Annotated in this window: 49 protein-coding genes and 1 pseudogene; 15 read left to right on the top strand and 35 right to left on the bottom strand. The window is 59.9% G+C overall.

The features are described 5' to 3' along the window. The first annotated feature begins 26 nt into the window (after nucleotides 1-26). On the top strand, nucleotides 27-254 hold the full coding sequence (locus NJC38_RS15420) for a YheU family protein (RefSeq protein ID WP_045481224.1): 228 nt from the start codon (nucleotides 27-29) through the stop codon (nucleotides 252-254). A 25-nt stretch (nucleotides 255-279) separates the two neighbouring features. Here NJC38_RS15420 and csrA read toward each other — a convergent pair whose 3' ends face one another. Continuing rightward, a complete protein-coding gene (csrA, locus tag NJC38_RS15415; protein ID WP_253115538.1) occupies nucleotides 280-495 on the bottom strand; it encodes a carbon storage regulator CsrA in 216 nt (71 codons plus the stop codon). Nucleotides 496-655: 160 nt separating this feature from the next. Next, nucleotides 656-1,021, bottom strand: coding sequence for a DUF2784 domain-containing protein (locus tag NJC38_RS15410; protein ID WP_045481230.1), 366 nt, complete (start codon nucleotides 1,019-1,021; stop codon nucleotides 656-658). 285 nt (nucleotides 1,022-1,306) lie between these two features. On the opposite strand from NJC38_RS15410, the gene NJC38_RS15405 reads away from it, so the two are divergent. Further along, on the top strand, nucleotides 1,307-1,465 hold the full coding sequence (locus NJC38_RS15405; protein ID WP_084709796.1) for a DUF3309 family protein: 159 nt from the start codon (nucleotides 1,307-1,309) through the stop codon (nucleotides 1,463-1,465). Between the two features lie 106 nt (nucleotides 1,466-1,571). Here the strand turns inward: NJC38_RS15405 and NJC38_RS15400 are convergent, their stop codons facing one another. The 3 genes from NJC38_RS15400 to NJC38_RS15390 form a co-directional block, all read right to left on the bottom strand. Continuing rightward, on the bottom strand, nucleotides 1,572-3,230 hold the full coding sequence (locus NJC38_RS15400) for a cation acetate symporter (protein WP_253115536.1): 1,659 nt from the start codon (nucleotides 3,228-3,230) through the stop codon (nucleotides 1,572-1,574). After that, nucleotides 3,227-3,538 carry a DUF485 domain-containing protein gene (locus tag NJC38_RS15395; RefSeq protein ID WP_045481235.1) on the bottom strand — a complete coding sequence of 104 codons (312 nt, stop codon included), beginning with the start codon at nucleotides 3,536-3,538 and terminating at the stop codon, nucleotides 3,227-3,229. The genes NJC38_RS15400 and NJC38_RS15395 overlap by 4 nt, the downstream gene beginning before the upstream one ends. Nucleotides 3,539-3,826: 288 nt before the next feature. Next, nucleotides 3,827-4,681: a glycine betaine ABC transporter substrate-binding protein gene (locus NJC38_RS15390; RefSeq protein WP_045481237.1), complete on the bottom strand. Its 855-nt coding sequence runs from the start codon at nucleotides 4,679-4,681 to the stop codon at nucleotides 3,827-3,829. A gap of 1,185 nt (nucleotides 4,682-5,866) precedes the next feature. Between NJC38_RS15390 and NJC38_RS15385 the strand changes: the two genes are divergently transcribed. Beyond that, nucleotides 5,867-7,165, top strand: coding sequence for a serine/threonine protein kinase (locus NJC38_RS15385; RefSeq protein ID WP_045481239.1), 1,299 nt, complete (start codon nucleotides 5,867-5,869; stop codon nucleotides 7,163-7,165). After that, complete coding sequence (locus tag NJC38_RS15380) at nucleotides 7,158-7,973, top strand: VacJ family lipoprotein (protein ID WP_253115534.1); 816 nt, start codon at nucleotides 7,158-7,160, stop codon at nucleotides 7,971-7,973. Before NJC38_RS15385 ends, NJC38_RS15380 begins: the two co-directional genes overlap by 8 nt. A gap of 79 nt (nucleotides 7,974-8,052) precedes the next feature. Here the strand turns inward: NJC38_RS15380 and NJC38_RS15375 are convergent, their stop codons facing one another. From NJC38_RS15375 to NJC38_RS15365, 3 genes are all read right to left on the bottom strand, one after another. After that, entirely contained in the window at nucleotides 8,053-8,424 is a 372-nt protein-coding gene (locus NJC38_RS15375; RefSeq protein ID WP_253115532.1) for a DUF805 domain-containing protein, read from the bottom strand. A gap of 119 nt (nucleotides 8,425-8,543) precedes the next feature. Next, entirely contained in the window at nucleotides 8,544-8,969 is a 426-nt protein-coding gene (locus NJC38_RS15370; protein WP_253115646.1) for a DUF805 domain-containing protein, read from the bottom strand. Between the two features lie 88 nt (nucleotides 8,970-9,057). Further along, nucleotides 9,058-9,402 carry a DUF805 domain-containing protein gene (locus NJC38_RS15365; protein WP_253115644.1) on the bottom strand — a complete coding sequence of 115 codons (345 nt, stop codon included), beginning with the start codon at nucleotides 9,400-9,402 and terminating at the stop codon, nucleotides 9,058-9,060. Between the two features lie 249 nt (nucleotides 9,403-9,651). On the opposite strand from NJC38_RS15365, the gene NJC38_RS15360 reads away from it, so the two are divergent. Further along, nucleotides 9,652-10,506, top strand: a complete 855-nt coding sequence (locus NJC38_RS15360) for a pirin family protein (protein ID WP_253115530.1) — start codon at nucleotides 9,652-9,654, stop codon at nucleotides 10,504-10,506. A gap of 91 nt (nucleotides 10,507-10,597) precedes the next feature. Here the strand turns inward: NJC38_RS15360 and NJC38_RS15355 are convergent, their stop codons facing one another. Next, nucleotides 10,598-11,089, bottom strand: coding sequence for a GNAT family N-acetyltransferase (locus NJC38_RS15355; RefSeq protein ID WP_253115528.1), 492 nt, complete (start codon nucleotides 11,087-11,089; stop codon nucleotides 10,598-10,600). 432 nt (nucleotides 11,090-11,521) lie between these two features. On the opposite strand from NJC38_RS15355, the gene NJC38_RS15350 reads away from it, so the two are divergent. The 6 genes from NJC38_RS15350 to NJC38_RS15325 all read left to right on the top strand — a co-directional run bounded on the left by NJC38_RS15350 (nucleotide 11,522) and on the right by NJC38_RS15325 (nucleotide 17,567). Beyond that, a complete protein-coding gene (locus NJC38_RS15350; protein ID WP_253115526.1) occupies nucleotides 11,522-12,067 on the top strand; it encodes a Bro-N domain-containing protein in 546 nt (181 codons plus the stop codon). Nucleotides 12,068-12,433: 366 nt separating this feature from the next. Further along, nucleotides 12,434-12,820, top strand: a complete 387-nt coding sequence (locus NJC38_RS15345; protein ID WP_253115524.1) for a hypothetical protein — start codon at nucleotides 12,434-12,436, stop codon at nucleotides 12,818-12,820. A 141-nt stretch (nucleotides 12,821-12,961) separates the two neighbouring features. Further along, nucleotides 12,962-13,495, top strand: a complete 534-nt coding sequence (locus NJC38_RS15340; protein ID WP_253115642.1) for a transposase — start codon at nucleotides 12,962-12,964, stop codon at nucleotides 13,493-13,495. Between the two features lie 140 nt (nucleotides 13,496-13,635). Then, on the top strand, nucleotides 13,636-14,166 hold the full coding sequence (locus tag NJC38_RS15335; RefSeq protein WP_045481261.1) for a sigma-70 family RNA polymerase sigma factor: 531 nt from the start codon (nucleotides 13,636-13,638) through the stop codon (nucleotides 14,164-14,166). After that, on the top strand, nucleotides 14,150-15,121 hold the full coding sequence (locus NJC38_RS15330; protein WP_253115522.1) for a FecR domain-containing protein: 972 nt from the start codon (nucleotides 14,150-14,152) through the stop codon (nucleotides 15,119-15,121). The genes NJC38_RS15335 and NJC38_RS15330 overlap by 17 nt, the downstream gene beginning before the upstream one ends. A gap of 100 nt (nucleotides 15,122-15,221) precedes the next feature. Beyond that, nucleotides 15,222-17,567, top strand: a complete 2,346-nt coding sequence (locus NJC38_RS15325; RefSeq protein WP_253115520.1) for a TonB-dependent receptor — start codon at nucleotides 15,222-15,224, stop codon at nucleotides 17,565-17,567. 549 nt (nucleotides 17,568-18,116) lie between these two features. On the opposite strand, the gene NJC38_RS15320 is transcribed toward NJC38_RS15325, so the two are convergent. The 14 genes from NJC38_RS15320 to NJC38_RS15255 form a co-directional block, all read right to left on the bottom strand. Further along, on the bottom strand, nucleotides 18,117-20,636 hold the full coding sequence (locus NJC38_RS15320) for an excinuclease ABC subunit UvrA (protein WP_253115518.1): 2,520 nt from the start codon (nucleotides 20,634-20,636) through the stop codon (nucleotides 18,117-18,119). Nucleotides 20,637-20,796: 160 nt separating this feature from the next. Beyond that, the gene (locus tag NJC38_RS15315) at nucleotides 20,797-21,105 is read right to left on the bottom strand and encodes a hypothetical protein (protein ID WP_045481275.1); all 309 of its coding nucleotides are present in this window, start codon (nucleotides 21,103-21,105) and stop codon (nucleotides 20,797-20,799) included. A 208-nt stretch (nucleotides 21,106-21,313) separates the two neighbouring features. Next, complete coding sequence (locus NJC38_RS15310) at nucleotides 21,314-22,204, bottom strand: alpha/beta hydrolase (protein ID WP_253115516.1); 891 nt, start codon at nucleotides 22,202-22,204, stop codon at nucleotides 21,314-21,316. A gap of 62 nt (nucleotides 22,205-22,266) precedes the next feature. Further along, a complete protein-coding gene (locus NJC38_RS15305) occupies nucleotides 22,267-23,544 on the bottom strand; it encodes a flavohemoglobin expression-modulating QEGLA motif protein (protein WP_253115514.1) in 1,278 nt (425 codons plus the stop codon). Nucleotides 23,545-23,646: 102 nt separating this feature from the next. Further along, entirely contained in the window at nucleotides 23,647-24,357 is a 711-nt protein-coding gene (locus NJC38_RS15300; RefSeq protein ID WP_253115512.1) for a TetR family transcriptional regulator, read from the bottom strand. A gap of 103 nt (nucleotides 24,358-24,460) precedes the next feature. Further along, a complete protein-coding gene (lysS, locus tag NJC38_RS15295; protein ID WP_253115510.1) occupies nucleotides 24,461-25,963 on the bottom strand; it encodes a lysine--tRNA ligase in 1,503 nt (500 codons plus the stop codon). A gap of 90 nt (nucleotides 25,964-26,053) precedes the next feature. Continuing rightward, nucleotides 26,054-27,149, bottom strand: a protein-coding gene (prfB, locus tag NJC38_RS15290) for a peptide chain release factor 2 (RefSeq protein ID WP_144403170.1) whose coding sequence is annotated in 2 segments (ribosomal slippage) — nucleotides 26,054-27,076 and nucleotides 27,078-27,149 — 1,095 coding nt in all. Because the reading frame shifts where the segments join, the coding sequence is not laid out codon by codon here. Nucleotides 27,150-27,364: 215 nt separating this feature from the next. Further along, nucleotides 27,365-28,375: a PleD family two-component system response regulator gene (locus NJC38_RS15285; protein WP_045481288.1), complete on the bottom strand. Its 1,011-nt coding sequence runs from the start codon at nucleotides 28,373-28,375 to the stop codon at nucleotides 27,365-27,367. Between the two features lie 48 nt (nucleotides 28,376-28,423). Further along, entirely contained in the window at nucleotides 28,424-29,431 is a 1,008-nt protein-coding gene (locus NJC38_RS15280) for a chemotaxis response regulator protein-glutamate methylesterase (protein ID WP_253115508.1), read from the bottom strand. Beyond that, complete coding sequence (locus NJC38_RS15275; RefSeq protein ID WP_253115506.1) at nucleotides 29,428-31,848, bottom strand: hybrid sensor histidine kinase/response regulator; 2,421 nt, start codon at nucleotides 31,846-31,848, stop codon at nucleotides 29,428-29,430. Before NJC38_RS15275 ends, NJC38_RS15280 begins: the two co-directional genes overlap by 4 nt. After that, nucleotides 31,845-32,531: a chemotaxis protein CheW gene (locus NJC38_RS15270; RefSeq protein WP_253115503.1), complete on the bottom strand. Its 687-nt coding sequence runs from the start codon at nucleotides 32,529-32,531 to the stop codon at nucleotides 31,845-31,847. Before NJC38_RS15270 ends, NJC38_RS15275 begins: the two co-directional genes overlap by 4 nt. Further along, nucleotides 32,531-33,841 (bottom strand): CheR family methyltransferase, encoded by a 1,311-nt coding sequence (locus NJC38_RS15265; protein ID WP_253115502.1) that lies wholly within the window; start codon nucleotides 33,839-33,841, stop codon nucleotides 32,531-32,533. The genes NJC38_RS15270 and NJC38_RS15265 overlap by 1 nt, the downstream gene beginning before the upstream one ends. Beyond that, a complete protein-coding gene (locus tag NJC38_RS15260; protein ID WP_253115500.1) occupies nucleotides 33,838-34,362 on the bottom strand; it encodes a chemotaxis protein CheW in 525 nt (174 codons plus the stop codon). Before NJC38_RS15260 ends, NJC38_RS15265 begins: the two co-directional genes overlap by 4 nt. Before the next feature lie 9 nt (nucleotides 34,363-34,371). Then, nucleotides 34,372-35,994: a methyl-accepting chemotaxis protein gene (locus NJC38_RS15255; RefSeq protein WP_045493638.1), complete on the bottom strand. Its 1,623-nt coding sequence runs from the start codon at nucleotides 35,992-35,994 to the stop codon at nucleotides 34,372-34,374. Between the two features lie 330 nt (nucleotides 35,995-36,324). On the opposite strand from NJC38_RS15255, the gene NJC38_RS15250 reads away from it, so the two are divergent. After that, entirely contained in the window at nucleotides 36,325-41,967 is a 5,643-nt protein-coding gene (locus NJC38_RS15250) for an NEL domain-containing protein (RefSeq protein WP_253115498.1), read from the top strand. On the opposite strand, the gene NJC38_RS15245 is transcribed toward NJC38_RS15250, so the two are convergent. After that, nucleotides 41,930-42,634 (bottom strand): tellurite resistance TerB family protein, encoded by a 705-nt coding sequence (locus NJC38_RS15245; RefSeq protein ID WP_253115496.1) that lies wholly within the window; start codon nucleotides 42,632-42,634, stop codon nucleotides 41,930-41,932. The two genes, NJC38_RS15250 and NJC38_RS15245, sit on opposite strands and share 38 nt — an antisense overlap. A 483-nt stretch (nucleotides 42,635-43,117) precedes the next feature. Here NJC38_RS15245 and NJC38_RS15240 point away from each other — a divergent pair, with 483 nt between their 5' ends. Beyond that, nucleotides 43,118-44,182: a beta-ketoacyl-[acyl-carrier-protein] synthase family protein gene (locus tag NJC38_RS15240; RefSeq protein ID WP_253115494.1), complete on the top strand. Its 1,065-nt coding sequence runs from the start codon at nucleotides 43,118-43,120 to the stop codon at nucleotides 44,180-44,182. A 32-nt stretch (nucleotides 44,183-44,214) separates the two neighbouring features. Here NJC38_RS15240 and NJC38_RS15235 read toward each other — a convergent pair whose 3' ends face one another. The 4 genes from NJC38_RS15235 to NJC38_RS15220 form a co-directional block, all read right to left on the bottom strand. Beyond that, nucleotides 44,215-44,559: a MerR family transcriptional regulator gene (locus NJC38_RS15235; protein ID WP_045481314.1), complete on the bottom strand. Its 345-nt coding sequence runs from the start codon at nucleotides 44,557-44,559 to the stop codon at nucleotides 44,215-44,217. Between the two features lie 142 nt (nucleotides 44,560-44,701). Beyond that, nucleotides 44,702-45,808: an NADH:flavin oxidoreductase/NADH oxidase gene (locus NJC38_RS15230; RefSeq protein WP_253115492.1), complete on the bottom strand. Its 1,107-nt coding sequence runs from the start codon at nucleotides 45,806-45,808 to the stop codon at nucleotides 44,702-44,704. A 289-nt stretch (nucleotides 45,809-46,097) separates the two neighbouring features. Continuing rightward, nucleotides 46,098-47,807, bottom strand: coding sequence for a single-stranded-DNA-specific exonuclease RecJ (recJ, locus tag NJC38_RS15225; protein WP_045481321.1), 1,710 nt, complete (start codon nucleotides 47,805-47,807; stop codon nucleotides 46,098-46,100). Between the two features lie 37 nt (nucleotides 47,808-47,844). Further along, the gene (locus tag NJC38_RS15220) at nucleotides 47,845-48,387 is read right to left on the bottom strand and encodes a YaeQ family protein (RefSeq protein ID WP_045481325.1); all 543 of its coding nucleotides are present in this window, start codon (nucleotides 48,385-48,387) and stop codon (nucleotides 47,845-47,847) included. Between the two features lie 170 nt (nucleotides 48,388-48,557). Here NJC38_RS15220 and NJC38_RS15215 point away from each other — a divergent pair, with 170 nt between their 5' ends. Next, nucleotides 48,558-49,442 (top strand): TIGR02285 family protein, encoded by an 885-nt coding sequence (locus tag NJC38_RS15215; protein WP_253115491.1) that lies wholly within the window; start codon nucleotides 48,558-48,560, stop codon nucleotides 49,440-49,442. A 154-nt stretch (nucleotides 49,443-49,596) separates the two neighbouring features. Here the strand turns inward: NJC38_RS15215 and NJC38_RS15210 are convergent, their stop codons facing one another. The 7 genes and pseudogenes from NJC38_RS15210 to NJC38_RS15180 form a co-directional block, all read right to left on the bottom strand. Beyond that, the gene (locus NJC38_RS15210; protein ID WP_253115489.1) at nucleotides 49,597-49,893 is read right to left on the bottom strand and encodes a DUF3509 domain-containing protein; all 297 of its coding nucleotides are present in this window, start codon (nucleotides 49,891-49,893) and stop codon (nucleotides 49,597-49,599) included. Between the two features lie 251 nt (nucleotides 49,894-50,144). After that, nucleotides 50,145-52,202, bottom strand: a pseudogene (locus tag NJC38_RS15205) (transporter substrate-binding domain-containing protein); the annotation flags it as partial. Between the two features lie 176 nt (nucleotides 52,203-52,378). Beyond that, the gene (gene thrC / locus NJC38_RS15200; protein ID WP_045481328.1) at nucleotides 52,379-53,788 is read right to left on the bottom strand and encodes a threonine synthase; all 1,410 of its coding nucleotides are present in this window, start codon (nucleotides 53,786-53,788) and stop codon (nucleotides 52,379-52,381) included. Nucleotides 53,789-53,893: 105 nt separating this feature from the next. Next, complete coding sequence (locus tag NJC38_RS15195) at nucleotides 53,894-55,198, bottom strand: homoserine dehydrogenase (protein ID WP_253115487.1); 1,305 nt, start codon at nucleotides 55,196-55,198, stop codon at nucleotides 53,894-53,896. An 81-nt stretch (nucleotides 55,199-55,279) separates the two neighbouring features. Further along, nucleotides 55,280-56,020, bottom strand: a complete 741-nt coding sequence (gene dsbC / locus NJC38_RS15190) for a bifunctional protein-disulfide isomerase/oxidoreductase DsbC (RefSeq protein ID WP_045481334.1) — start codon at nucleotides 56,018-56,020, stop codon at nucleotides 55,280-55,282. A 123-nt stretch (nucleotides 56,021-56,143) separates the two neighbouring features. Continuing rightward, on the bottom strand, nucleotides 56,144-57,040 hold the full coding sequence (xerD, locus tag NJC38_RS15185; protein WP_253115485.1) for a site-specific tyrosine recombinase XerD: 897 nt from the start codon (nucleotides 57,038-57,040) through the stop codon (nucleotides 56,144-56,146). Nucleotides 57,041-57,170: 130 nt separating this feature from the next. Beyond that, nucleotides 57,171-57,383: a hypothetical protein gene (locus NJC38_RS15180; RefSeq protein WP_253115483.1), complete on the bottom strand. Its 213-nt coding sequence runs from the start codon at nucleotides 57,381-57,383 to the stop codon at nucleotides 57,171-57,173. A gap of 14 nt (nucleotides 57,384-57,397) precedes the next feature. Here NJC38_RS15180 and NJC38_RS15175 point away from each other — a divergent pair. Then, a partial coding sequence (locus tag NJC38_RS15175) for a helix-turn-helix domain-containing protein (RefSeq protein WP_253115482.1) occupies nucleotides 57,398-57,671 on the top strand: 274 nt, incomplete at its 3' end.

The following is a 57,671-nucleotide window of genomic DNA, read 5'->3' as shown; positions in this document are numbered from 1 at the left end:
CCCCGGCCCTGCCGCGAGAGCCATCCATGCTGATTCCCTTTGAGCAACTCGAACCCGACACCCTGACCCGCCTGATCGAAGACTTCGTGACCCGCGACGGCACCGATAACGGCGACGACACGCCGCTGCAGACCCGGGTATTGCGGGTGCGTCACGCCCTCAGCAAAGGCCAGGCCGTGATTTTCTTCGACATCGAGAGCCAGCAGTGCCAGTTGATGGCTCGCCATGAAGTGCCCAAAGAGTTGTTCGACTGAGCAATCCGGATAATCCCTGAGCCGCTCAGGCTGCCGGCGACTGTTGCTGCGGCTGCGGCTGCTCATCAGGTTCGGACAAGGTCTTGATAATGCGCCGGAACACTTCGGCGCGATGGATCTTGACGTGTTTGGGGGCGTCAAAACCGAAGCGCACCTGATTACCACTGACGCCCAGCACTTGCACGGTGATTTCGTCACCGATGGAAAAGGTTTCGCCTACTTCGCGTGTTAATACCAACATGTTTGTGCACTCTTGCAATCCCGTGAATGGGCAGAGTGCCGCGCGCGGCAGAGTGCTTCAATGTGGCGAAGTAAAATCAGCCATGTCCTGCACACTCGCCGGAATTAGCTGAAGGAAATAACCTACATTGCAGACGCAAACGTCGTAATTACTGCATCGCTCAGCGTCTACGCCAACGTCGCCACACCAGGCTATAAGCCAGGGCATTGATAACCAGCACCACGCTGCCAAGCCATAACTGGTGCTGCATCGTCAAACCCGCCGGATAGATCAGCGCGATCAAGTAATGCTCGACGAAACCGCCGTCATAACCCTGCTGGCCGGCCAAGCTGCGCAGGTGGTTTTCCAGTGGCGTGAGCGGGCAGTACAGGTGCAGAAACTCCACCGCCGCCCCCCAGGCCACCGCAGGCAGGTGGAGCACCGCCAGCCAGGGCTTGCGCAGCACCAGCAAACCGCCAAACAGCACAAACACGATGAACAGCAGGTGCACGACCAATACCGCATCGGCCGCCAGACGCATCAACATAACCCCTCCTTTTAATCGGCGGCGAATACGTCACCGGCCGCTGTAAGTTCAATCTTTCACTGCCGCGCGCTCGCAGACTTTATACCGCCAGGAAAGTTGCAACTTTCAGACTGGGCTACCCGGTATTTTAACGAAGCTAATTTGTAAAAATATATTCAAAGCGCTTAGAACCTTTATTCAACGCCCAGAGTCGGATTATTCAAGAGGCCACGAGACATGACATCAAGGGTGTCATGAATTCCTCCGGCAATCTTGGCTCCCTTATATTGAAAGAAGGAACTCATCATGGGCATCAGTACAATTCTCATCATCATCCTGATCCTGCTACTGATCGGCGGCCTGCCAGTGTTCCCCCACTCGCGTAGCTGGGGTTACGGACCGTCGGGCGTGGTCGGGACCATTCTGGTCATTCTGCTGGTACTGGTGTTACTGGGCAGGATATGAATGCGCGGCTGGACATCGCGCCGACGGATGTTCAGCCACGCTAAAACCGGCCCCACAAAAAAGCAGCCTGACGGCTGCTTTTTTGTTGTCGCGGTTTAGCTGTCAATCAGTGCGATACCGCACCGCTGGCACCCAGACCGGTTTGCGAACGGACAAACTGTGGCACGAACAGCGCACGCTCATCCTCACCTGCCTTGGACTTGTCGGTGATCGAGAAGAACCAGATGCCCACGAATGCAATGGCAATCGAGAACAGCGCCGGGTACTCGTACGGGAAGATTGCTTTAGGGTTATGCAGAATCTGCACCCAGATGGTCGGGCCGAGAATCATCAGCACCACGGCGCTGATCAAGCCCATCCAGCCGCCAATCATGGCGCCACGGGTGGTCAGGTTCTTCCAGTACATCGAGAGCAGCAGCACCGGGAAGTTGCAGCTTGCAGCGATGGAGAATGCCAGGCCGACCATGAACGCGATGTTCTGGCTCTCGAAGGCAATACCCAGGATGATCGCAACCACAGCCAGCGCGATGGTGGTCATCTTCGACACGCGGATCTCGTCTTTCTCGTTGGCCTTGCCTTTCTTGATCACGCTGGCATACAGGTCATGGGAGACCGCCGACGCGCCTGCCAGGGTCAGACCGGCTACTACAGCCAGAATGGTGGCGAAGGCTACCGCAGAGATAAAGCCCAGGAACAGGCTGCCGCCCACGGCGTTGGACAAATGCACCGCCGCCATGTTGTTACCGCCGATCAACGCGCCAGCCGCGTCCTTGAACACCGGGTTGGTGCTGACCAACAGGATCGCGCCGAAACCGATGATGAAGGTCAGGATGTAGAAGTAGCCAATGAAACCGGTGGCATAGAACACCGACTTGCGGGCTTCCTTGGCGTCGCTGACGGTAAAGAAGCGCATCAGGATGTGTGGCAGGCCAGCCGTACCGAACATCAGCGCCAGGCCCAGCGAGAACGCCGAGATCGGGTCTTTAACCAGGCCGCCCGGGCTCATGATCGCCTCACCTTTAGGGTGCACGGCAACCGCCTGGGAGAACAGTTGGTTGAAGTCGAAGTTGACGTGTTTCATGACCATCAGCGCCATGAACGAAGCACCGGAGAGCAGCATCACCGCTTTGATGATCTGTACCCAAGTGGTCGCCAGCATGCCGCCGAACAGCACGTACAGGCACATCAGGATACCCACCAGGATCACCGCAACGGTGTAGTCCAGCCCAAACAGCAACTGGATCAGCTTGCCGGCACCGACCATCTGCGCGATCAGGTAGAACGCCACCACCACCAGCGAGCCACACGCCGACAGGGTACGGATTTCCATCTGCTTGAGGCGGTAGGAAGCCACGTCGGCAAAGGTGTACTTGCCCAGGTTACGCAAGCGCTCGGCAATCAAAAACAGAATGATCGGCCAGCCCACCAAAAAGCCGATCGAGTAGATCAGGCCATCGTAGCCAGAGGTGTAAACCAGCGCGGAAATCCCCAGGAATGACGCCGCCGACATGTAGTCACCGGCAATCGCCAGGCCGTTCTGGAAACCGGTGATCTTGCCGCCGGCGGCGTAGTAGTCCGACGCCGAGTTGTTTTTCTTGGAGGCCCAGTAAGTGATGTACAGGGTGAACACCACGAACGCGACGAACATGACGATCGCCGGGACGTTGAGAGCTTGCTTTTGCACTGCGCCGGTGAGGGCATCAGCCGCCATCAGTGCGGGTGCGAAAGCGGTCAGCGCAAGTGCCGCAGAGAGACGACGGATCATTGCTGAATCTCCTTGAGTACGGCGTTGTTCAGCTCGTCGAATTCACCGTTGGCACGACGTACGTAGACGCCGGTCAGGATAAACGCGGTGACGATCAGGCCGACCCCGATCGGCATGCCCCAGGTCACCGTGGACGTTGCGCTCAGCTTGGCGCCCAGAATGTGGGGGCCATAAGCGATCAACAGGATAAAGGCGGCGTAGAGGCTGAGCATGATCGCTGAAAGAATCCAGGCGAAACGCTCCCTCTTGGCCACCAGCTCCTTGAACCTGGGGTTGTCTTGTATCTTTTGGTAGATGCTGTCGTTCATTGTTTTTGTCCTCGCAGCATAGGATGAGATGACACTGCTTCACTTTAGTCAGCTCTTGGAACGACTCCAGACGACCTTAGTATTAGAACGATATTAATTTGTGAGTCTGGAGCCAGGCGAGCTGCACCGGCCGCTGCGAAGCGGCGTCGGCAAATGTCAGGAAAGAGAGATTAGACAGATACCGGTTGCGCTGAGTACCGGCCGTATAAAACGCAAAACCACCCGACGAAGCGCGCCGGGTGGTTTTCGAAAAGGCGGCCCGCAGGCCGCAAAAGGGGGAAGTAGCAGTTACTTGCCGGTCCAGGCCGCGACGCGGGCCGGGTTTTTCTCTACCCATTCCTTGGCAGCGACTTCAGGCTTGGCGCCTTCCTGGATGGCCAGCATCACCTGACCGATTTCGTCCTTGGACTCCCACTGGAAGTTTTTCAGGAACGCGACCACGTCCGGGGCTTTCTTTTCCAGGCTCAGGCTGCCGACGCTGTTGACCGTTTCAGCAGCGCCGTAGACGCCTTTAGGGTCTTCCAGGAAGCGCAGTTTCCACTTGGCGAACATCCAGTGCGGCACCCAGCCGGTAACGGCAATGGATTCATTGCGTTTTACCGCACGGGTCAGCTCGGCGATCATCCCGGCACCGGAACTGGCCTGCAGTTTATAGCCGTCCAGAGCGTAGTCCTTGATGGCCTGGTCGGTCTTGAGCATGACCCCGGCACCGGCATCGATACCGGTAATCTTGTTCTTGAAGGAGTCGTCAGTCTTGAGGTCTGCGATGCTCTGGGCTTTCACGTACTCAGGAACAATCAGACCGATGCGGGCATCCTTGAAGTTCGGACCGTAATCCACCACCTGCCCTTTGTACTTGGCGATGTACTCGCCATGGGTGCCTGGCAACCACGCCGAGAGCATCAGGTCGAGTTTGTCAGTGGCCACCGCCTGCCACATGATCCCGGCCGCGACCGACTGCAGTTTGACGTCATAACCGAGCTTCTGCTTGAGCACCTCGGCGGCCACGAAGGTGGTGGCGACACTGTCAGACCAGCCTTCAACGTAGCCAATACTCACTGTCTTGGTTTCAGCAATGGCCAGCGTGGAGCTGGCGGCCAGTACCAGAGCGGCACCCGCCCCCAGAATTTTGCGCATATTCATCATTACTTCCCCGGTAGAGTCCTTGCACCGACCAGCGTCGGGCATTTTTGACGTTGTTTTTCTCAGGACTGCCCACCACGCCCGAATATGGGGCGATGCGCACCCTCCACGTTTCAATAACTCTTGCCGGCAACGGCGCTCACCGCTGCGGCCCATTGATAATCTGCCCCCCCTGCAAAGCGACATGATCTGCCAGCGACCCCTGGCAAGCGGTAAACGACATCACACCGCCATCAACGACATGCACACCAAAATCACGACACATCGATTGGTTGGCAGCTGAAAACCATCCTTAGTGATGCCCCTGCATGACAGTAGCCGCGAGATTGGCCACTCACCTGAAAAAAACGCCAGCGCACCCATTCAGGGCGTCGGTGGAGGGAACACAATGTGTTACCGATACGGGGTCCATGCTGACCCGCAGCGGGTAACACGGGAACACATCGACGCGATGCCGATGCGCAGACGTTCCTGAAAAATCGCAAACCATTGATTTATAAGGATATTAAAAAGTTGGCATGGGTAGTGCTTTATCTCCTGTACAACAAGAACAAGAAAAACGGCAGCAACCCAATAAAAACAAAACGTACGGATCTGACATAACAAGAACAACACGGGCAGAGACGAAGCCAACAGATTTTTTTGAAGTAGATTCAGCTCCACCGGGTCTTTTGCAAAAGACCACGCAACCAGGCACAGAACAATAAAACTACCTTGAGGTAGCACAGAACTGGTTGGATCGCACTGCTGTGCAGGCAGTCGATTGAAGCGAGTCAGCGCTCAAAAAAATACGTTTGCTCTTGACCTCCATTGAGGTCGCATGAAATGCAGTGAAGGGTGGCCCAACAAAAACAACAACACACCACCCTATAAAAATAAAAAGAGCACGCGACACGACTCAAAAGGGAGCCCATGGCTCCCTTTGTGCTATCTGGCCTTTCACACCTCCCCAACGCGGCAAAGCCGACTTGCATCGCAATTACTACGCTAAAAAGCGCACATTCCTACATGCCTGACTTGACGAAAGGTGTATCGTTTCACCGCCGTTACATGGGCGTTTCAAAAAACGCAGTCAGTTTTCAGAGATGCCCAGAAAGGATCGCGCGCAGGTACGGCACTTTGGCACTATGTCGACGGTCATAGCCTGCGTACCTTTTCTGTACCTCATTCCCAAGGGATTTAGTCATGCTCCGTCTCCTGCGCTTAGCTGCAGTCCTGGGTGGTCTCTGCCTGAGTGCAGCCGCCCTGGCTAAAAACGTCGACCCGGCCACTTATGGCTATCCGCTGACTAACCCATTCGAAGCGACCATCGCCACCACCCCGCCTGATCTGCGTCCGGATCTGCCGTCCGACGACGACATCGATCAGGACGATTTCTATCTCAACCTGCATCCAGAGCGCGAGTTCACCCTGCCCGACAACTTCTGGGCGGTGAAAAAACTGCGTTATCGTCTGGCCCGCCAGGATCATGCGGCGCCGCTGATTTTCCTGATTGCCGGCACGGGCGCGGCGTATAACAGCACCCTCAACGAATACCTCAAGAAGCTGTATTACGGGGCGGGCTACCACGTTGTGCAATTGTCGTCGCCGACCAGCTACGACTTCATGAGCTCGGCTTCGCGTTATGCAACGCCAGGGCTCTCCAAAGAAGACGCTGAAGACCTGTATCGGGTGATGCAAGGCGTTCGTGCCCAGCACGCTGACTTGCCGATTACCGACTTCTACCTGACCGGTTACAGCCTGGGCGCGCTGAATGCTGCGTTCGTCAGCCACCTGGACGAAACCCGCCGCAGCTTCAACTTCAAGAAGGTGCTGCTGCTCAACCCGCCGGTCAACCTCTACACCTCGGTGAGCAACCTCGACAAGCTGGTGCAGACCCAGGTCAAGGGCATCAACAACACCACCACCTTCTATGAGCTGGTGCTGGCCAAACTGACCCGCTACTTCCAGCAAAAAGGCTACATCGACCTCAACGATGCACTGCTCTATGACTTCCAGATGTCCAAGGAACACTTGAGCAACGAACAGATGGCCATGCTGATCGGCACCTCGTTCCGCTTCTCTTCCGCCGACATCGCCTTTACCTCGGACCTGATCAACCGCCGCGGCCTGATCACCCCGCCGAAGTTCCCGATCAGCGAAGGCACCAGCCTGACCCCGTTCCTCAAACGCGCCATGCAGTGCGACTTCGACTGCTACATGACCGAGCAGTTGATTCCCATGTGGCGTGCCCGCACCGATGGCGGCAGCCTGCTGCAACTGGTCGACCAGGTCAGCCTCTATTCGCTCAAGGACTACCTGCACAACAACAGCAAGATCGCCGTCATGCACAACGCTGACGACGTGATTCTGGGCCCTGGCGACCTGGGCTTCCTGCGCCAGACTTTCGGCGATCGCCTGACCGTTTATCCTTACGGCGGTCATTGCGGCAACCTCAACTACCGCGTCAACAGCGACGCCATGCTGGAGTTCTTCCGTGGCTAAACGTCATTTACTGCTTGCCGCCCTGCTGGCTGCCGGTATGGCCCAGGCGGCCGACCAGACTGAAATTTCCCACGCCACCAAAGACCAGGCCACGGTAGTGCGCAACTACGACGAAGACGGCTTTACCCAGCCGCTCAAGTCGCTGAAGTTCAACCCCGGCCTGGACCAGCGAGAGTTCGAGCGTGCCTCGACCAACGCCCTGGAAGTCTTTGACCCGCTGGAGTCGTGGAACCGCCGGGTCTGGCATTTCAACTACCGCTTCGACGAGTGGGTATTCCTGCCGGTGGTCGACGGTTACCGCTACATCACGCCGGGTTTTGTGCGCAGTGGCGTAAGCAACTTCTTCAGCAACCTGGGCGACGTGCCCAACCTGCTCAACAGCATGCTGCAGTTCAAGGGCCAGCGCTCACTGCAGACCACCGGGCGCCTGCTGCTCAACACCACCATCGGTGTGGCCGGCCTGTGGGACCCGGCGACCATGATGGGCCTGCCCAAACAGAGCGAAGACTTCGGTCAGACCCTGGGCTTCTATGGCGTGCCGGCCGGCCCGTACATCGTCCTGCCGCTGTTTGGCCCATCCAACCTGCGTGACACCGGCGGCCTGATCTTCGACGTGGCGGCTGAGTCGCAGATCAACTTCCTCAACGTCGCCCAGGTCAGCAGCGACCACCCGGAAATTTTGATTCTGCGCGGCATCGACAAACGCTACGTAACCAGCTTCCGCTACGGCCAGATGAACTCGCCGTTCGAGTACGAGAAAGTGCGTTATGTGTACAGCGAATCACGCAAGTTGATGATTGCCGAGTAAGGCGCGCAGTAACGACAAAGGCCAATCCGGGTGACCGGGTTGGCCTTTTTACTGCGTCGTTCATCCGTGTCGACTGCCTTCAGGAGTCATTGGCTTTGTGCAACCTCGAAGGGGCAGCACCATGGCGATTATCGCCTTGCGTACCTGGAAAAAACATCATAAGCCAAAGAGTCAATGGCCCAGCCACAGGAACCAGACTGATCAATATCCACCACCCGCTTTTATCCAGGTCATGTAAACGCCGTACAGTCAAAGCAAGATTGGGCAAAACGTTGAGTAGAATGAAAAGTTCTACCACCTGCTCAGGGAGCTGAGTGGCGCTGTCAAACACCAGATAAACCAGCACCCCCAGAATCGTCAACAGGAAAACCGAGTAATAAATAAATTCTCTGACACTCGAACGCCCATCAAAGTCAAAGGCCTTTGTATAGACCTGAATAACTTCTTTCATCGTGCACCTTTACTATCTGGACAGATTAATCAACTGGAGAGCTGCCAGACTCAGCGGCGCAGTCTGTACAGAAGCTTGCAACTCAACTTTCACGGACAAATACATGACATCCCACAACGTCATGCCGATACGTCAAGGCGAGTTACGCACGTTTCCTGACCGCTCTGCACTTTGCTCTCGGCAGCCTTAGACCTGCGTGGGCAAGGCCCATAGCTGTTCACGCCTACCGACCCGGATGACAGACATAGCATCAACAGAAACAAAGGCCCATAAAGCGGAATGAAGGTGACCAAAAACCACAGCCCGTTGAAATCGGCATCGTGAAGTCGCCGATACGTGATGGCCAGACCGGGTACTAAATTGAGGGCGATGAATCCAGCCGTCACTACTCCCAGTTGAACACCGCCCCTCACGATCCTCGAATCACTCTCAAACATAAAAAGAGCGATCACCCCTGCCGTATAAAAGAGCTGGTAATACAAAAAATTCCGTCGCTGGGTACGCCCTCTGAACTGCAACATATCGCGACAGGCGATGAGCATCATTTTCACGGATTGAGTTCCCTACCGGGCTAAATTCTGCCGACGCACTCATCACAAATGAAAGTCAGGCGCCCCTGACACGCCAGATATTTCAAGCGGGTGGCAATCCGTAATAGTTCTCCCCCGGTTCTCCTTTTTCGAGAAGCATCCATGCACAGAGAACAAGACCTGCGAACGGCAGCAACCAAGCCAGGCTGACCCAGGCACTACAGCCAATGTCATGAATACGACGTGCAAGCAAGGCGGGTAAAGGCGCCAGGATATAGATCATCAGCAACTCGACCTGCCATACCAGGTCAGACCCTGGCGCCAACAATCTGATCTGCAGATACAGGTAGAAAATAACGCTAAACGATATCAAGAAAGAGAAAAGCTCTTTGCGATTCGAACGCCCCTTAAAATCCGGCCGTCTAAAAAAATAAGATACGTGCCCCATTAACATTGCATTGCCCCTAAGCAGTCTTCGACGCAAATTTATCGTCAAGCCCAAGCCACGGATGCAAGACAGTACTTCCTATAACGTAGGAAACGTCTGAGCTGATGCCCGCTGAAAAACGTAGCGTAGAGCTATGCCAGCAGACTCATCAAACATACTGATAATTTATAAAGAAATTTTGAGCCTTTCAATCGATCAATGCGATATACAATTTAGCCAAGTTCATTTGCACCACACGGAGCGCCACTCATGACCACATTTCGCAAAGTCCTGTCGATCCACACTGGCCAGCCCGCTTCCGACGGTGCCGGGGTCAAGCTGACTCGCGTGTTTGGCGGCCCTGGGGTGGAGCAGTTCGACCCGTTCCTGATGCTCGACGAGTTCGGCTCTGACCAGCCCGACGACTATATCGCCGGCTTTCCGCCGCACCCGCACCGTGGCTTCGAGACCGTTACCTACATGCTTGAAGGGCGGATGCGCCACGAAGACCACATGGGCAACGTCGGCCTGTTGCAAGGCGGCGGCGTGCAGTGGATGACCGCAGCCCGCGGCATCATCCACAGCGAGATGCCGGAGCAGGAGCAAGGCGTGATGCGCGGCTTCCAGTTGTGGCTGAACCTGCCGGGCAAAAACAAGTTGATGGATGCCAGTTATCAGGACATCCAGCCAGAACATATTCCACGCCTGACCACCGCCAATGGCATTGAGGTGGTGGTGATCGCCGGCCAGTTTGACGACGGTCAGATGCAACAGGCCGGCGCCGTACAGCGCCCGGACACCGAGCCGCAGTATTTCGACCTGCACCTGCCAGCGGGCGCCAGCATCAGCCCCCGGCTGCCGGACGGGCATCGGGCGTTGCTCTACGTGTATGAAGGTGAGGTCGCGATCGGCGGTTGCCCGCAAACGGTGGCAGCCAGCCGCCTGGTGCGTTTGGGAGAAGACGGCGAACTGCGTATCGAAAGCGCTGCCGGAGCCAGGGTATTGCTGATTGCCGGTAAGCCTTTGCATGAGCCAATCGTGCAGTACGGGCCGTTCGTGATGAACAGCCGCGAAGAGATCGAACAGGCCCTGCGCGATTTCAGGGATGACCGGCTGACGGCTTGAACAAGACGGGTGAGCAGTGCACCGCCACGCACAATTTCACTGGAATCGGGCTGTTCAGCAAATGCTGAAACAGCTCACTCCAGTGAAAATCTCACATGGCCCGCTCGAACAGGTTAGCCCCCGGTGTCGCCTCACGCGGGCCAATATCACGCCAGCCATTGCGCTGGTAAAAGCGCAGCGCCGGAAGGTTATCCGGGCTCGCCGACAACTGCAGGGTCGTGCACTGCCGCTGGCGAAAGAACGCGATCGCCCGATCATGCAACTGCTGGCCCAGGCCCAGATGACGGTGAGGCTCAGTGAGATAGAACAGATGCACATAGCCCAGCGCCGGCTGCGGCTGGCTCAACTCCAGTTGCCCGACGATCTCGTCGCCCTGCCAGACATGCATCATGCTGCCCGGCAGCGCCTGCGAGCGCTGCGCCAGCCAGTCCAGATAACGCCCCGCCCCCTGCCCGTCTTCGCCATGCAGCGGCAGCGTCGTGCCTAGCGCCAACTGGAACACATCCTCACGAAAGCGCACGCACAGGTCGGCGTGACGGTCGAGGTCGATGGGGTTGAATTGGAGGGGTATGGGAGCATCCATGGCAGTTCCTTGTATTCAACTCCGGGTCAGTTCAGTGTAAGGGCTTGCAGGCGAACAAGCCTGTCATGACGGTACAGGCATTTGAAGAACGCCTGATCTATAAAGTGCCAAACAGTCTGTAGTCCATTTCTGAATTTTTCCGGATCACCGGACACCCTCTATTCACACGCTGGACGTCTGACTACCCTGCCCGACACTCGCTGCAAATTCAGCGAGCCGGGTTTGGCGACCCGGTCTTCAGATGGTGCAACAGCTCCAGACAAGTTGCGGGTATAGTCACGCCCGCAGCCAAGTGTCATGGCGGCTGTGCGTCGGAGACCTTAAGGTCTGCTGGGTTTTGCCTTCTGTCCCGGTTCGCCAGCCCTCGCACAGCTGCCACCATTATCGTCTGGCGACGATTTTGGGCAGTTCCACCACAGTTGGAGATCGCCCATGCACTTACTCAATACCTGTCCACCCTGCCCCGAACACTTCGACGCAGAGCCCTTTTTCCGCCATCACCGCCGTCTGCGCACCATCCGCCATGACAGCCAGGCCTGGTTCTGCCTGGCAGATCTGGCCCGCCTGATGGGCAAGCGGCTCGACGAACGCAATACTCTCAAACTCGACCACGACCAGCGCCGCATGGTCTGGCTCAACTCCCACGGACTTTACGAACGCTGCCTGATGATCAGCGAGTCCGGCGTCTTCGCCCTGTTGATCCACCACTACGTCCCGGAGAACCGCAGCCTGCGTCAGTGGTTGACCCACGAAGTCCTGCCCGAACTGCACCGGCGTGCCGAACGCATGCTTGAAGAACCGAGCATCAATCGCCTGGAATGGCTGGGCCATACCTTGCAGTTGCTGCAATGGCGCAACGATTCATGGGTGCGCTGGCAGGACATGCCGCACTTGCTGGCCGAGGTGCCGAAGCCGATGGGGTTGTGGCAGAGGTTGATGGTGAAGTTTGGTTTCAAAGACGAATCCATGAAGTTCTGAGGGCTTGACCGACCCTGATCCCGGCGTTGTTCTGTAGGCCGATTCTGATTTTCTGGAATCGGCCTGTGTCGGCCTGTGTGGCAGGTTTCAGTGAGGTTAAAACGATGACTACTATTTTCCGGCGACCTCCATAACAGCGGGCTTAGCATGGACTCGTTTCAGAAAGACTCATCCTATCTGTCCAACAAAGGAAGTCAGGCAGAGCAGCGCGCATGACCATAATCCATTCATCGGACACGAACAAAGACATTACCAAGCTGGCGCGAAAAGCCCCTTCCTTCAGGTGGGGGATGAAAGCGCCACCGCGAAGCGGTCATAGGGGTTAAAACCCCAAAAACCGCCCCTATTCTGTGTTTCATGACTGAAATGAAAGCGACCAAAACCCTCAAGATTCGAGTGCGAGACAAGCACGCAGCGCAGCTGCGTGAAGCGTCTCGCGCTGTGAATTTTGTGTGGAACTACGTAAACGAGTTGAGCAGTCGCACGATTCGTGAGCGCGGTCGTTTTCTGTCAGCGTTCGACATTCACAAGTACACCAACGGGGCCGGCAAGGACCTGGGACTGCACAGCCAATCGGTGCAGGCTGTTGCCGACGAATATGTCAGACGGCGCAAGCAGTTCAAAAAGCGCCAGCTACGCTGGCGCTGCTCGGGCGGCGCTCGGCGCAGCCTGGGCTGGGTGCCCCTCAAGGCCGGCGCTGCTGTCTGGAAAAACGGCCAGGTCGTCTTCAACAGACAGCACTTCAAGGTCTAGGGCAGCTACGGCCTGGCGGGCTTTAAATTCAGATCCGGTAGCTTCAACGAGGACAGCCGTGGACGCTGGTATTTCAACGTCGTGGTCGAGGTCGACCGCCAGTTATCGCCAGGCCAGGACGCGGTGAGTATCGACCTCTGACTGAAAACCACGGCCACCTGCAGCGACGGTGATCGCCTTGAAAGCGGCAGGTTCTACCGGGATCTGGAGAGCGCCCTGGGCACGGCCCAGCGCGCCGGCAAGAAGGCCCGTGTGCGGGCGATTCACGCCAAAATTGCGAACCGCCGCAAGGATTGCCTGCATAAGTTCAGCAACGCGCTGGTAGCGCGTTGTGGCGTCATTGGGGTGGGCGATGTGAGCTCACTGAAACTCGCGAAAACCAGGATGGCCAAGTCGGTGCTGGACGCCGGCTGGGGCCAATTGAAAACCATGCTGGAATACAAATGCGATCACGCAGGCACGGTTTTCAATGTTGTTAGCGAGAGAAACACCACCCAAACCTGTTCGAGCTGCAAGCAATTGCCGGACTCGAGGCCCAGAGGTATCGCAGGGCTTGGAATAAGGGAATGGACTTGTTGTGGGTGCGGTGTCACCCACGACCGCGACGTCAACGCCGCAAAGAACATTCTCGCGCTCGGGCATGAGCGTCCAATTGTGGGAATCCCGGCCCTTTAGGACGGGGAGGATGTCAACTGTTGCTGTTACTGAAATGCCCAGAAACAGAGTCAACCTGCCCATCGCCACGCAACGAGCATTTGCTCCACCCGCCCTGGCGCGCATAAGATGCGAACAGTTCCCAAAGAGTACTTGCTCTCATGTCAACCTTGGACGACGCCTACTCACAGCAGGTGCTGGGCTATTACACCGCTCATCACGGCTGGATTCATGCCTGGCTGAACAAGCGCCTGGGCAATGCCAGCGATGCGGCGGACCTGGCCCATGATGTGTTCGTGCGCTTGCTGGCCCGGCCACGGCAGTTCGACAGCGACAGCCATGCACGGGCCTATTTGCACACCATGTCGCGGCATGTATGCGTGGACTTCTGGCGGCGCCGCGAGGTAGAGCATGCATGGTTCGAGGTGCTGGCCAGCAGACCGGAAACCTACGCGCCCTCGGAAGAGCATCGGGCGGTGATTCTCGAAGCGCTGCAACAGGTCCACACCATGCTCGCCAAGCTGCCGCCCCGAGTGGCCGAGGCTTTCTTGCTGGCGCAGCTCGATGGCCTGACCTACCGCAAGATCGCCGAGCAACTGGGCGTCTCGCAACGCACGGTGACCAAATACCTGGCCCAGGCCATGTTCCAATGCCTGTTGCTGGAAGTAGAGCTGGATGAAGCCCTCGTCTGAATCACTGGACCACGCCGTTCTCAAACAGGCTGCGCACTGGTACGCGCGGTTGCAGGCCGAGAAAGACCCGCACCTGCACGCTGACTGGCAACGCTGGCATGACCAGCACGACAGTCATCAACGTGCCTGGCAGTATGTCGAGCGGATCAGTGCGCGCTTCTCACCCCTGCAAGGCGAGCGCGACACCGCACGGGCCACGTTGGCCGGGGCGCGGCAAGTGCGCCAGAGCCGGCGCAATGTATTGCTGGGCCTGGCGCTGTTCGGCGGTGCAGCGCTGCTGGCGCGGCTCGGCTGGCGACCGCTGGAGCAGAACCTGCTGGCCTGGCGTGCCGATCAGCGTACGGCGGTGGGCGAAGTGCGCGCGCTGCGCCTGGATGACGGCACGCGCCTGTGGCTCAACAGCGACAGCGCCCTGAACATCGCTTACACCGCCCAGCAGCGGGTGTTGCAACTGGTGCGCGGCGAAGTGCTGATCGACACTGCCAAGGATGCTCGGCCGTTTTTCGTCGACACTGCCGAAGGCCGCTTGCAGGCACTCGGCACGCGCTTCAGTGTGCAGCAGGAAACCACCGACACCCGGCTGAGTGTGTTCGACGGCGCGGTAGCGATTCATATGGGCAACAGCGCCAGCATTGCCGCTGTGGTCAACGCTGGTCATGAACGACGCTTCAATCGCGAACAACTGGGCACCGAACAACCGGTCAACGCCGGCCGGCAAAGCTGGAGCCGTGGCATTCTGCAAGCCGACAACCAGCCGCTGGCCGACGTCATCGCCGAACTGCGGCGCTATCACCACGGGCATATCGGCGTCGCACCAGAAGTCGCCGGGCTCAAGGTAGTGGGCACCTTCCCGCAGGACGACCTGCCGCAGACCCTGAGCATGTTGAGCAGCGCGCTGCCAATCCGCGTGGAGCAAACCTTGCCTTGGTGGATCAGTCTGGAAGCCAGACATTGAACGTCATTTGAAAATTATTTTCATTCAGGTGTTCCTCTTTCGGCGGCTCATCCGAATTAGCTGAAAACAACCCACACACCATCAGCTAACAGGACCACCCATGTACCGCTTGCCCGCCGCCTCGTTACGCCCCCTGAGCCTGGCCATCGCCCTGGCTGTGCTCAGCCCGCTCAGCCACGCCGCCGAGCAGTACCGCCTGGAATCCGGGCCGTTGTCGACCCAACTCAACCGCTTCGCTGCCCAGGCCGGAATCTTCCTGGTCAGCGACGGCAGCCTGACCGAAGACCAACAGAGCCGGGTGCTGGACGGCAGCTACAGCGTGGAACAGGCGCTGGCGATCCTGCTCGAAGGCAGCGGGCTGGAGGCGGTGAAGACCGGGGAGAAGCGTTACGAGGTACGGCCACGGGCAAACAGTACCGGGCTTGAGCTGTCGGCAGTGAGCATTTCAGGCAAGGCACCGGGGTCGATTACCGAGGGGACCGGCTCTTATACGACCGGGTCTACGAGTAGTTCGACGCGCTTGAACCTGACACCGCAGGAAACGCCGCAATCGGTGACGGTGATTACACGGCAGCGGATGGAAGATCAGAAGCTGGATAACTTGGCCGATGCTCTTCGAGCAACCACAGGTATAAGCGTTCAATCGCTGACCGTTGGGGCTGACTCCCCTCAAATACTCTCACGTGGATCAAGCATCAACAATTTTCAAATTGACGGAATTCCGACCTCATCATCGATGGCCAATTACCTACAAGACATGTCTATATACGACAGGGTTGAGGTTGTTCGCGGAGCGACAGGCATTATGAGTGGGTTAGGCAAACCGTCAGCCACCATTAACATGATTCGCAAGAGGCCCACCTACGACCCTCAAGCAATCTTAACGGCTGAGACCGGAAACTGGCGTAGATATGGCAGCGGCCTAGACGTTTCTGGACCACTCAACGAGAACATTAGTATTCGCGGCCGCTTTGTGGCCGACTACAAGAACCAAGGCGCCTGGACAAGCAACTATAAACAAGAAAAAATCAGCCTTTATGGGATCACCGAACTTGATATCACCGAGAAGACGCTACTAACATTAGGTTTAAGTCACATAAGCAGAAACACCAACTCTCCGCTCTCGGCATTCCCAATGGTTGACGCACAAAGAAACAAACTACCCACCAAACCAAATAGCAATAAAACCCCATCATGGTCCTATTACGACCACGATCTTGATAGTGCTTTTGCGTCTATAGAACATCAAATCAATCCTGACTGGAACTTCAAAACAGAGATTAACCACAGTCGTTATGACTACGACTCGCTGAACGCTTCAATTATCGGCTCCATTGATCCATTAACAGGGGCGGGGAGTCGCTTGCAAAGCCCTCACTGGGCAAGCACCACTGAACAAAGCAGCCTTGACAGCTATACGACAGGCTCGTTTTCATTATTCGAACGTCAGCACGAATTAATGGCTGGAATTGCATTGACGCATATAAACTCCAAGACACCAAACTACGTAATGACGCCCTCTTTCTACGCCATACCGAATTACTCAACATGGACAGATGACACTCCTGAACCTGAATTCCAACACTCAGGAAAAAGTAAATTCGATGAGTATCAGAATAGCATCTACCTCAGCTCTCGCCTGCACATTACTGACAGCACTAAATTACTTCTTGGCAGTCGACTGACAGATTGGAAGAAGAATATTGAAAGCATCACTTTCTCTAACCCCATCAAAGTGAATAGCAAAAACAAAGAGTCCGGTATTTTTACGCCCTACCTTGGACTGGTACAGGAGCTTAATGAAAACTGGTCTATTTACGCCAGCTATACGAGCATTTTTCAGCCACAAGATGCATTTCTTGATCAATTTATAAAGAATGCCCCGCCCGAAGAAGGCACAAGTTACGAGGCAGGAGTTAAAGCCAGCTTCAACCAAGGAAAACTAAACTCCAGCCTAGCAGCCTTTAAGACAAACCAAGACAACCTGGCCGTATGGAAAAGCGCACTTATTAATTATGAACTCCTTAACAACACAACAACAGAAGGTATAGAGCTGGAATTTAACGGTGCAATCACTGAAAGCTGGAACCTAAGCAGCGGGTATGTTTACAGCGTAACAAAGAACGACGAAAATGAGCGCTTAATCACCCAAGCACCTCGGCACAGCATTAAAACATTCACCACCTATAGACTACCCGGCGAACTTAACAGGCTAACTGTTGGCGGCGGTTTTACTTGGGAAAGCAAAACGGGTGACGACCTGAAGCTTATACACCAAGACAGCTACGCCTTATTCACATTGATGGGGCGATACAAAATAGATGATAACACAACAATATCAGCTAATATCGACAACCTATTCAACAAAGAATACTCCTACCCAGGACTTAGAGGAACTTATGGAGCACCACGAAGCTTAATGACATCCATAAAGTACACATTCTAATCCTTGCAGAATAAAGCCTGACAAAAAGGCGCCACTTAGGAAAACTCTGAAAAAGCCCTGATTTCGCAAATCTGCTGCTCTGGAACCTGCGTGTTTACTGGGGCTGGCTTTCGGGATGGGGGCTTTTTCAGAAGATCCTTAGACCTTCGCAAATTGAGACTATAAATTGGCGCCCTCCCCCGGTGTCAGCGAGTGAGCAATCTGACATAGGTTATCTATCGTAGTGAACGGGCGACCATTATTTTTACCCACAATGCTGTTCTGTCTGGCGCTACAAATCGCTTCGGGAACGAGCTCGTGAAGAGGTAGTTAAAGTCATAATATCTATTGCGAATATACCGGCGCCTTCGTTGGCAAGCCAACTCCCACCGAGACAGTGTCGAGCCCAAGCACTCGACACGACTTTGATTCGGTGGGAGCACACGGTCGACGCTCCGGGCAGCCAACAAATACAGGCATAACAGATTCAGTGACCTTGCTGACTCTTTCGCCAGCAAGCTCCCACCGGGACATCGGACAGCCGCAGGACTTGCATCCGCTCATAACCTGCTACAACGCCCTCCGCAGAAACCCCGCAGTCCGGCTTTCAGCACACCGCGCCACCTCCCCCGGCACACCACTTACCACCACCTTGCCGCCAGCATCCCCGGCACCGGGACCGATATCGATCACCCAGTCACTCTGCGCCACCACCCGCATGTCGTGTTCGACCACCACTACGGTATGCCCGGCATCCACCAGCCGGTTAAGTTGCACCAGCAGGCGGTCGATGTCTTGCGGGTGCAGGCCGTTGGTGGGTTCGTCGAGAACGTACAGGGTCGCGCCGCGGGCGCTGCGTTGCAATTCGGTGGCGAGTTTGATGCGCTGCGCTTCACCGCCGGACAGTTCGGTGGCCGGCTGGCCGAGGCGCAGGTAGCCCAGGCCGATGTCCTTGAGCACTTGCAGCGCGCGGCGTGGTGCGGCCTGTTCGGCAAACACCTCGTAGGCCTGGTCGACGGTCAGTTGCAGCACTTGCGCGATGTTCAGGCCATTCCAGCTGACGGTCAGGGTCTGCGGGTTGTAGCGGGCGCCGTGGCAGGTCGGGCATGGCGCGTAGACGCTCGGCATGAACAGCAGCTCGACGCTGACGAAGCCCTCGCCTTCGCACTTTTCGCAGCGGCCCTTGGCGACGTTGAACGAGAACTGCCCGGCATCGAAACCCAGCGCTTTGGCTTGCTCGGTGGCGGCAAACAGTTTGCGGACGTGGTCGAACAGCCCGGTGTAGGTCGCAAGATTCGAGCGTGGCGTGCGGCCGATGGGTTTCTGGTCAACCTGCACCAGACGCTTGAGGCCGTCAAGCCCGGCGCTGATGCGCCCGCCAGTGGTCTGTTGCGGTTCGTCCTCCAGGCTCTGCTCCGCAGCGTCGGTCGGCGCTTCGCTGTGCCCCAGGTGTGCACCGACCAGCTCCAGCAGCGCCTGGCTGACCAGGCTGGATTTGCCGGAGCCGGAAATACCGGTGACCGAGGTGAAGCAGCCCAGCGGAAAATCAGCGCTCAGGTCGTTGAGGTTGTTGCGGGTGACGCCTTCCAGGCGCAGCCAGTCTTTGCCCACGCGCGGCGTGTGCCCAGCCTGGACGGCAGGGCTGAACAGGTAATGCCGGGTGCTGGAGGCCTCGACCTGCGCAAGGCCCGCTGGCGGGCCGCTGTACAGCACCTGGCCGCCCTGTTCGCCGGCGGCCGGGCCGACATCGATCAGCCAGTCGGCACGGCGCATGGTGTCCAGGTCATGCTCGACCACGTACACCGAGTTGCCCGCCGCCTTGAGGCGTTGCAGGGCTTCGAACAGCGCCTCGCTGTCGGCTGGGTGCAGACCGGCTGAGGGCTCGTCGAGCACGTAGATCACCCCGAACAGCTGTGAGTTGAGCTGGGTGGCCAGGCGCAGGCGTTGCAGCTCACCGGACGACAACGTCGGGGTGCTGCGCTCCAGCGCCAGGTAGCCCAGCCCCAGGTCGATCAGGGTGGTGATGCGTTCAAGCAGTTCCACGGCGATGCGCTGCGCAGCCAGGCGCTTTTCCAGGGACGAATCCGGCTCGTCCTGCTCCAGCCAGCCTGGCGCGGCGACCTGCTGCAGCAGCGCGGCCAGTTGTTGTAACGGCAGCTGCGACAACGCCGCGATATCCAGCCCGGCGAAGGTCACGCTCAGCGCTTGCGGTTTGAGGCGTTTGCCCTCGCAGGACGGGCACGGGCTGGCGCGCATGTATTGCGCCACGCGCTTGCGCATCTGGGCACTCTGCGAATGCATGAAGGTGTGCAACAGATAACGCCGGGCGCCGCTGAAGGTGCCCTGGTAACTGGGTTCGAGCTTGCGCTTGAGGGCCTCACGGGTCTGCGCCGGAGTCAGGCCGGCGTACACCGGCACGGTCGGGGTTTCGTCGGTGAACAGGATCCAGTCGCGCTGCTGCCTGGGCAGGTCACGCCAGGGAACATCGACGTCGTAGCCCAGGGTCACCAGGATGTCGCGCAGGTTCTGGCCTTGCCAGGCCAGCGGCCAGGCCGCGACCGCCCGCTCACGAATGGTCAACGACGGATCAGGCACCATCGACTGTTCCGTGACCTCATGCACCCGGCCCAAGCCATGGCACTGCGGGCAGGCGCCTTGCGGGGTGTTGGCCGAAAAATCTTCGGCGTACAACAAAGGCTGGCCGGCCGGGTAACGGCCGGCCCGCGAGTAGAGCATGCGGATCAGGCTCGACAAGGTCGTGACGCTGCCCACCGACGACCGCGCACTGGGGGTGCCGCGCTGCTGTTGCAGAGCCACCGCCGGCGGCAGACCGTCGATGGCATCGACATCCGGGACGCCGACCTGATCGATCAGCCGCCGTGCGTAAGGGGCTACCGACTCGAAGTAACGGCGCTGGGCCTCGGCATACAGGGTCGAGAACGCCAGTGACGACTTGCCCGAGCCGGAAACCCCGGTGAACACCACCAGGGCATCGCGGGGAATGTCGACATCGACGTTCTTGAGGTTGTGCTCGCGGGCACCGCGCACCCGGACGAAGCCTGAAAAAGCGGTCGATGGAGAAGCGGGCATCGGGGGTCCTTACTGCGACGGAATTTAAAAACAGTACTGTTCAGTCAGGCGCCCAAAGGCTGCGTCTGGCATGGCCCCTTCACGAGCAAGCTCGTTCCCACAGTGGCCCCCACAAAAGTTGTGGTGGTTATTCGAACGGTAGTGATTCGAAGGCTGAACGTTACTGTGGACCACTGCACCTTACCAAACGTTTACGGTTATCCACCAACACGCCGCTCAGGCCCTTTTGCTGGGTGTCGAACAGCACCAGCACGCCATCGATGCATTGAGCGATCTGGTTGGCCGGGGCCAGGCTGGCAGAATATTGCTCGCCGGGAATGGTTTTGAGCATGGTGTAGTCGTTGAGCAGCAGCGCATCTTCAGGCTTGGCGAAGTGCAGGTAGCCGTAGTACCCGAGGCAGGCGACGGTGCCGGCGATGCTGGCAACGCCAGTCAGGATGATGGGGATGAGGTTGCGTTCCTGGGTCATGAGTGTGCTCGAAAATGAGGTAACTTCTGTTGCCAGCAGAGCGGCCTCCCACAGATCCACGTCGTACCTGGCTCTTGTACACGCCACAGTTGCGGTGGGAGGCAGCCCTGCCGGGATGCCGGGCCATGGCGAATGCGGATAATCGCTCTGTCCCACAATGACAGTGTTTTATCTGAACATCCGTGAGCGACATCAATGCTTGGGCAGGTCACGGCGTCGCAGGTGTGGGCGGATAGTTGGGGATTTCCCCCAGCCGGCGCAGGCCGTTGAAATGCTGGGGGTCGTCGAGGTAGCGCAGCAGCACCTGGCGCCAGGTCGGGTCGGCGAAGGTCTGGACGTGGCCGCCGCGGGTCAATTGCAGCACCCGGGGCAAGGGCGCGGCTTTGTAAAGGGCCAGGCCGTTATTCAGCGGCACGATATCGTCGTCCATGCTGTGAAACAGCAGCATCGGTGTGCCTTTAAGCTGGGCAATGCTGTGGATGGCGCTGTCGCCGTCAGGGATGAACCACGACAACGGCCGCTTGAATGGCCAGGTCAGCCAGGAGGTGCCAAGGGCATGGCGGGCCACTTCACGGTAGCTGGCCGGGACGCCATCGAGAATCAGCGCCTTGAGGCCGCTGCGTTGCTCTGGATGCTGCGCCAGATAATGCACGGCCAGCGCCCCGCCGATGCTTTGGCCCAATACGATACGCGGCTGGCCCTGGGTTTCTGGCGCCTTATCCAGCCAGGCAAAGGCGGCATCGAGATCCTGATAAATGGCCGGCAGGCTCGGCTCGCCTTCAGACAAACCATAGCCGCGATAGTCGAGCATCAGCACCTGATAACCCTGCTCCGGCAGCCACCAGCTCCCCCCCAGGTGCCAGGCCAGATTGCCGCCGTTGCCATGCAGGTGCAGCACCGTGCCCTTGACCGGCACACCCGGTTTGGCCGGCAGCCACCAGCCGTGCAGGCGCGTGCCGTCGGCGGTGGTGAGGGTCAGGTCACGGTATTCGAGGCGGGCCTTGTCGGGGGTGAACGGCAGGCCACGCTCAGGGTAAAACAGCATGCCGCTGCAACCGCCCAGGCACAGCAGCAGGACCAGAATGCCGATCGCTTTCAAACTCACCATCCTTTGTCGTAGGAGCGGATTCATCCGCGAAGCAGGTCCCGACCCCCTCCCGCTCAGAGGATGTTGGAATAATCTGCTTCGATCCGGTCCAGGCTCAAATGGTTCAGGAAGTTGGAGAAGCACATCCAGGCTGACAGGGCGTTCATGTCACGGAACTGATCAGGCAGGTATTTGGGCGCGACCACCAGGCCTTCATCCACCAGTTGGCGCAAGGTACGCATGTCTTCAAGGGTCGTCTTGCCGCAAAACAGCAAGGGCACCTGTTCGAGCTTGCCTTTACGTACGGCCAGCTGAATGTAGTTGTAAATCATGATGAAGCCCTTGAGGTAGGACAGATCCTTGGTGAATGGCAGCCCGTTTGGCGTCGAGCCACGGAACACCCGGCTGGCGTTGCCATAGCTGTCGGCCTGACTGAAGCCCTGTTCACGGTAGAAGTCGTACACCTGCAGGAAGTCCGCGCCCTCCTCGGCCATGTGAATGGCGCGGGTGCGGTTGGTCAGCTTGCGCAAGCGGCTGGGGTAGGAGGCAAAAGCGATCACCTCCATGAGAATCGCCAGGCCCTCCTGGGTCACGGTCGACGAGGGCGGGCCTTTGGACAAAAAGGTGCAGATCGGCTGGTTCTGGCCATTGAGGGTGGTGCCGACATGCACCAGCCCCTCGTGGACTTCCAGGGCGCGGACATCGCGCTGGTTGAACATCGCATCGGATCGGATCTTGATGTAGTCGGCGCCGGCGGCGGCGTCGGCCACGATGCCGTCGGACTCGAACACCCGCACAGTTTCTTCGCCCCCGCCAAATACCCGGTTCAGGCGCTCTTGGAGAATCTCCACGGCGTCCTTGGCGGTCAGGGTCTTGGGTTCGTCCTTGAGGTCGCCGCGCCCGGCAATGTTGTTCAGATATCCGGAGAGCATCACCCCCAGGTCGGACAGGGTCGGGTCGCCGGCATGAAATGCGTCGGACGCCGCGCCATACAGCTCTTGGGAGATCAGGCCGAAATCCGCCGTACCACGCGCTTCAAGCATACGAATGACCATGCGGTATTCGCGGCACATGCGGCGCATGATCTGCCCCACCGGGTTGAATTGCCCCAACTGGCGGGTGACATCGCGCTCGATGTTCTGGAATTCCTGCTTCAGCGCAGCAGAGTCGAAGCCCAGTGGCCGGCCTTCGTAATAAGCGCGATCGACTGCGGGCAGCTCTTTGCCCTTGGCGGCCAGAAAGCCCTTGCGCACACTGTCGTCCCACTTCACCGCATCGAGCACACGGATCGGCGTCTGCGCCGTGACGATCCGGTCCGATAAGCCACGAATAGTCTGCTGGTATTCGTCCACCCGGTACTCCTTGATCCTGATGTTGACTTAAAAACTACCTGCTGGCTGAGCGCCATTGCTGCGTAAAAAACAGGCTGCCTCGCCAACGTTTTTAAGTTTCTGCTAAGCCATTGCGAGAAACAGACGCATCTGACGAGTCAGAATAGCCAGTCGCTGCCCGTTCGGCGGGTCATTGAGACCGTGCAACAGGCCCTGATATTCCATCCGCCGGATCATGCCCGTCAACACTTCGGCGTCCTGCTGCGGCTGCTCTGAACCCAGCACCTGAAGAAACTGGCAGGCACCGCGAAACAGGATCTGCTGGTGATCAGCGACCAACAGCGCCAGGCGCGGGTTGATCAGGGCTTCAAGGTAAAAGGCATGCTCAGCGATCAGTTGATCGCGGCGGGTCTGTAATTGATGGTCGATGTAGTCGTGGATCATGCGGGCGATCACGTCGGCGACACGCTGCCGGTCGTGCGGGCTGCCATCGTTGCCGGCGAGCAAATCGCGCAGGATCACTTCGGTGTTTTGCCACAGCCGCGCCAGGTAGGCGGCACTGCGTTGCACATATTGCGCGAAGGCATCGTTGAGCAGGTCATCGATGTCTTTGAAGTAGTAGGTGGTGGCTGACAGCGGCACATCGGCCTCTGCGGCCACCGCACGATGCCTGACCCCACGTACACCGTCACGGATGACGATACGCATGGCAGCATCAAGAATGTCCTGGCGCCGCTGCTCGCTACCCCGCCGACTGGCCTTGCGGCCCTGATAGCGGACGTTCTGAGCGACGGCGCTGGCGACGTTGGCAGGTCCTTGGGTGGCGTCATTCACCACGGTTCTCCTTGAATCGTAGCGCGGCGGCCTTGGTGCCATTCGCGGCTAAAGCCGCTCCTACGGCGTATGAGGTAGGAGCGGCTTTAGCCGCGAAACCGACTTATGCCTGTGGACGCATGTGCGGGAACAGGATCACGTCGCGGATCGACGGCGAGTTGGTCAGCAGCATGACCAGACGGTCGATGCCAATGCCTTCACCGGCGGTCGGCGGCATGCCGTACTCCAGCGCACGTACGAAGTCGGCGTCAAAGTGCATGGCTTCGTCGTCGCCAGCGTCCTTCTCGGCCACCTGGGCCTGGAAGCGGTCAGCCTGGTCTTCAGCGTCGTTGAGCTCGGAGTAGGCGTTGGCGATTTCGCGGCCGCCGATGAACAGCTCGAAACGGTCGGTGACGTTCGGGTTGTTGTTGTTGCGGCGCGCCAGTGGCGACACCTCGAACGGGTATTCAGTGATGAAATGCGGCTGCTCCAGCTTGTGCTCGACCAGCTCTTCGAAAATCATCACCTGCAGTTTGCCCAGACCTTCGTGGCCCAGCACCTTGGCACCGGCCTTTTTGGCGATGGCGCGGGCTTTATCGACGTCTTGCAGGTCGCCTGCGGTCAGCTCAGGGTTGTACTTGAGGATCGAGTCGAACACCGACAGGCGCACGAACGGCTCGCCGAAGTGGAACACCTTATCACCATACGGCACGTCGGTAGTGCCCAGTACCAGCTGCGCCAGCTCGCGGAACAGCTCTTCGGTGAGGTCCATGTTGTCTTCGTAGTCGGCGTAGGCCTGGTAGAACTCAAGCATGGTGAATTCAGGGTTGTGCCGGGTCGAGACGCCTTCGTTACGGAAGTTGCGGTTGATCTCGAAGACTTTCTCAAAGCCACCAACCACCAGCCGCTTGAGATACAGCTCCGGCGCGATGCGCAGGAACATGGCCATGTCCAGGGCATTGTGGTGGGTTTCGAACGGCTTGGCCGCCGCACCGCCAGGAATGGTCTGCAGCATCGGCGTTTCGACTTCCAGGAAGTCGCGCTTGGCCAGGAAGCTGCGGATGTGCGAGATCACCTGCGAGCGCACCCGGAAGGTGTTACGGGTTTCGTCGTTGACGATCAGGTCAACGTAGCGCTGACGATAGCGCTGCTCGGTGTCGGTCAGGCCGTGATGCTTGTCGGGCAGCGGGCGCAGCGACTTGGTCAGCAGACGCACGCTGGTCATCTCGACGTACAGGTCGCCCTTGCCAGAACGCGCCAGGGTGCCCTCAGCAGCAATGATATCGCCCAGGTCCCAAGTCTTGACCTCGGCCAGGGTTTCTTCGGACAGGGTCTTGCGGTTGACATAGACCTGGATGCGCCCGGTCATGTCCTGGATCACCATGAACGCGCCACGGTTGAGCATGATGCGACCGGCAACCTTGACGGGAATCGCAGCCTCGGCCAGTTCTTCCTTGGTCTTGTCGACATACTGTTTCTGCAGGTCGTTGCAGTAGTTGTCACGGCGGAAGTCGTTGGGGAAGGCCTGGCCCTTGGCGCGGGCTGCGGCAAGCTTTTCCTTGCGCAGTGCGATCAGGGTGTTTTCTTCCTGTTGCAGGTCTTGCGATTCGGTCTTGAGGTCGCTCATGTCGTAATTCTTTCCATCAGGTGTTCGTTGCCCCTGCGGGCAGGGCACGCGATACCGGCACAGCCTGGTATCGCGGCGGTGGTGTGCGGCTTACAGCCCCTGCTTGAGGCTCGCTTCCAAGTACTGGTCGAGGTCGCCGTCCAGGACTTTCTGGCAGTCGCTGCGCTCGACGCCGGTGCGCAGGTCTTTGATGCGCGAGTCATCAAGCACATACGAGCGGATCTGGTGACCCCAGCCGATGTCCGACTTGCTGTCTTCGAGGGCCTGCGAAGCGGCGTTGCGCTTTTGCATTTCCAGCTCGTACAACTTGGCCCGCAGCATTTTCATGGCGGTGTCTTTGTTGGCGTGCTGGGAGCGTTCGTTCTGGCAACTGACCACGGTGTTGGTCGGCACGTGGGTGATCCGCACCGCCGAGTCGGTGGTGTTTACGTGCTGACCACCGGCACCGGAGGAACGGTAGGTGTCGATACGCAGGTCCGACGGGTTGATCTCGATCTCGACCTTGTCGTCGATCTCGGGCGACACGAACACCGCCGAGAACGAGGTGTGGCGACGTGCACCGGAGTCGAACGGGCTCTTGCGCACCAGACGGTGGACACCGATCTCGGTGCGCAGCCAGCCGAAGGCGTATTCGCCCTTGATGTGCACAGTGGCGCCCTTGATACCGGCGACTTCACCCTCGGACAGTTCCATGATGGTCGCGTCAAAGCCGCGCTTGTCGGCCCAGCGCAGGTACATGCGCAGCAGAATGTTGGCCCAGTCCTGAGCCTCGGTGCCGCCGGAACCGGCCTGGATGTCGAGGTAGGCGTTGTTGGGGTCCATCTCGCCACTGAACATGCGCCGGAATTCGAGCTTCTCCAGCGCTTCGCGCAGGCGCTCGACTTCCGCGACGACGTCGGCGACAGCGCCTTCGTCTTCTTCTTCGGCAGCCATCTCAAGCAGGTCTTTGGCGTCGGTCAGGCCGCTGCCAAGGTCATCGAGAGTGGTGACGATCTGCTCCAGCTGGGAGCGTTCGCGGCCCAGGCTCTGGGCGTATTCAGGCTTGTTCCAGACGTTAGGGTCTTCGAGCTCGCGGGTGACTTCAACCAGACGATCATGTTTGTGATCGTAGTCAAAGATACCCCCGAATGGTTTCGGAACGCTCGGAGAGGTCCTTGATGCTGTTCAGAATCGGGTTGATTTCCATGGTCGGCAGCACTCGCAGGCGAAAATTACAAAGCCGGTGAGTATACCTTAGGCGTAGTGGCGAAAGCAGCCCCGTCGGACGGGGACGCCGCGCATTCACTTCAACGGCGGGTGAACCCACGATGCCTGTGATGCCGCCTTCGTCAGCAAGCTGACTCCCACCGGCCCAGCATCATGCCCGAATCGCAGGAGACTGATCCGGCGACCCCGTTGCGGTCAGGCGCCCCCCACCTGCACCTGATTACGCCCATTATGCTTGGCCGCATACAGCCCCTTGTCAGCGTCCAGAATCAACTGTCGGCTGTTGCCGCCGGGCTGCGGGATCACGGTGGCGATGCCGATGCTGACCGTCAGGTGTGAACCCGGTGCCGGTGCGATGTGCGGGATGTTCATGCTGGCGACGCTCTGGCGCAGTTTTTCGGCCAGCAATCGGGCGCCGCCGGGGGTGGTGTTGGGCAATACCATGGCGAATTCTTCGCCGCCGTAGCGGGCCGGCAGGTCCGAGGGGCGGCTGCAGTTGGCACGGATTGCCTTGGCCACCTGGCGCAAGGCTTCATCGCCCTCCAGATGACCAAAGCTGTCGTTGTAGGCCTTGAAATAGTCCACATCGATCATCATCAGTGACAGCTGGCTTTGCTCACGGGTGGCGCGGCGCCACTCAAGCTCCAGGTATTCGTCGAAGTGACGACGGTTGGACAGCCCGGTCAGGCCGTCGGAGTTCATCAGCCGCTGCAGTACCAGGTTGGTGTCGAGCAGTTGCTGCTGGCTGACCCGCAAGGCGCGGTAGGCCTCGTCGCGCTGCAACAGGGTCAGGTAGGAACGCGAGTGGTAGCGGATGCGCGCCACCAGTTCGATGGTATCGGGCAACTTGACCAGGTAATCGTTGGCCCCGGCCGCGAAGGCCGCGCTCTTGATCAGCGGGTCCTCCTTGGTCGACAGGACGATGATCGGGATGTCCTTGGTCAACGGGTTGTTGCGGTACTCACGCACCAGGGTCAGGCCGTCCAGCCCTGGCATCACCAGATCCTGAAGGATTACGGTGGGCTTGATCTGCACCGCCTGGGCAATGGCCTGATGCGGGTCGGCACAGAAATGGAAGTCGATCAGCTCTTCATTGGCCAGGCCGCGACGTACCGCCTCGCCGATCATGGCCTGGTCATCGACCAACAGGACCATGGCGGAGTTTTCGTCCGGAGCCTTGATATCTTCTGTCTGCAAGTCATGCATGAAGCATCTCCTGGTCACCGGCTGAAGGTGATTTCACCTGGAAAATCATTATGCGAATACCTCAACCAAACGTGGAGCAATAGTGCGCAGCGGGCGGATCTCGACGGCGGCATCGATGGCGGCAGCCGCCTTGGGCATGCCATATACAGCGCTGCTGGCCTGATCCTGAGCGATGGTCAGAAATCCTTTCTGGCGCATGGCCTTGAGTCCTTGAGCACCATCGCGACCCATGCCGGTCAGTAACACTCCCACTGCATCACCACTCCAATAGCGGGCCACACTTTCGAAAAAAACATCAATCGAGGGCCTGTAGATTTCGTTTACCGGCTCGGCCGTGTAGGCGAGCGTCCCGTCCTGCAACAGACGGATATGGTGGTTGGTTCCGGCCAGCACCACCTGACCCGGTTGCGGCGGCTCGCCCTCGCGGGCCAGGCGCACCGGCATGCCTGAGGCACTGCTCAGCCACTCGGCCATGCCGGCAGCGAACACCTGATCGACATGTTGCACCAGCACCACCGCCGCAGGAAAGCTCACCGGCAGGCCTTTGAGCAATTCTTCCAGCGCTGCCGGCCCACCTGCCGAGGAGCCGATGGCAACCAGACCGCCGCGGCGCACCGCGCCCTGCAAGACAGTCCCGGCGCTGCGTTCGCGTGCGCTGCGCTGGCCGATCAGCCAGCCAATGTTGAATATCTTGCGCAGTAACGGCGCGGCAGCTTCTTTCGGATCGCCCGCACCAACAGCCGGGGTGTCCACCACATCCAGCGCACCGTGGCCCATGGCTTCGAAAACGCGATGGACGTTCTGTTCACGATCGACCGTGACCAGAACGATAGCGCATGGTGAGTCGGCCATGATCCTTCTTGTGGCCTCGACGCCGTCCATCACCGGCATGATCAGGTCCATAAGGATCAGGTCCGGGGTGTTTGCCGCGCACATCTGCACCGCCTCGGCGCCATTACGGGCGACCCAGACGATCCGGTGCTCGGGCTCGAAGGCCAGGGCGCGCCGCAGGGCTTCAATGGCCATGGGCATATCGTTGACGATAGCGATCTTCATCCCTGCGCGTCTCCTATCAGTTCCACCACAACATCAAGCAACGCGTCGTCATGGAAACTGGCTTTGGCCAGGTAATAATCGGCCCCGGCATCCAGCCCCCGACGGCGATCTTCCTCACGGTCCTTGTAGGAGACCACCATCACAGGCAGAGATTGCAGCCGGGTATCACGGCGCACCAGCGTAACCAGCTCGATACCGTCCATGCGCGGCATGTCGATATCGGTAATCAGCAGGTCAAAGTCTTCGGCGCGCAAGGCGTTCCAGCCATCCATGCCATCGACCGCCACGGCCACTTCATAACCGCGACTGACCAGTAACTTGCGCTCCAGCTCACGTACCGTCAACGAGTCATCGACGACCAGAACCCGTTTGCGGGTCACATTGCCATTATGGCGGTTCTGGCGATCAACGCGCTCCAGTCTTCCGGTATTCAGGAGTTTTTCCACCGAGCGCAGCAAATCTTCGACATCGATGATCAGGACCACCGAGCCGTCGTCCAGCAATGCACCGGCCGAGACATCCTGAACCTTGCCAAGACGCGCATCCAGCGGCATGACCACCAGGGTCCGCTCACCGATAAAACGCTCGACCGCCACGCCATACACCGCGTCACGCTCGCGGATCACCACCACCTTGAGATTGTCCTGGGCATTGGCGCTCGGTGGCCGGTTGAGCAACTGGCTGGCCGCAACCAGGCCAACGTGGCGGCCTTCATGCCAGAAATGCTGGCGGCCTTCCAGTTGCACGATGTCCCCGGCTTCGAGGTCACGCATGCGCTCGATGTGCGCCAATGGGAAGGCATAGGCTTCGCCGCCGACATCCACCACCAGGCTGCGCACCACCGATAAGGTCAGCGGCACTTCGATCCGAAAGCGACTGCCCTGCCCGGCCTGCTGCTCCAGCGTCACGGCACCGTGCAACTGGCGCACCATATGCTGCACCGCGTCCAGGCCCACGCCGCGCCCGGAAATCTGGGTGACCTTGTCGCGCATGCTGAAGCCAGGCAGGAACAGGAAACTCAGCAGTTCTTCTTCGCTCATCTGCGCCGCCGTTTCAGCCGGCGAGAGCTTGCGGGCGACGATGGCATTGCGCAGCTTTTCGAGGTCGACACCACCGCCGTCGTCGGTGAGCTCGACCACCAACATGCCCGCCTGGTGAGAGGCGCGCAGGCGAATCGAACCTTCGCTGTCCTTACCCAGCGCCTGACGTCGCTCTGGCGATTCAATACCGTGATCGACCGCGTTGCGCAGCAAGTGAGTCAGCGGCGCCTCAAGCTTTTCCAGCACTTCACGGTCGACCTGGGTCTTTTCGCCATCGATATCCAGGCGCACCGGTTTGCCGAGCTCACGGCCCAGGTCGCGGACCATCCGCGCCTGACCACCCAGCACATCGGCAAACGGCCGCATCCGGCAGGCCAGGGCGCTGTCATACAGCGACTGGGCACGCTGTGCAGACTGCCAGCCGAACTCATCAAGTTCTGCCGCCTGCTCAATCAGCATGTTTTGCGCCTGCGACAGCAATTGCCGCGCGTCCTCCAGTGCTTTTTGCGCCTCGGGGCTGATCTGGCTCTGGTCGAGACTGGCCTCAAGCACCTGCAACGCCCGGTCACTGCCCAACTGCAGACGCTTGAGACGCTGCATGCCGGTCAACAGGGGTTTGATGCGCTGACTTTCGACCAGCGATTTGCTGGACAGATCAAGCAACCCGTTGAGGCGCTCGGCAGTGACGCGCAATACCCGCTCGCCACCCTCGGCAACCCGTCGGTCACGCAACGGGCGTGGCGCAGAATCGGCTTGCGCCGTGGCAAGCGGCCCGCTGTCGACATCGACAACAGGTTCGACAGGCTCGACAGGCGGCTGGGGGACCGGCGCTGGCGCTTCGGCGGCCAGCAACGCCGACAAGTCGGCCTGGGCTTCGGGCGACAGCCCCAACACCAATGAGTCAGGCAAGCCGGGCCCGGCCAGCGCCGCACTGTCGGCGGGCGCAGGCTCTGGCGGACGGCTGACGCTGCGCCCGCTGCCGACCCCAGAACTCATCAGCTCATTCATGCGCTGTACATAGGCGTCCACGGCCGACTGATCGACGCTGCCATCGCCTGGCGTGGCGATGCGCATCAGCATGTCGGTGCCCGACAGCAACGCATCGATATGCTCCGGCTGCAGCACCAGACGCCCCTCCTGGCCGGCAACCAGGCAGTCCTCCATGACATGGGCAACGCTGACGCCGAAGTCCACGCCCACGATGCGTGCCGCGCCCTTGAGCGAATGGGCGGCGCGCATACAGGCTTCGAGATGATCGGCCTGGGTCGGGTTACGTTCCAGTTCCAGCAGGCCGGCGCTCAGTACCTGGGTCTGCGCCTCGGCTTCCAGGGTAAACAGTTCGAACAACGAGGCGTCGCGCATCTGGTCCGGGGTCATGTCAGGCTCCGATGCACTGCCACCAGCAGCTCTTGTTCATCAAGCAAACGCAGGCTGCGATCCTTCCAGTGCAGCACGCCCCGGGTAAAGCGGGCGTTGGCATGAGTACCGGAGGCCGACGCCGACTCAAGCAGCGCCTGCTCCATGGCATGAATGCCATCGACCTCATCCACCGGCACCACCACCGGACCGCCTTCGGCCGCGACGATGAGCATGCGCGGCATGATCCGGTTATTGGCCGGCGAACAGGCGCCGGTTTCCAGGCCCAGCAACTCGACCAGCGAGATACACGCCACCAGGGCGCCACGGACATTGGCAACCCCCAGCAATGCCCGCGAACGTTGGTGCGGCAGCGAATGGATCGCTTGCATCGGCGACACCTCAACCAGGCTGCGGGTGGCCAGGGCCAGCCACTCATCACCCAGGCGAAACACCACTACCGAACGGGTGTTGGCCTTGCCCTGTTGCTCAGCGCTGCGCGAGCGGTCGTGATAGTCCTGCGCCAGGCTGTAGCGATCGAGCAAGCGCGTCGCCGCTGCCGAATAGACTTCGCAGTTACGGCAATGGATGTGCCCGGCCAGCAAGGGGCAAGAGCGGTCACCATGAATACCGATGCGATTCCAGCAATCGTCGATGTCCTGACCGTCATCCTGGGTAAGGCTTGCAAGGCTGACCCCGCTCATCAGCTGTTTCCTTGTTTATTGGCGCCACGCGCTGCTCGTTCGAGCAAGCGCCGGGCACCGCTGCTATCGCCTTGTGCGGCCAGTACAGCAGCCAGTTGCGCCAGGGCTTCGGGGTGCTGGGGTTGCAGATACAACGCTTTGCGGTAATGCTCCTGCGCTTGCTGGACCTTGCCTTCCACTTCACTGAGCAAGCCCAGCCAGTAGAACACCTGGGCCACCGGCTCGTGCTGGGCCAGATACCGCTGGCAGGCCGCCCGCGCCTCACTGCTCTTGCCCTCATTGGCCAGGCTGGCAATGGCCGCCAGCTCGGCATCGGGCTGCGCCGCTGCCAGGGCCGGGGCCTGGCTGCCAGATGAACCGAACGCGCCGCCCGCCACCCGCGCCGCAGTGCCCGGTGCAAAGGGCCGTGGGCCGCTGCGCGGCGCGCTGCTTACCGCAGGCTGGACAAGCACCGGCGCCACTGGAGCGGGTGCCGGCACCGCCGGGGCACCGAGTACCACCGGCCGCGGATCATCAGCCCGCGCATGGCGAAACGCGAACGACTGCGCAACGTTGATCGAGCGCATGCCGATCTGCGCCAACAGATTGCCCTCGGCCGGGCCGATAAACAGCACGCCGTCTTCCAGGGTCAGGCGCTTGAGCACCTCGAATACATGGGCCTGGGTCGGCCGGTCAAAGTAGATCACCAGGTTGCGACAGAACACAAAATCGCAGGCCGGCTGGCTGGCCAGCGCCGGGTCAAGCAGGTTGCCGGGCCGAAAATCGACACAGTCACGTACCCGCTCAGCCACCTGCCAGCCATCGGCCAGCTGACTGAAGTAACGCTCACGAAAGCTCAGGTCGGTGCCCCTGAACGAGTTCTTGCCATAGATCGCGCGCTTGGCACGCTGGATCGACAACGGGCTGATATCGATCGCATCGACGCGAAACTGCTGCGCCGCCAGGCCTGCGTCAAACAACGCCATGGCGATCGAATAAGGTTCTTCGCCGGTCGAGCATGGCAGGCTGAGAATACGCAATGGCCGCGCACCCGCCAGTGCCTGGACCCGCGCCAGCGCCAGTTTGCCAAGCGTGGCGAAAGACTCCGGGTAACGGAAAAACCAGGTTTCAGGAACGATCACCGCTTCGATCAGTGCCTGCTGCTCAGCCGCTGAGGTCTGCAGCAAAGCCCAATAGGCGTCGCTGTCGGCGGCGCCGGACGAAGTGGTGCGCTGGCGCAATGCCCGCTCGACGATGGCCTCGCCCACGGAGGTGACATCCAGGCCGATGCGCTCTTTGAGAAACGCGAAGAACCGCGCGTCATTACTCATGGCGCATCCTCCAGCAGCTCGATGTCCGGCGCGACCACCGGATACAGCAGTTCGCGGACCGGCTCACTGAGTAATTCCTCGACACGGATCCACTGCAACAGCCCCAGCTCATCTTCGCGTACCGGGCCCAGATAGGGCGACAGGCGATTTTCCAGGCCGTATTCCTTGAACTGCGCAGCCGGACAGCGCAGGGTCTCGGTGGCCTGCTCCAGAATCAGGCCCAGCAACTGCGCCGGATGCTGCTCGTCGTGGCGGTAGTGCACCAGCACCATACGGGTGCTGGTGCGGGCGCGGGCCGGAGTGCCGAAACTCAAGGCACTGATATCGATGACCGGGACGATTTCGCCACGGTGGGCGAAGATCCCTGCCACCCAGGCCGGCGCCTTGGGAATCACCTTGAGTTTCAGGCGTGGCAGCACCTCGGCGATCTCCCGGGCCTGCAGCGCGTAGCGTTCTTCGCCGATGCGAAACAGCAGAAACAGCGTATCGCGCACGGACCGCTTGGGTGATTGCTCAACCATGGCCGGGTCTCAAACCTTGAAACGCGAAACGCCGCTGCGCAGCCCCACCGCAACCTGACTCAACTCGTCAATCGCGAAGCTGGCCTGGCGCAGGGACTCGACAGTCTGGCTGCTGGCATCGGCCAGTTGCACCAATGCCTGGTTGATCTGCTCGGCACCACTGGCCTGGGCCTGCATGCCGTCGTTGACCATCAGCACGCGGGGTGCCAGCGCCTGGACCTGATGAATGATCTGCGACAGTTGCTCACCGACCTGGGTGACCTCAAACATGCCGCGGCGGACTTCTTCGGAAAACTTGTCCATGCCCATGACACCGGCCGAAACCGCCGACTGGATTTCGCGCACCATCTGCTCGATATCGTAGGTCGCCACGGCGGTCTGGTCGGCCAGGCGCCGCACCTCGGTCGCCACCACAGCAAAACCGCGGCCATATTCACCGGCCTTTTCGGCCTCGATGGCCGCGTTGAGCGACAGCAGGTTGGTCTGGTCGGCGACCTTGACGATGGTCACCACCACCTGATTGATATTGCCGGCCTTCTCGTTGAGGATCGCCAGCTTGGCATTGACCAGGTTGGCCGCGCCCATGACCTGATGCATGGTTTCTTCCATCCGCGCCAGACCTTGCTGGCCGGAGCCGGCCAGCACCGAAGCCTGGTCGGCGGCCGAAGTCACCTCGTTCATGGTGCGCACCAGGTCCCGTGACGTGGCGGCGATCTCTCGCGACGTCGCGCCAATTTCAGTGGTCGTGGCTGCGGTTTCGGTCGCGGTGGCCTGTTGCTGCTTGGAAGTGGCGGCGATTTCGGTCACCGAGGTAGTGACCTGCACCGAGGAACGCTGGGCCTGGGCCACCAATGCGGTCAGCTCGGTCATCATGTCGTTGAAGCCGGTCTGCACGACATTGAATTCGTCGTTGCGGTCCAGATTCAGGCGCTGGCTGAGGTCACCGGTGCGCATGACTTCAAGGATGTCGACCAGCCGCTGCATCGGCGCGATGATCGAGCGCATCAGCAGCAAGCCGCAGGCACCGGCCGCGGCAATGGCGATCAACAGAGAAATCACCATGCTCACTTTGGCGGTCAGCACGGCGTCGACAATGTTGTCGGTGGCCTGATCGGCCAACTGCTTGTTGGCCACGATAATGTCGTTGAGCTGCTTGCGCCCCAGCGTCCACACCGGATTGACCTGGTCGTAGAATTCGGCCCTGGCCTTGGCGTATTCACCCCGCTCATAGGCGGCATGGGTTTCCTTGAGCAGCCGCGAGTAGAGTTCACGCTGGGTTTCGAACTGCTGGAAAGTGGCTTTGTCGGAGTTATCGAAAATCGACTGCTTATAGCCGTCGATCTGCTTTTGCAGAGCATCTTCGAAGCCCTTGAACTGCTCGCGCTCGGACTGGGTCAGCGGTCGCCCCTGGCCTTCACCGATCAGTTCAAGGGTACGGATATAACTCTCGCCCCAGGTGCTGCGCACCAGGGTGCTGTAATAAACCCCCGGCAACGCGTCCAGGCGAACCACTTCTTCGCTGGACTCGATCTTCAACAAGCGCGAGTAAGACGCCACCACCATCAACAACATGATCGTGATGATTACGGCAAAACTCGCCAGGATCCGTTGGCGCAAGGTCCAGTTTTTCACAGTCATCCCTCAAGCGTTCAACACCGGCCGGGCGGTGTTCATGAAGTTGGACCGAACGCCGGCCCAGGCGCGCTGAGTATAGCCCAGCCATTAATCCAGTAGCGCGTCCATGGGCAAGTAAATAACAACTGCCAGAACAAGCATTTGAGTGTGCCCCCAAGCCGTCGGAAAAATCACGACAACCGCTCTGCGACGCAGGCTGGCGCCGTCCCTGCGGCCCATTCAACAGTATTTGGCGGCGCCATGTTTAATAGATAGTTACCACCTTTGGCCCAATACCCTACCCGTAAGCTTTGTTATTTTCTCAACCGCAACAAGGCTTGCTTCACTATGGATATCTCTCTTTCTGATGGGCTCCCGACAAGGCTCCAGACGCACCGGGCAATCATCGAACGGCGCACGCCCGCCTGGCTGGCCAACGCCGGCCCGGACACTCATACAGCGCTGCGCAAGGCCGCCAGCCAGGCACTGAAGCAGCCTTGGCTGACCAAGGCCCGCGACGATACCCCCGCCATTGTTGAGCAGTTACAAGCGCTGTACGCTGAACACCATCATCTGCAACAACGTATTGCCCCCAGCCTGCAGCGGCTGGGCACACTTGAAGACTTTGCCGCACCGCGCCTGACCCAGGCTATCAAGCAACAGTTCGACCTGGATCTGGATGTGCGCGCGGCGCATTTGTTTCACGCCAGCCACACCCGTACCGAAGACACTTTCGTTAATGCGGCGAAAGATCCAATTGTCCAAGCCAATAGCACCTTGCGTGCAGCCATCCGGCCGCTGCTTGAAGCCGCTTTGCAAAACTTCCAGGCCGAAGAGACTGTACCGGGTGCAATGGACCGCGATCAGCATTTCAAAGCCGGGATCTTTGCCAGCCATCAGGTGCTGGGGCCTTACCTGCAAGGCACTCCTGTCGCCCTGCCGGCCCATGAGTTTGCCGCCTTGTCCAGGGGGCTGGACCTGGGGGGTGAATACCAGAAACACATCGACAGCGTGTTCGACCGGGTAACGATCGGCGACCTCCAGGCGTTCGAGCGCTCGACACTGTTATTGCAGGTTCACCTGGCGTTGCTCAAGCAACGCATCGATGCGCCTGCGCACACGGCCCTGTTGAATCTGCTCAACGGCCGGCCCGGCGCACAGCTCAATGGCCAAGAGCTGTACTGCAGTGCCCTGACCCTGTGGGACGTCGAGCTGACCGGGGTCGCGCTGATCAGTACCGACCGCGACGCCAGCACCAGTGTCCAGCCGGTGATGCTGTACATCCCTGAAGACCCGGTTGCACCGCTGCAACTCCATGCCTCGGCACAAGCGCTACATAAAGCGCTGCGAGAACGCCTGTTCAATAAGCGTTATGCAGACTTTTTCAGCGGGCTGCTTCCCGCGCGCCAGCGCAGCCATGTCATGAATACCCTGTACAAGCACCTGTACCCCAAGGTCAAGAAAGGCCCGTGGTATGGGCAGCGCTGGCTGGAACATGAGGCCGATCACAACGCCCGTCTCAAGCTCGGCGAAAACCATCTTGCCCAACCGCTATTCGAAACCCTGGTACACCGCAAGCTGACGGTCATCAAGGACGATGCACGATTCAATGGCGTACCCACTGCCGAACAGGATCAACGCAGCCATGAGCAGCGCATGGCCTGGTGGCGTGACAAGGCGCTCAACGTTCTGAACATTGCCGCCTTTGCCGTGCCGGCCCTGGGCGCGGTCATGCTGGCAGTGACCGCCGTTCAGTTGTGTTATGAAGTCTATGAAAGTATCGAGAGCTGGGAGCATGACGAGCGCCAGCAGGCTTTGAGCTATTTGCTGGATGTCGTGGAAAATATCGCCCTGATGGCGGCCATTGGCAAGCTCGCCGCTCACACTGCTCCGCTGCCCGCCATCGAAGCTCCGGGGTTTGTCGAGACATTGGCGCCGGTGCGGCTGCCCAGTGGCCAGCAACGTCTATGGAAGCCGGACCTTGCACCGTTTGCCCACGACATTCTGCTGCCAGCTGACCTCAAGCCCAATGCGCTGGGCCTGTACGAGCATCAAGGCAAGCAATGGCTGGTACTCGATGAGGGCACCTACTCAGTCAAGGCCGACAGCCACGGCGACTTTGTCATCGAGCATCCCGATACCGGCCAGCACTTCGAGCCGCCGTTGCGTCACAATGGCGCGGGCGCCTGGCTGCACCCGCTGGATAACCCGCGCCAGATGCACGGCCTGAAACTCCTGCGCCGCTTGGGTTATGACACCGCCAGCCTGCCCGATGCCATGGCCCGGCAAGCCCTGCAAGCCAGCAATACCTCTGAAGCGGTGCTGCGCCACGCCCTGACCGAACTGGGGCGCCCCCCGGCGCTGTTGGTCGACACCATACAGCGCCTGCAACTGGATCGGGAGCTGAGCCAGGCCGGCCAGCCCGAGCTGTTCGACACTCGCTATCAGGCCCGCCAAGCGTCGCCGGTCGCAGGCGTAGAAGCCTTGCAGCAGGCCTTGCCGTCACGCCTGCCCGCCAGCGTCGCGCAGGAGCTGTGGAGTCATGCGTCCACTGCGCAACAACAGCAGTTGCTCAACGAGCACAAACTGCCGATCCAGTTGGCCGAAGAAGCCCGTCACTATCGTCAGCAGCTACGCCTGACACGTGCCTATGAAGGTCTGTACCGGCAATCGTCGCACAACCCTGATACCGACCAGTTGATCCTGCACAGCCTGGAGTCACTGGTCGGCTGGTCCAGCGAACTGCGCCTTGAAATTCGCGATGGGTCATTCAACGGTGCACTGCTCGACAGCGTCGGCCCCGTCGATGCGCCCAAGCGCAAGGTGCTGATCAAGGAGCAAGGCGGCTATAGCGCTCGCGATGCCCAGGACCGTCACCTCAATGACCGTGCTGACCTGTATGCCTCGATCCTGCATGCCTTGCCCGACGCCGAGCGCCAGGCATTGGGCATACCGCATACCGGCCAACGCGCGGTGCTGCAACGCCTGATTCAATACCAGCCACTGGCGCGTCATCAATTGCGCCGGGTGTTGGCAATGCCTGAGATCCGGCCTGGGTTTCGCTCGCCGATGCGCTTGGCCGACGGGCGAATCGGTTATCTGCTCAGCGGCCGGCCGGGCACACACTGGACAGTCAGCCGCCACTATCTGCTCGACCGGTTGAGCCTGCTGGAGTTCGACATGCTCTGGCCGGATGAAATGCTCCAGCGCCTGCAAGACTTTGGCATGAGCCTGGACAGAATTGATGCACGGCTTGACGCGGTGCTCGAAGAACAACGCCTGTTGCGCGAAAGCCTCGAAACCTGGCGCGGCCTTGAGCCGCTGCAGACGGAGGAGGCACAGTCAGTCAACGCTCGCCTGAGCACCGCCATCTGGAGGCACTGGACGCGGCACAGCCTGCCCGAGCTGGGCTTGGCACCTGAGCCACTGCACCTGGAAAATTTTGCCCTGCAAGACTTTGCGCCGCAGTTGCCGGCGTTCTTTGAGCAGCGTGTCACCGCTCTGCAACTCGATGACCTGCGCCCTTCTGCCACGCATGGGCGGCCCGCTGACCTGCTGTCGGTCGACAACCAGACCCTGCAACAGTTTCTGTCGCGCTGGGGCAATGCCCGCTCGCTGGGCCTGCGCAACAATCCCGGGGCCGGCCTGCTTACCCGCTATTACCCCGGCTTACTGGGTACGGTGTCCAGCAGCCTGCCGAACCTGACCGACTTGCGCCTGATCAATCTGCAACTGTTGCTCAACCAGGCAGAAATGGACGGTTTGCTGCCGCTGCTGCAGTTGCGCAACCTGGAGTTGTCCGGCAGCCGCTTCAGCCAGCACCAGCCACTGTCGCTGGAGTGGCTGCGGCCCCAACGGCTGGTGCTGGAGCGCACCGAGCTGCGGCATTGGCCGACCTGGCTCGACAGCCGGGTGCCTGGCCCCATTCGCGAGTTGTCACTGGCCGGGAACCACCTGACCGAATTGCCTGGCTACATTCTCGATAACCCGCACAGCCCGGACAACCATAGCGTGATCGACGTGCGGGGCAATCCGTTATCAATGGGCACCATCTTGCGTGCGCGCCTGGACGACGCACTGGCCGATCGCTCATTCAGCTACCGGATCGATACCCCGGCCGCCATGGAAGTCAACCTGGGGGTCCTGATCAGCGAGCGTAACGCACTCACGCAAGCCATCGAAGACTGGAACGAAGCCAGCACCTCCAGTGTAACCCTGTCGCCGCAGACCATCGCCCAGCGCCGCCGGATCGGCGTGGCCCTGATGGATCACTGGCGCGCTTATGCCCGTGGTGAATCGCAGACGGCCCTGCATCTGGAAGATATGGATCTGGCGCAGTTTCCAAGACGCCTGCCGGGTTTCTTTTATTTACGGGTGCGCTCGATGCGCTTGCACCGGATCACAACCACAGATGAGCAATTGGGCAACCTGCTCAGGTTCATGATCAACCTCGGCAGCTTGCGCATAAGTGGCGAGATGACCCCGCTGCTTTCGCCACCTCAGGCGCTGCTGGGGCTTTCGAGTTTCAGCAACCTGAGCCTGATTGACACAAACTTGCGCATCGACCGGCGCTGGACCGATTTTTTCGCTCGTATGGTGCGATTGGAAAGCCTGGAGCTCGACGGCAACTTTCTCGGCGACGTGCAGGAAGTATCCAGCCTGGGGCACCTGAGTCTGCGCTGGCTGTCGCTGCGCAATACCGGACTTCAAAGCTGGCCTGCCTGGATGACCGACAGGTTGCCCGCTACTCTGGAGACACTGATTCTGGATAACAACCAGTTGCAGGACATTCCCGAACAACTGCTGGCCAACCCGCGCCGCCAGTGGGGGCACACTGAAATAAGCCTGCGCGGCAATCCGTTGTCCCACGAAGCGATGCAGCGCGCCCATACCTCACAACGTTACGGGCGCTCGTACAGCTTTGAAATGGACTTGCCGCCGCAAATCCGCGAAATCGCCTGGTACGAGTCCCACGACTCCGACTCGACCATGACCGAGTCCGACTACTCAATGCACACCCATAGCCCGGCCACCTCGTCGACCCTGGAGCTATCGGGCATCGAACCCTGGCTGGACAATAACACCGAGCGTCCTGAAGTCTGGCGACAACTGGAACAGGATGCCGATGCCCGCCACTTGCTGGCGCTGATCGACTACCTGCAACAAAGCGCCGACTACCGCAATCAGTCCAGCCGTGCGCAACTGGTCGAGCGAGTCTGGCAGGTTCTGGAGGCTGCGGCGCGATCGCCAGAGTTGCGGGCCACCCTGGACGGCATCGCCGAGCAACCGCTGCAAATGATCAGAGAACAGGACACCTGCCCCGACGGGGTCATGGTGGAATTCAACCAGATGGAAGTCATGGTTTTCACTCAGCAGTCGTTGCAGGACCTGCCTGCCACCAGCAGGGGCGCGGCATTATTGAACCTGACCCGACGCCTGTATCGCCTGCATGAGCTTGATCGCATTGCCCGCGAGCGGGCCAATGGTCGGGATGAAGCGGAGGTGCGTCTGGCCTACCGGTTGCGTTGGGCGCAAGAGCTGGACCTGCCGGTCCCGCCGCAGCGCATGCTTTATGAAGCCCACGCCCGCTTGCAGCCTGACGAGCTGAACGCGGCGCTGGCGCGGGTGCAGGCCGGTGAACGGGGTGATTCATTCCTGGCGTTCGCGATTACCCAAACGCCTTGGGTCACTTACCTGCGCGAAGAGTACGCGACAGGCTTCAATGGCTTGCAAAGAATCTATCGCGACAATCTCAATCGCCTGACCGATCGTTACGAGCAGCTTGGCCTGAGCCTGAGCAGTGCACAATTCGAGGCCGAGGCTCGCACGCTGGACCAGCAGTATCAGGACGACCAACTGACCTTGCTGAGGGCGCTGACCGTAGATGCGGTCGTTTCAGGACCCTCGCCGGATCAGCCAGCGGCGCTGGCTGAACCACCGGCGTCTGGAGCGCTTATGCCTGACGCACCTGAGCCTCCAGCTCAGCCTTGAGCGTCGGTGCCAGGTTGAGCTGACGGGCCAGTTCGTCAAGGTAGGCACGCTCCATGAAGTGCTCCTCATCAACGAGAATCAGGCTGGCAATGTACATTTCGGCGGCAATTTCCGGGGTGCGTGCGGCGCGTGCCACGTCTACCGGGTCCAGCGGCTTGTCCAGTTCGGCATGCAGCCATTGGCGGAACTGCCGGTCGTCATGAAGCTTGACGAACTCGCCCTCGATCAGCTCACGCTCGCGCTGGTCCACATGGCCATCGGCCTTGGCAGCGGCCACCAGTGCACGCAGGATCGCCTGGCTGTGTTCCTCGGCCTGATCGGCGGGCAGCCGGTCAATGGTCTGCGGTTCCCGCAGGCCGGCCTGGCCCTGGCTGGCCTGCCAATTGTTGTAAGCCTTGTAGGCAATCACGCCCAGCGCCGCCAGGCCGCCATAGGTCAACACCTTGCCGCCCACGCCGCGGCCTTTCTTGCCTTTGAGCAGGCTCATGGCCCCGGCGGCCAGCGCACCGCCGCCAGCACCTGACAATAAACCGCCCAGCCCGCCAGCCGCAGCGCCGGGCAACAGGCCGCCAGCCTTGGGACGCTTGCCCGATGTGCCGCTGACCTTGTCCTGCAGCATCTGCTGGCCGGAGCGCAGCAGTTGATCGAGCAGACCTCGAGTGTTCATGAATGTGTTCCTCGACCTTGATGGGATGTTCAATTGACCCACACAGTAAGGCGAAGTCACCCATGTACGGCTGTTACTAATAATTCCAGATATTTCATCGGCCACTAAGGGGGCAGTCATATCAGCAGGTACAAAAGTTGATATTCATTTGAATAAATTCCACTCATACGAATCGCCCTATTGATCCCGATGCAGGCGCTGCTGAGCCCCTTGTAAAATCGTTGATCGGCCGCCGCATGGCGGATTTATTTCAACTACCACTGCCTAGGCTCTGTGCCCTACAACCTCCCCATAAAAGTTGCGCACTTGCGCGGGCAGAATCATTGACTCTCCCCTTTACGGGAGAGTTTAGACTGCGCGCCGTATCTGCCGTGGCCAGAGCCTTCAACAGGCCTTGCCCAACGCTTGCAGAACGCAGCATCTGCCTGGTCTCTGATCATGCCCGGGTGCCCTCTGTTTATGGAAAAGCTCTGGAGTAACACCATGGAAAAAGCCGACGTACTGGTAACCGGCTACGGTCTGGTCGCACCGACGGTCATGGATGCCAGAGGTTTATTTGCCCTGCTGGGCCAACATGGCTCGTGCCTGCGCGAACATCCAGACCAGCCCAGCGGCCCGGCAGGCTTTATCGACGAGCAGCAGTGGCTGCTCATCGACGAGGCAATCACCGATGAGTCTGCCAGCCAGTCGCGCCACACCCGGCTTAGTCGCTATGTTGCCGAACAGGCACTCGGCCAGGCAGCCTTGCGCGCTGAAGATTTCAGTGCCGCCCGCAGCGGATTGTTTCTCGGGTGCCAACCGGGGCAGTATCGGCAGACCCGCTGTCTGGCTCAGTGGCTGGGGGTGCATGAATATGTGTCGAGCCATTCGGACGTCTGTGCCGCCGGCACCGTTGCCATCGGTAAGGCGTATCGCGCGGTTGCCAACGGCGAGCTGGAACTGGCGCTGTGCGGCGGCATTGAACTGCTACCTGAGGGCAGCTTCGCCTCCAGTGCCCAGGCACCCAGCCCGTTCATCCCCAGCGAAGGGGCAGCGCTGATCGTGCTGGAATCGGCCAGCCACGCGCAACGCCGTGGCGCGCGGGCCTTGGGCCGGGTACTGGGCTACGCCGATCGGTATCAAGACACTGCCGAGCCCGGTGCACTTTACGTGCAGTGCATGCAGGCCGCGTTACATGACGCGGGGCTGGCGCCGCGCCAGGTTCAGCATGTCAATGTCCACAGCCCCTCGCCGCTGAGCATGGACAACCACGAAGCCCAGGCTGTCAAACAGGTATTCGGCACCGCCCTGCCCGACACGACATTCGCCGCCAACAAATTCGCCGTCGGACACGCCCTGGCCGGTAGTGGCGCCATCGAAGCCGTCTTGTCATTGATGTCGCTGCAATTGGGCGTGCTGCTGCCGACGCCAGACGACGGCGCAGCCAGGTCGCCACATACCACCATGAACTTCCCTGATTCGTTACAGCAACAGACCATCGATGCGGTGCTGTCCAACTCGTTCAGCCGTAACGGCACCAGCAGTTCCCTGGTACTTGGTCGTGGCTGAGTGATCATGCCGGGAGGGTCGTGCAATCAGACTCAGGCACTGGTCAGTCGGCGCTCGAAAGCCAGCAAGCCATCGAGCATCTGCTGCAAGTGAGCCATCTGGTTAGTGAGTTCGAGCTTTTTCGCAATAATGGCATCGAGCATCAATTGCCGTGGCAGTTCTCCGACCTGCTGGCCCTGCAGGATGGCCTGCATTTCCTTGAGCTTGAAGCCCAACTGTTGAGCGCCTTTGATAAAACTCAGGCGCTCAACCGTTTCATGGGTATAAATCCGATACTTTCCTTCGCGCAGTGGCTCGGGTAGCAGGCCGATCGCCTCGTAATGGCGAATGCATTTGACCGTAGTGCCCGCCAGGCGGGCGACTTTGCCGATAAACATGAGCTACTGAACTCCATGGCCTTTTGACACACTCGCGCCAGCATAAGCGCCAATTGTGACATGCCGGAGTGCCTCAGCAACCGCTCAAGATCAATGAAAGCACCGCAATAGAGCCTTGCGCCTATTGCGGTGCGGATGGCTGTCAATCGCGCAGGTCAGATTCGTGGATGGGCTGGTCGCGATGGGTGGCCCGTTGATACTGAGCGGGCCATACCGCCTGCCGGCTGCCCAGGTCGTCATCGGCGTGCAGCGCCCAGTACGGGTCGCGCAGCAGTTCACGGGCCAGCAGAATGATATCGGCCTGGCCGGTGCGCAGAATGTGTTCGGCCTGGGCCGGTTCGGTAATCATGCCGACAGTGCCGGTGGCAATGTCTGCCTCCTTGCGGATGCGCTCGGCAAAGCGGGTCTGGTAACCCGGCCCGACCGGTATTTCGGCATGCACTGAAGTCCCCCCGGACGATACATCGATCAGGTCAGCCCCCAGTGTCTTCAACCGCCGCGCCAGTTCGACGGTTTCATCCGGGTTCCAGCCATCCTCTACCCAATCGGTGGCCGACACTCGCACGAACAGCGGCAACTCGGCAGGCCAGACTTCGCGCACCGCTTCAGTGACCTGGCAGACCAGCCGGATGCGATTTTCAAACGAACCACCGTAGCGGTCATTGCGCCGGTTGCTCAGCGGTGACAGGAACTGATGCAACAGGTAACCATGTGCTGCATGGACTTCGACAACCTTGAAGCCTGCGGCCAGCGCCCGTCGGGTCGAGGCCACAAAGGCATCGATGACCTCGTTGATCTGGTCCGGGCTCAAGGGCTGCGGGGCGACGTGTTCAGGGTCAAAGGCAACCGCCGATGGCCCCCATGGCTGCCAGCCGCCCTCTTCGAGCGGTACGTTGCCATGCTTGCCCAACCAGGGCCGCCAGGCACTGGCCTTGCGGCCGGCGTGGGCCAGCTGGATGGCCGGAACGGCGCCCTGGGCTGTAATGAAACGGGTGATGCGCTGCAGCGGGGCAATTTGCTCGTCGTTCCAGAGCCCCAGGTCCTGAGGGGTGATACGACCATCAGCGGTGACGGCGGTGGCCTCGGTAAAGATCAACCCGGCGCCGCCGACTGCGCGACTGCCGAGGTGGACCAGATGCCAGTCGTTGGCCAGCCCGTCGACACTTGAGTACTGACACATCGGCGACACCGCGATGCGGTTCGGCAGTTGCAGTTGGCGCAGGGTATAGGGTTCTAGCAGCAGACTCATGGCGACCTCTCTTGTGACAGTCAGGCGTGCAGCACTTCGCAGGAAGGAGCAGTGCCGGCCGCGCAGGTCGTGACCAATCCAGGCCGTTATCGACGATGCGTGGCGGCTTCTCCTTTTTCTATATAGGAGCCTAGTCGACAATTGCCATGGGCACAGGGTTCATCGCTTTGCACGTCGTAGGAGCGGCTTGAGCCGCGAAAGCCATTCGCGTGGTGTAAGAGTCTTTGCTGCGGTTGTCTATTCGTCAGGTTTCGCCCTGCTGGGCGAAACCTGTCTCAACCGACTCTTTTCAACGCGGGGCGATATGGGTCACCAGCAGTTGGACGGTTTCATTACCACGAAACTCGTTGAGGTCCAGACGGTAGGCCAGTTCTACCCAGCGGATGTTCGGGTTGGGCCAGATGTCGCGATCTACGCCGAAGGCGATGCCGTCCAGGCGCACACTGCCACATTCGGTCTTGAGTACCATTTTCAGGTGCCGTTCACCGACCACCCGTTGCTCGGCCAACTGGAAGATGCCGTGAAACAGCGGCTCGGGGAAGTGTTGTCCCCATGGGCCGGCGTTACGCAGGGCGCGGGCCAGTTCCAGATGAAACTCTTCGACGGCCAGGGTGCCGTCGGATAACAACCGGCCAGTGAGGTCGTCTTCGTTCAGCTGGCGGCGTACTTCGTCGTCGAATGCGGCGCAGAATGCCGGGAAGTTTTGCTCTGGCAGCGACAGGCCTGCGGCCATGGCGTGGCCGCCAAATTTGCTGATCAGCTCGGGATATCGGGCCGCTACCGCATCGAGCGCGTCGCGGATATGAAAGCCTGGCACCGAACGCGCCGAGCCTTTGAGCACCCCGTCACCGGCGCTGGCAAAGGCGATGGTGGGCCGGTGGTAACGCTCCTTGAGCCGTGAAGCGAGGATGCCGATCACCCCTTGATGCCAGTCCGGCTCGAACAGACACAGCCCGAATGGCATGGACTCTTGCGGCAAGTCCTTGAGCTGCGCCAAGGCTTCGCGCTGCATGCCCTGCTCAATGCTCTTGCGGTCCTGGTTCAGCTCATCGAGCTGCACCGCCATTTCCCGGGCCCGATCCGGGTCATCACACAGCAGGCATTCGATCCCCAGGCTCATATCGTCCAGCCGCCCGGCAGCATTCAGACGCGGCCCCAGGATAAACCCCAGGTCGGTAGAGGTAATGCGTGAAGGATCACGCCGAGCGACCTCAAGAATGGCACGCAGGCCAGGACGGGCGCGACCGGCGCGAATCCGCATCAGGCCCTGATGGACCAGAATGCGGTTATTGGCATCCAGCGGCACCACGTCAGCGACGCTGCCCAGCGCCACCAGATCGAGCAACTCACCGAGGTTCGGCTGGGCGCGCTGATCGAACCAGCCGATCTCACGCAGGCGGGCGCGCAGGGCCATCAGTACGTAGAACATCACCCCGACGCCGGCCAGCGATTTGCTCGGGAAGCTGCAGCCTGGCTGGTTGGGATTGACGATCGCATCGGCGGCCGGCAATTGATGGCCAGGCAAGTGGTGGTCGGTGACCAGCACTCTGAGCCCGGCGGCCTTGGCAGCGGCCACGCCGTCGACACTGGAGATACCGTTATCGACGGTCATCAACAAGTCTGGTGAGCGCTGCAGCGCCACGTCGACAATTTCCGGGGTCAGGCCATAGCCGTACTCGAAACGGTTGGGCACCAGATAGTCGACATGCGCAGCGCCCATCAGGCGCAGCCCGAGCACGCCCACGGTGCTGGCAGTCGCACCGTCAGCATCGAAGTCACCAACGATCAGGATGCGCTGGCGTTGCTGCAAGGCCTCGACCAGCAGGTCCACCGCCGCATCGATGCCCTTGAGCTGTTGATACGCAATCAGCCGCGCCAGGCTCTTGTCCAGCTCCTCGGCCGAGACCACGCCACGCGACGCATACAGGCGGGTCAGCAGCGGCGGCAGATCGCCAAGAACCGGCAAGGGACTGGGCATGGGACGGTGTTCGATACGCATGGGTACTGATGTCTCTTTTCAAAGTGATACGGGGTGATCAACCGCGCTCGCCGGCCAGCCATTGCAATTTCACTTCATGCTGGCCCCGGTCGTCGGTCACAAACACCTCGCCATCAGAGATCATGACGTCCCACTTGATGACCCGCGGCATGTCTTTGGCCAGGACTTCCAGAACGTCCTGCGGCACCGCAGCGATGCTGACGTTCTTGAGGCTTTTCGCTCCAGCGACTACTTTTGTTTCCCAGACACGCAAGCTGCCATAGGCCAACAGGCTGGTGCGCTCGGTACGCCGTGAACACCAGGTCAGGCGCTCCAGATCAGGCTGGCCGACTTCGATCCAGTGCAGGACGCGGTCATCCAGGCTTTTTTCCCACAGCGCGGGCTCGTCTACTTCAGACAGGCCACGACCGAAGGCCAGTTGTTCGTTGTACCACAGGGCATAGGCCAGCAAACGGACGGCCATGCGCTCTTCGGTCTCGGACGGATGACGGGCGATGGTCTGCTTGACGCTCTGGTAAATATTGCGATCGATGTCGGTCAGATTGAGTTCGAATTTATAGGTGGTCGACGGCTGGGCCATGGACGGGCTTCCGGAGCAGGAGAAAGCCGATAAGTCTACCCGATGCGCAGGCGGTGAACGACCACATCCGGGCGGACTCAAAGTTGTCAGACAAAAACTGCAAAATCCGCTGGCTTAATCCGCATTGTTGATGCAATTTGAATTACTTTCCCGGAGGTTGAGTTTCACGCATGTGTCTTGGCGCCGCACCCTTTGCACGCTTGCGTCTGGCTGTCTGCCTGTTGCTGTTGGGTCTTGGCACACTGCCTGGAACCAGCCAGGCCAAAGACACGCTGATCTGGCTGATGCGCGATATGCCTCCGGTGACCATTTTTACCGGCCCTGATCAGGGTCAGGGCGCTATCGACAAGCTCATGCCGCTGCTGATCGCGCGTATGCCCCAGTACGATCATCTGTTAATGCGCGTCAACCGCGCGCGCGGCCTGCAGATGCTCAACGAACCCAGCTTCACCTGCGACCCCACCTTGCTGTGGACCGCTGAACGGGCGAAGAAAATCATCTATTCCATCCCCACCTATGCCGTATTTGCCAATGGCCTGACCGTGCGCAAGGACGATCTGGCGCGTTTCACGCCCTTCATTGCCAACCGGCAAATTGATCTGAAGGCCCTGCTGGCCAGCAAGACCGCCAAAATCGGGGTGGTCGCAGGCCGCAGCTACGGTCCGGTGATCGATGAGATCCTGAGTCAAGTGCCCGAAGAAGAGATCTCGTCGCATTACGGTAACGATGCGATTGGCAGCATGCTGCAGATGCAGCGCCTGAGCCGGATCCAGGCGATGATCAGCTATTGGCCGGAAGCTCGCTATCAGGCGCTGCAACAAGGGATTCGCGAAACCGAACTGGTGTTTCTGCCGGTCAAGGATGCTCCCAAGTATCAGTTCACTCACATTGGCTGCTCCGATACCGAGCAGGGGCGCGAAGCCATGACGATCATCAACCGGGAAATGCGCGTATTGCGCGAAGAAAAGCTGATCGAGCTGTATGCAGAGTGGCTAGACCCGAAACGGCGCGAAGAATACCTGCAGGACGCCAAGACGTTCTTCATCGATAAATAGTCAAAAAGAAACCCCGAGCAGCGGGGATGACTGGTCGGGGTAAACCTTGGACCTGTAAAGGGCCAGACGGCAGGTAGCAATCACCGGAGCACAATGATCGTTCCTGCCATACCTGATCAGAACCCGATCCGGGCAGAAGGTTCCTGCCAGTCGATCAGGCAAAAACCGGTGCAGCGACCAGTGGACGATTTGCGCTGGCATTGCGCATGGCAGCAATCACACACGGCTCGATACGCCCCTCGGCCACCAGCAAATCACGATGCAGGCCATCGACCACGTCAGTCAGCAACAGTCTGTCACGCAACTGGTCGGCGCTGAAACTGCGCTCGATCACCACAGTGCCGCAGACATCCTTGAGGGTCACCAGCCGCTCGCCCCGCGGGCCAGCCGTGCCGATGCTGGCCTGATAAGGGGCCAGCGCTTCGCTTAGCAGCAAACTGATATTTTCCATCTTGATCACCCCTCGATTATTTGAATGCAAAAGATGCTTATCAATGACCTGCGTTCAGTACAGAAAGTTCTAATGGCAAGCGGGACTCCCTGCCCCGTCAATCGAGCATGCCTATGAAATGTGACAGGGAAAAAACCGCGGCAGCTGATCAACACTGATCAGCATCGCCCCGCCATCGGGTCACACCCGCATGCCTGCCCCGGTCGCTGCAGGGCGTGACCTGCGTGTTGTTCATATTGCTGGCGCAGTTGCTCAAGCTCACGTTCCAGGTGTTTACGGTCACTGATGTCCATCCAGCCACCCAACAGCCCCTGCAAGCGACCGTCTGCTGCGTAAAACGGCACGCTCCATTGCCAGGCATCCACGCGGCGGCCATTGAGTTCGAAGGTCCGTTCGACGAACACCGGCTGGCGACTCTCAAGCAACTGCAGGTAGTCGGCGTGCATTCGTTCAGCGAGCTGGCGCGGCAACAGCTCGATATCAATCAGCCGTCGTCCCTGCATATGCTCGACGCTGATCTCGAAAAACTGCTCGTAGCTGCGATTGCACGATACCAGGCGGCCCTGCAGGTCACGCACATAGACCGGCATGGGCATGGCATCGAACAACGCTTGCTTGAACGCCAGTTGGTCATTGAGTTGCGCCTCAACCTGGCGACGCTGAGCGGCCTGAATGCGCAAACGGCTATTACAGGCCAGCAAAACCAGACCCAGCAGCAGGGTCAGGACAACGCTCCAGACCAGCCATTGAGGAATGCGACTCCAGAGTGACGGCTGCGGCAGGCTGGCACTCAGCCATTTCATGCGGATCGTACGCATCTCGGTCACCGGAAAAGCCTCCAGAGCCTTATTGAGGATGCTCAACAGCTCAGGATGCGATTTGACCACCGCGAAGCGATCCGGCGACCACTTGCCATCGACGCTGCGGCCAACCTTGAGCTTCTCGGAACTGAACAGATACGCCCCGGCCTCGTTCTGGATCGTGACATGGGCCTGGCCCTTCTCGACCAGCTCACGGGCCTGGGCGTAGGTCTCTACCAGGCGCAGCTGGATATTGGGGTAGTTTTGCCGAATTTCGCTTTCCAGCGCATGCCGGGCGGGCAAGGCCAGAATGCGGTTACCCAACTGCGCGAGGCCGGCAGGTGAAGCATCGCCGCGCCGGACCACAAATACCCAATTGTTCCCACCAAATGAGTAGGTAAAGTTGAGAAACACTTTACGCTCCGGGTTCTCCGCCAAAGTGGTGTTCAACTCGGCCTCGCCACGATTCAGGGCTTCCAGGCTGGCCAGGGTAGACGGCATGCTCTGGTGAACGAACTGCAAGCCGGTCATCCGCGAGATCCGCGCCAGAACATCAGCATTGAGCCCCACCCAGCGGCCCTGTTCGTCACGATAGATATAGGGCGGGTGTTCGGTGGTCGCCACGGTGATGCGCGGGTGCCTGGCCAACCAACTGCGCTCAAGGCTGCTCAGGGCGATACGCTGCTCACCGAGGTACGCATTCAGCCCGGCAGTCCAGCGCGCCTGCACCTCACGCTCAAGGTGTACATCCAGGCTCGCCAGCGCCTGGTCCACAAGCCCCTTCAGACGTCGCTCATCAGCGCGCAACGCAAAAGCAAAGCCATGGGGTGCCAACGCGCTTTCAAAATGCACCTGCAACGCCAGATAGGGACGCATGCTCAGGTAGGAACGAACCACGACGTCATTGCCGATAAGTACATCCACCTCTTGCTGCCTCAGTGCCTCCATGGCGCTATACAGGCCGGGAGCCAGAATGATCTGGCTGTCCGGGTAGAGCCTCTGGAGTGCTTGCGGATCGGCATAATCGTCCAGCACCACGATCTTTTTGCCGGCTAACCCTCGGGCGGGCGGCAGCGCGCTGCGGTGCCCGACCACCACCGCGCGGTCAGGCATGTAAGCACGTGAAAAGGCTAGCCCGGCCTGCCCACGCTCAAAGGAGCTGGCGCTGCTGAGCAGGTCGATGCTGCCATCACGCAGGGCATCAATGGCATCGTCACGCTGGCTGAAACCCTTGAGCTGAACAGGCATATTCAGCTTGCCAGCGAGCAGGCTCAGGTAGTCTGCGCTGACGCCCTGATAGCGGTTGCCATCCGTGGTGATATCGATCGGTTCGTTATCAGCAACGACGATGCCGACCCGTAGCGCCTTACGCAGGTCAAGCCACTGTCGGTCACTGGCGTTGAGCACCAGCGGCTGAACGGGTTCAAACGGCGCGGCCAGGGTGAACGGTAAACTCTGCCCGGCACCCGCTACCGTGCTGAACAGCAGCAGCGCCAGCAGCACCAGCAACATGGCTGGCCACCTGTGGCGCTGCGCTTCGCTGACCGTCACAACGACCGGTCCTTGTCTGCTCACCTGCTTCACTGCCGCTCACTCTTGCCGGATCACTCGAAAGGCAGAGTTTGGCATGCGCAAACAAGAAGGCCCGCCAGATGGCGGGCCCCAAGTGTTACACAACGATACCGTCAGAGTGGCTTGCCACGGTTGCCGTGCTGGCTGACAAACGCCTGTACCGCTTTCAGGTCGTTGGGCAACACTGTGCAGCGCTCTTCACGCTGGAACAGGTCAGACAGGTGGGCAGGCAACTCAAGCGCCTTGCCGACACCGGCCTTCTCTACCGCTTCAGGGAATTTCACCGGGTGTGCTGTACCCAGCACGACCATTGGGATGTCCAGGCTGCGACGGCACTCGCGGGCCGCACGAACACCGATGGCAGTGTGCGGATCAAGGACTTCACCGGTACGGGCGAAGACCTCAGCGATGGTCTCACAGGTCTGCTCGTCGCTAACCGCCAGCGAGTCGAACAGCTTGCGGGTTTCAGTCCAGCGATCCTGTTCGACGCTGAACCCGCCACCTTGCTTGAAGGTGTCCATCAGTTCGGCAATGGCGGCACCATTGCGGCCGTGCATGTCGAACAGCAGACGCTCGAAGTTCGACGAGACCATGATGTCCATCGACGGCGACAGGGTCGGATGCAAGGCATCCTTGACGTACTGATTGCCGCTCATGAAGCGGTGCAGGATATCGTTGCGGTTGGTGGCGACGATCAACTGGTTGACCGGCAGACCCATGTTGCGCGCCAGGTAGCCGGCGAAGATATCGCCGAAGTTACCGGTTGGTACCGAGAACGACACCGAACGCGCCGGGCCGCCCAATTGCAGCGCTGCATGGAAGTAGTAGACGATCTGGGCCATGATCCGCGCCCAGTTGATCGAGTTGACCGCGACCAGCCGCGTACCTTTGAGGAAGTCCTGGTCAGCGAAGCTGGCCTTGACCATTTCCTGGCAGTCGTCGAAGTTGCCGTCGATAGCGATGTTGTGGATGTTATCGCCCAGGATGGTGGTCATCTGCCGGCGCTGCACGTCCGACACCCGGTTATTGGGGTGCAGGATGAAGATGTCGACGTTGTCGCAACGGCGGCAACCTTCAATGGCCGCAGAACCGGTATCACCGCTGGTCGCACCGACAATCACCACGCGCTCGCCACGCTTGACCAGCACGTGATCGAGCAGGCGGCCGAGCAACTGCAGGGCGAAATCCTTGAACGCCAGGGTCGGGCCATGGAACAGCTCCAACACCCATTCGTTGCTGTCGAGCTGACGCAGCGGTGCCACCGCGCTGTGCGCGAACACACCGTAGGTTTCTTCGAGAATTTTTTTGAAGTCGGCATCGGCGATGCTGCCTTCGACGAACGGGCGCATCACCCGGAACGCCAGTTCGTGGTACGGCAGGCCGGCCCAGGAGGCAATTTCTTCCTGAGTGAAGCGTGGCAGGTTTTCCGGGACATACAGACCGCCATCACTGGCCAGACCGGCCAGCAATACGTCTTCGAAATTCAACGCCGGGGCTTTGCCGCGAGTACTGATATAACGCATGGGTGCAAACCTTTGGTTTGAGCTGCAAGCTCCAAGCCTCAAGCTGCAAGCCGAAACGTGACCGGCTTCATCTTGCAGCTTGCAGCTTACGGCTTGAAGCTGCTCTTAGTTAAGGTGTTCGACGCGGATGCGGACCACAGGGCCGACGACATCCTGCAAGGCTTCCAGGGCTTCGATGGCATCGTTGATACGCTGCTCCACGACTTCGTGGGTCAGCAGGATCATCGGCACCAGGCCATCCTGTTCCTCGACCTCTTTTTGCATGATCGATTCGATATTGATACCGCGCTCGGACAGGATGCTCGCCACCTGAGCCAGTACGCCCGGATGGTCCTTGGCCTGGATCCGCAGGTAGTAGGCGCTTTCACAGGCCTCGATCGGCAGGATCGGATGGGTCGACAACGAGTCAGGCTGGAAGGCCAGGTGCGGCACGCGATTGGTCGGATCGGAAGTCATGGCACGCACCACGTCCACCAGGTCGGCTACCACCGACGATGCCGTCGGCTCCATGCCGGCGCCGGCGCCGTAGAACAGGGTAGAGCCCGACGCGTCGCCGTTGACCATTACGGCATTCATCACGCCATTGACGTTGGCCAGCAGACGGTCAGCCGGAATCAGGGTCGGGTGCACGCGCAGTTCAATGCCCTGCTCGGTGCTACGCGCCACGCCCAGGTGCTTGATCCGGTAGCCCAGCGCTTCGGCGTAGTTGACGTCAGCGGTGGTCAGTTTGGTGATGCCTTCGGTGTAGGCCTTGTCGAACTGCAGCGGAATGCCAAAGGCGATGGACGCCAGAATGGTCAGCTTGTGCGCCGCATCGATGCCTTCGACGTCGAAGGTCGGGTCGGCTTCGGCATAACCGAGGGCCTGGGCTTCAGCCAGAACGTCCGGGAAGGTACGGCCTTTTTCACGCATCTCGGTGAGGATGAAGTTACCGGTGCCGTTGATGATACCGGCCACCCAGTTGATGCGGTTGGCCGACAGGCCTTCACGGATCGCCTTGATCACCGGAATACCACCGGCGACAGCAGCTTCAAAGGCCACAATCACACCCTTCTCGCGGGCGCGGGCGAAGATCTCGTTGCCGTGTACGGCAATCAGTGCCTTGTTGGCGGTGACGACGTGCTTGCCATTGTCGATGGCCTTGAGCACCAGTTCACGGGCAATGGTGTAGCCGCCGATCAGTTCGACAACCACGTCGATCTCAGGGTTGCTGACCACCTCGAACACGTCGCTGGTGGTCGGGGTACCGGCAAGCTGGCAATTGGGGTTGGGTGTACGAACCGCAATCTGCGCGACCTCAATACCACGCCCGGCACGGCGGGCGATCTCCTCGGCGTTGCGCTGAAGTACGTTAAAGGTACCGCCACCGACGGTACCCAGCCCACAAATGCCTACTTTGACCGGTTTCACTGATGAACTCCCCGTAAAGCGGTCGCCCCCTCGGGCAACCGCACAGAACAACTGCATGCACTGCAGCTGAAAAAATTTGAATTATTTGGCGCCCAGCGCCAGCTTGGCCACCTGGGCCGCCGGCTGGTAACCCGGAATCACCTGGCCGTCAGCCAGCACGATGGCCGGGGTACCGTTCACACCAATCGACTGACCGATCTGGAACTGTTTGCCGACCGGATTATCGCACTTGGCTGCCTTGATATTCTTGCCTTCGACCATCTGGTCCATGGCCAGCTTGCGGTCCTTGGAGCACCAGACCGCCTGCAATTGCTGGTCACCCGGCGAACCCAGCCCCTGACGCGGGAAGGCCACGTAGCGGACTTCGACACCCAGCTTGTTCAACTGGCCGACTTCTTCATGAAGCTTGTGGCAGTACGGGCACGTGGTGTCGGTAAAGACAGTGATGTGCGACTTGGCTTCACCCACGGCCGGATAGACCACCATGTCGGCTGCCGGAATACCGTTGATGGTCTGGGCGATGGCCTTGCGCTCGGTCTTCTCGGTCAGGTTGACCGGTTTACCGTCCTGGATCTGGAACAGGTAACCCTGGACCACGAACTGGCCGTCGCCACTGGCATACAGCACACGGCCGCCCTTGAGCTTGACTTCATAGAGGCCATTGAAAGGGCTGCTGGCAATGCTTTCGACCGGCAGTTCAAGTTCGAGGGAGTCCAGGGTCTTGCGAATGGCCTTTTCAGCGCCAGCGTCTGCCTGGGCGAAAAAGCTGAAAGTACTGAGCAGTACTGCGGCGGCGACAGCAAAAAAGGAAGGCAAACGCATGAAAACTCCTATAACGGCGGACAGAATCGAGGGCATCCGACACTGCGGATCGTGCCTCGTTCCGCGGAACCGCCAAAGCCTACCACATTACCCCGGCAAGACGGACCCGGACTGTCGGGCAAATTATCCACGCGGATGATGGGTCGCATGCAGCTCCTGCAGGCGTGCCCGGGCGATATGGGTATAGATCTGGGTGGTGGACAAGTCACTATGGCCCAGCAGCATCTGCACCACCCGCAGGTCGGCACCGTGATTGAGCAGATGAGTCGCAAAAGCATGCCGCAAGGTGTGCGGCGACAATGATTTGTTGATGCCTGCCACCAGCGCATGCTGCTTGATCCGGTGCCAGAACGTCTGGCGGGTCATCTGCTCGCCGCGCAGGCTGGGAAACAGCACGTCGCTGGGACGCCCGTTGAGCAACTCGACACGGGCACCGCGCAAATAACGCTCGACCCAGACGATGGCTTCTTCGCCCATCGGCACCAGCCGCTCTTTACTGCCCTTGCCCATGACCCGCAGCACGCCCTGACGCAGATTGACCTGCTCCAGAGTCAGGCCGATCAGCTCACTGACTCGCAACCCGCAGGCGTACAGCACTTCGAGCATCGCCCGGTCGCGCTCACCAATCGGCTCGCCCAGGTCCGGCGCGGCCAGCAAGGCTTCGACGTCGGCTTCGGACAGCGACTTGGGCAATGGCTTGCCCAACTGCGGCATCTCGACTTGCAGGGTCGGGTCAACGGCGATCAGCTTTTCGCGCAACAGGTAGCGATAAAAACCACGCAATCCTGAAAGCAGGCGCGCCGTGGAACGCGGCTTGTAGCCGTTATCCACGCGCCAGGCCAGATGATCGAGAATCACCTCGCGGCCAGCCTCGGACAACTGCACATTGCGCTCGCTCAACCAGCCATTGAACAGCGTCAAATCACTGCGATAGGACTCGCGGGTGTTATCAGAGAGGCCTTTCTCCAGCCACAGGGCATCGAGAAAGCGGTCAATCAGAGGGTGATCCAGGGCAGGCATTGCGGTTCGAGGCACACAGAAGAGGATGACAGACCCTACTACAAGACTTTCGGCAGATAAACGCCAGGCACCAAAAAGATCCCGCAGCCATGGGACTGCCTGACCATCGGGGCGCGACAAGCCCCGCCGTTCAGGGCGGGGAAGGATAGCGCGGACGGCGTAGCCGTCCCTGGTTGCAGTGGGGTGTCTGCTGCTGTTCGATGGACGCACCGCCACAGGATGAAGCGCAGTAACACGGCGACACAGATGCCCTTATACGGCGGTATTTCGTTACAAAGACCCCATGGGCATGCACCTTGAAAACACCGTGCCGTCCGCGCCTAATGTCGTCTTCATTGCTCATGGCTCAAGAGCAGCATGCAACGACTTCAAGCCTTCAAGTACGAACTCATGCCAGACGGCCGACAGGAGCGGCAAATGCGCCGCTTTGCCGGCTCCTGTCGCTTCGTCTTCAACAAGGCGCTGGCGTTGCAGAAGGAGCGCCACGAGCAAGGCGAGAAGAAGCTCGGCTATGCGGGCCTGTGCAAGTTGCTGACCGAGTGGCGCCATAGCCCGCAAACCGCATGGCTGGCCGATGCGCCTGTTCACCCGTTGCAACAACAGAGCCTCAAGGATCTGGAGCGGGCCTACA

The organism is Pseudomonas sp. 21LCFQ010, assembly GCF_024129905.1.
Lineage (GTDB): Bacteria > Pseudomonadota > Gammaproteobacteria > Pseudomonadales > Pseudomonadaceae > Aquipseudomonas.
The sequence above is the reverse complement of the archived record's forward strand: the minus strand, read 5'-3'. Positions and strand labels throughout refer to the sequence as shown.

What these genes read in the sequence shown, in the direction of transcription:
- NJC38_RS15420 (WP_045481224.1), top strand. Translation starts at nt 27, where the DNA reads ATGCTGATTCCCTTTGAGCAACTCGAACCCGACACCCTGACCCGCCTG.
- csrA (WP_253115538.1), bottom strand. Translation starts at nt 495, where the DNA reads ATGTTGGTATTAACACGCGAAGTAGGCGAAACCTTTTCCATCGGTGAC.
- NJC38_RS15410 (WP_045481230.1), bottom strand. Translation starts at nt 1,021, where the DNA reads ATGTTGATGCGTCTGGCGGCCGATGCGGTATTGGTCGTGCACCTGCTG.
- NJC38_RS15405 (WP_084709796.1), top strand. Translation starts at nt 1,307, where the DNA reads ATGGGCATCAGTACAATTCTCATCATCATCCTGATCCTGCTACTGATC.
- NJC38_RS15400 (WP_253115536.1), bottom strand. Translation starts at nt 3,230, where the DNA reads ATGATCCGTCGTCTCTCTGCGGCACTTGCGCTGACCGCTTTCGCACCC.
- NJC38_RS15395 (WP_045481235.1), bottom strand. Translation starts at nt 3,538, where the DNA reads ATGAACGACAGCATCTACCAAAAGATACAAGACAACCCCAGGTTCAAG.
- NJC38_RS15390 (WP_045481237.1), bottom strand. Translation starts at nt 4,681, where the DNA reads ATGAATATGCGCAAAATTCTGGGGGCGGGTGCCGCTCTGGTACTGGCC.
- NJC38_RS15385 (WP_045481239.1), top strand. Translation starts at nt 5,867, where the DNA reads ATGCTCCGTCTCCTGCGCTTAGCTGCAGTCCTGGGTGGTCTCTGCCTG.
- NJC38_RS15375 (WP_253115532.1), bottom strand. Translation starts at nt 8,424, where the DNA reads ATGAAAGAAGTTATTCAGGTCTATACAAAGGCCTTTGACTTTGATGGG.
- NJC38_RS15370 (WP_253115646.1), bottom strand. Translation starts at nt 8,969, where the DNA reads ATGATGCTCATCGCCTGTCGCGATATGTTGCAGTTCAGAGGGCGTACC.
- NJC38_RS15365 (WP_253115644.1), bottom strand. Translation starts at nt 9,402, where the DNA reads ATGGGGCACGTATCTTATTTTTTTAGACGGCCGGATTTTAAGGGGCGT.
- NJC38_RS15360 (WP_253115530.1), top strand. Translation starts at nt 9,652, where the DNA reads ATGACCACATTTCGCAAAGTCCTGTCGATCCACACTGGCCAGCCCGCT.
- NJC38_RS15355 (WP_253115528.1), bottom strand. Translation starts at nt 11,089, where the DNA reads ATGGATGCTCCCATACCCCTCCAATTCAACCCCATCGACCTCGACCGT.
- NJC38_RS15350 (WP_253115526.1), top strand. Translation starts at nt 11,522, where the DNA reads ATGCACTTACTCAATACCTGTCCACCCTGCCCCGAACACTTCGACGCA.
- NJC38_RS15345 (WP_253115524.1), top strand. Translation starts at nt 12,434, where the DNA reads ATGAAAGCGACCAAAACCCTCAAGATTCGAGTGCGAGACAAGCACGCA.
- NJC38_RS15335 (WP_045481261.1), top strand. Translation starts at nt 13,636, where the DNA reads ATGTCAACCTTGGACGACGCCTACTCACAGCAGGTGCTGGGCTATTAC.
- NJC38_RS15330 (WP_253115522.1), top strand. Translation starts at nt 14,150, where the DNA reads ATGAAGCCCTCGTCTGAATCACTGGACCACGCCGTTCTCAAACAGGCT.
- NJC38_RS15325 (WP_253115520.1), top strand. Translation starts at nt 15,222, where the DNA reads ATGTACCGCTTGCCCGCCGCCTCGTTACGCCCCCTGAGCCTGGCCATC.
- NJC38_RS15320 (WP_253115518.1), bottom strand. Translation starts at nt 20,636, where the DNA reads ATGCCCGCTTCTCCATCGACCGCTTTTTCAGGCTTCGTCCGGGTGCGC.
- NJC38_RS15315 (WP_045481275.1), bottom strand. Translation starts at nt 21,105, where the DNA reads ATGACCCAGGAACGCAACCTCATCCCCATCATCCTGACTGGCGTTGCC.
- lysS (WP_253115510.1), bottom strand. Translation starts at nt 25,963, where the DNA reads ATGAGCGACCTCAAGACCGAATCGCAAGACCTGCAACAGGAAGAAAAC.
- NJC38_RS15285 (WP_045481288.1), bottom strand. Translation starts at nt 28,375, where the DNA reads ATGCATGACTTGCAGACAGAAGATATCAAGGCTCCGGACGAAAACTCC.
- NJC38_RS15280 (WP_253115508.1), bottom strand. Translation starts at nt 29,431, where the DNA reads ATGAAGATCGCTATCGTCAACGATATGCCCATGGCCATTGAAGCCCTG.
- NJC38_RS15275 (WP_253115506.1), bottom strand. Translation starts at nt 31,848, where the DNA reads ATGACCCCGGACCAGATGCGCGACGCCTCGTTGTTCGAACTGTTTACC.
- NJC38_RS15270 (WP_253115503.1), bottom strand. Translation starts at nt 32,531, where the DNA reads ATGAGCGGGGTCAGCCTTGCAAGCCTTACCCAGGATGACGGTCAGGAC.
- NJC38_RS15265 (WP_253115502.1), bottom strand. Translation starts at nt 33,841, where the DNA reads ATGAGTAATGACGCGCGGTTCTTCGCGTTTCTCAAAGAGCGCATCGGC.
- NJC38_RS15260 (WP_253115500.1), bottom strand. Translation starts at nt 34,362, where the DNA reads ATGGTTGAGCAATCACCCAAGCGGTCCGTGCGCGATACGCTGTTTCTG.
- NJC38_RS15250 (WP_253115498.1), top strand. Translation starts at nt 36,325, where the DNA reads ATGGATATCTCTCTTTCTGATGGGCTCCCGACAAGGCTCCAGACGCAC.
- NJC38_RS15245 (WP_253115496.1), bottom strand. Translation starts at nt 42,634, where the DNA reads ATGAACACTCGAGGTCTGCTCGATCAACTGCTGCGCTCCGGCCAGCAG.
- NJC38_RS15240 (WP_253115494.1), top strand. Translation starts at nt 43,118, where the DNA reads ATGGAAAAAGCCGACGTACTGGTAACCGGCTACGGTCTGGTCGCACCG.
- NJC38_RS15235 (WP_045481314.1), bottom strand. Translation starts at nt 44,559, where the DNA reads ATGTTTATCGGCAAAGTCGCCCGCCTGGCGGGCACTACGGTCAAATGC.
- NJC38_RS15230 (WP_253115492.1), bottom strand. Translation starts at nt 45,808, where the DNA reads ATGAGTCTGCTGCTAGAACCCTATACCCTGCGCCAACTGCAACTGCCG.
- recJ (WP_045481321.1), bottom strand. Translation starts at nt 47,807, where the DNA reads ATGCGTATCGAACACCGTCCCATGCCCAGTCCCTTGCCGGTTCTTGGC.
- NJC38_RS15220 (WP_045481325.1), bottom strand. Translation starts at nt 48,387, where the DNA reads ATGGCCCAGCCGTCGACCACCTATAAATTCGAACTCAATCTGACCGAC.
- NJC38_RS15215 (WP_253115491.1), top strand. Translation starts at nt 48,558, where the DNA reads ATGTGTCTTGGCGCCGCACCCTTTGCACGCTTGCGTCTGGCTGTCTGC.
- NJC38_RS15210 (WP_253115489.1), bottom strand. Translation starts at nt 49,893, where the DNA reads ATGGAAAATATCAGTTTGCTGCTAAGCGAAGCGCTGGCCCCTTATCAG.
- thrC (WP_045481328.1), bottom strand. Translation starts at nt 53,788, where the DNA reads ATGCGTTATATCAGTACTCGCGGCAAAGCCCCGGCGTTGAATTTCGAA.
- dsbC (WP_045481334.1), bottom strand. Translation starts at nt 56,020, where the DNA reads ATGCGTTTGCCTTCCTTTTTTGCTGTCGCCGCCGCAGTACTGCTCAGT.
- xerD (WP_253115485.1), bottom strand. Translation starts at nt 57,040, where the DNA reads ATGCCTGCCCTGGATCACCCTCTGATTGACCGCTTTCTCGATGCCCTG.
- NJC38_RS15180 (WP_253115483.1), bottom strand. Translation starts at nt 57,383, where the DNA reads ATGAGCAATGAAGACGACATTAGGCGCGGACGGCACGGTGTTTTCAAG.